The 56,293-nt window shown below is 70.7% G+C and carries 51 protein-coding genes (2 of these 51 running past the window's edge); 26 read left to right on the forward strand and 25 right to left on the reverse strand.

Going from position 1 to position 56,293, the window contains the following annotated elements; translation table 11 throughout:
- Positions 1-3,749, reverse strand: partial view of a hypothetical protein gene (locus RUR49_RS21040; protein WP_409148392.1) — the beginning only. 4,078 nt of this gene lie to the left of the window's left edge; 3,749 of the gene's 7,827 nt are visible here — the first part of the coding sequence; its start codon is at positions 3,747-3,749; its stop codon lies beyond the left edge, outside the window.
- Between the two features lie 389 nt (positions 3,750-4,138).
- Between RUR49_RS21040 and RUR49_RS21045 the strand changes: the two genes are divergently transcribed.
- Positions 4,139-4,459, forward strand: a complete 321-nt coding sequence (locus RUR49_RS21045; protein WP_409148393.1) for a 2Fe-2S iron-sulfur cluster-binding protein — start codon at positions 4,139-4,141, stop codon at positions 4,457-4,459.
- Between the two features lie 28 nt (positions 4,460-4,487).
- Here RUR49_RS21045 and RUR49_RS21050 read toward each other — a convergent pair whose 3' ends face one another.
- Together RUR49_RS21050 and RUR49_RS21055 are read right to left on the reverse strand one after the other, a co-directional pair.
- Positions 4,488-5,951, reverse strand: a complete 1,464-nt coding sequence (locus RUR49_RS21050; RefSeq protein ID WP_409148394.1) for a RimK family protein — start codon at positions 5,949-5,951, stop codon at positions 4,488-4,490.
- A gap of 526 nt (positions 5,952-6,477) precedes the next feature.
- The gene (locus RUR49_RS21055; protein ID WP_409148395.1) at positions 6,478-6,966 is read right to left on the reverse strand and encodes a GNAT family N-acetyltransferase; all 489 of its coding nucleotides are present in this window, start codon (positions 6,964-6,966) and stop codon (positions 6,478-6,480) included.
- 210 nt (positions 6,967-7,176) lie between these two features.
- Here RUR49_RS21055 and RUR49_RS21060 point away from each other — a divergent pair, with 210 nt between their 5' ends.
- The gene (locus RUR49_RS21060) at positions 7,177-7,470 is read left to right on the forward strand and encodes a hypothetical protein (protein WP_409148396.1); all 294 of its coding nucleotides are present in this window, start codon (positions 7,177-7,179) and stop codon (positions 7,468-7,470) included.
- A 154-nt stretch (positions 7,471-7,624) separates the two neighbouring features.
- Positions 7,625-8,587, forward strand: coding sequence for a sulfite oxidase heme-binding subunit YedZ (locus tag RUR49_RS21065; protein ID WP_409148397.1), 963 nt, complete (start codon positions 7,625-7,627; stop codon positions 8,585-8,587).
- Between the two features lies 1 nt (position 8,588).
- Here RUR49_RS21065 and pcaD read toward each other — a convergent pair whose 3' ends face one another.
- A complete protein-coding gene (pcaD, locus tag RUR49_RS21070; protein WP_409148398.1) occupies positions 8,589-9,371 on the reverse strand; it encodes a 3-oxoadipate enol-lactonase in 783 nt (260 codons plus the stop codon).
- 140 nt (positions 9,372-9,511) lie between these two features.
- Positions 9,512-10,897: a 3-carboxy-cis,cis-muconate cycloisomerase gene (pcaB, locus tag RUR49_RS21075; protein WP_409148399.1), complete on the reverse strand. Its 1,386-nt coding sequence runs from the start codon at positions 10,895-10,897 to the stop codon at positions 9,512-9,514.
- 148 nt (positions 10,898-11,045) lie between these two features.
- Here pcaB and RUR49_RS21080 point away from each other — a divergent pair, with 148 nt between their 5' ends.
- From RUR49_RS21080 to RUR49_RS21095, 4 genes are all read left to right on the forward strand, one after another.
- Complete coding sequence (locus tag RUR49_RS21080) at positions 11,046-11,723, forward strand: glutathione S-transferase family protein (RefSeq protein ID WP_409148400.1); 678 nt, start codon at positions 11,046-11,048, stop codon at positions 11,721-11,723.
- Positions 11,724-11,824: 101 nt separating this feature from the next.
- Positions 11,825-12,751, forward strand: a complete 927-nt coding sequence (locus RUR49_RS21085; RefSeq protein WP_409148401.1) for an AAA family ATPase — start codon at positions 11,825-11,827, stop codon at positions 12,749-12,751.
- Between the two features lie 25 nt (positions 12,752-12,776).
- Positions 12,777-14,096, forward strand: a complete 1,320-nt coding sequence (locus RUR49_RS21090) for a vWA domain-containing protein (RefSeq protein WP_409148402.1) — start codon at positions 12,777-12,779, stop codon at positions 14,094-14,096.
- Between the two features lie 50 nt (positions 14,097-14,146).
- Complete coding sequence (locus RUR49_RS21095) at positions 14,147-14,881, forward strand: Stf0 family sulfotransferase (RefSeq protein ID WP_409148403.1); 735 nt, start codon at positions 14,147-14,149, stop codon at positions 14,879-14,881.
- A 30-nt stretch (positions 14,882-14,911) separates the two neighbouring features.
- On the opposite strand, the gene RUR49_RS21100 is transcribed toward RUR49_RS21095, so the two are convergent.
- Genes RUR49_RS21100 through RUR49_RS21110 form a run of 3 tightly spaced genes read right to left on the reverse strand, consistent with a single transcriptional unit; the run spans position 14,912 to position 19,150 of the window.
- Positions 14,912-17,356: an FAD-dependent oxidoreductase gene (locus tag RUR49_RS21100; protein WP_409148404.1), complete on the reverse strand. Its 2,445-nt coding sequence runs from the start codon at positions 17,354-17,356 to the stop codon at positions 14,912-14,914.
- Complete coding sequence (locus RUR49_RS21105) at positions 17,353-18,246, reverse strand: phosphotransferase (protein ID WP_409148405.1); 894 nt, start codon at positions 18,244-18,246, stop codon at positions 17,353-17,355. The genes RUR49_RS21100 and RUR49_RS21105 overlap by 4 nt, the downstream gene beginning before the upstream one ends.
- Positions 18,247-18,283: 37 nt before the next feature.
- Complete coding sequence (locus tag RUR49_RS21110) at positions 18,284-19,150, reverse strand: ABC transporter substrate-binding protein (RefSeq protein ID WP_409148406.1); 867 nt, start codon at positions 19,148-19,150, stop codon at positions 18,284-18,286.
- Between the two features lie 284 nt (positions 19,151-19,434).
- Between RUR49_RS21110 and RUR49_RS21115 the strand changes: the two genes are divergently transcribed.
- Both RUR49_RS21115 and RUR49_RS21120 read left to right on the forward strand, forming a co-directional pair.
- A complete protein-coding gene (locus RUR49_RS21115; RefSeq protein WP_409148407.1) occupies positions 19,435-20,232 on the forward strand; it encodes a DeoR/GlpR family DNA-binding transcription regulator in 798 nt (265 codons plus the stop codon).
- 146 nt (positions 20,233-20,378) lie between these two features.
- Positions 20,379-21,443 carry an amidohydrolase family protein gene (locus RUR49_RS21120; protein WP_409148408.1) on the forward strand — a complete coding sequence of 355 codons (1,065 nt, stop codon included), beginning with the start codon at positions 20,379-20,381 and terminating at the stop codon, positions 21,441-21,443.
- A 215-nt stretch (positions 21,444-21,658) separates the two neighbouring features.
- On the opposite strand, the gene fae is transcribed toward RUR49_RS21120, so the two are convergent.
- Entirely contained in the window at positions 21,659-22,198 is a 540-nt protein-coding gene (fae, locus tag RUR49_RS21125) for a formaldehyde-activating enzyme (RefSeq protein WP_409148409.1), read from the reverse strand.
- A 197-nt stretch (positions 22,199-22,395) separates the two neighbouring features.
- Here fae and RUR49_RS21130 point away from each other — a divergent pair, with 197 nt between their 5' ends.
- The 3 genes from RUR49_RS21130 to RUR49_RS21140 are packed head-to-tail and all read left to right on the forward strand — an operon-like array spanning position 22,396 to position 25,302.
- The gene (locus tag RUR49_RS21130; RefSeq protein ID WP_409148410.1) at positions 22,396-23,154 is read left to right on the forward strand and encodes an SDR family NAD(P)-dependent oxidoreductase; all 759 of its coding nucleotides are present in this window, start codon (positions 22,396-22,398) and stop codon (positions 23,152-23,154) included.
- Between the two features lie 47 nt (positions 23,155-23,201).
- Positions 23,202-24,044, forward strand: coding sequence for a fumarylacetoacetate hydrolase family protein (locus tag RUR49_RS21135; RefSeq protein ID WP_409148411.1), 843 nt, complete (start codon positions 23,202-23,204; stop codon positions 24,042-24,044).
- A gap of 13 nt (positions 24,045-24,057) precedes the next feature.
- Positions 24,058-25,302: a glycerate kinase gene (locus RUR49_RS21140; protein ID WP_409148412.1), complete on the forward strand. Its 1,245-nt coding sequence runs from the start codon at positions 24,058-24,060 to the stop codon at positions 25,300-25,302.
- Here RUR49_RS21140 and xylB read toward each other — a convergent pair whose 3' ends face one another.
- The 10 genes from xylB to RUR49_RS21190 all read right to left on the reverse strand — a co-directional run bounded on the left by xylB (position 25,303) and on the right by RUR49_RS21190 (position 36,375).
- Positions 25,303-26,793 (reverse strand): xylulokinase, encoded by a 1,491-nt coding sequence (gene xylB / locus RUR49_RS21145; protein WP_409148413.1) that lies wholly within the window; start codon positions 26,791-26,793, stop codon positions 25,303-25,305.
- A 60-nt stretch (positions 26,794-26,853) separates the two neighbouring features.
- The gene (locus RUR49_RS21150; RefSeq protein WP_409148414.1) at positions 26,854-27,942 is read right to left on the reverse strand and encodes an ABC transporter ATP-binding protein; all 1,089 of its coding nucleotides are present in this window, start codon (positions 27,940-27,942) and stop codon (positions 26,854-26,856) included.
- Positions 27,942-29,567 (reverse strand): FGGY-family carbohydrate kinase, encoded by a 1,626-nt coding sequence (locus RUR49_RS21155; RefSeq protein WP_409148415.1) that lies wholly within the window; start codon positions 29,565-29,567, stop codon positions 27,942-27,944. Before RUR49_RS21155 ends, RUR49_RS21150 begins: the two co-directional genes overlap by 1 nt.
- Complete coding sequence (locus RUR49_RS21160; RefSeq protein ID WP_409148416.1) at positions 29,564-30,541, reverse strand: sugar-binding transcriptional regulator; 978 nt, start codon at positions 30,539-30,541, stop codon at positions 29,564-29,566. The genes RUR49_RS21155 and RUR49_RS21160 overlap by 4 nt, the downstream gene beginning before the upstream one ends.
- A gap of 4 nt (positions 30,542-30,545) precedes the next feature.
- Positions 30,546-31,451 carry a sugar phosphate isomerase/epimerase family protein gene (locus tag RUR49_RS21165; protein WP_409148417.1) on the reverse strand — a complete coding sequence of 302 codons (906 nt, stop codon included), beginning with the start codon at positions 31,449-31,451 and terminating at the stop codon, positions 30,546-30,548.
- A 20-nt stretch (positions 31,452-31,471) separates the two neighbouring features.
- A complete protein-coding gene (locus tag RUR49_RS21170) occupies positions 31,472-32,290 on the reverse strand; it encodes a carbohydrate ABC transporter permease (RefSeq protein ID WP_409148418.1) in 819 nt (272 codons plus the stop codon).
- A complete protein-coding gene (locus RUR49_RS21175) occupies positions 32,290-33,210 on the reverse strand; it encodes a carbohydrate ABC transporter permease (protein ID WP_409148419.1) in 921 nt (306 codons plus the stop codon). Before RUR49_RS21175 ends, RUR49_RS21170 begins: the two co-directional genes overlap by 1 nt.
- On the reverse strand, positions 33,207-33,758 hold the full coding sequence (locus RUR49_RS21180) for an SIS domain-containing protein (protein WP_409148420.1): 552 nt from the start codon (positions 33,756-33,758) through the stop codon (positions 33,207-33,209). Before RUR49_RS21180 ends, RUR49_RS21175 begins: the two co-directional genes overlap by 4 nt.
- A gap of 150 nt (positions 33,759-33,908) precedes the next feature.
- The gene (locus tag RUR49_RS21185) at positions 33,909-35,264 is read right to left on the reverse strand and encodes an ABC transporter substrate-binding protein (RefSeq protein WP_409148421.1); all 1,356 of its coding nucleotides are present in this window, start codon (positions 35,262-35,264) and stop codon (positions 33,909-33,911) included.
- 88 nt (positions 35,265-35,352) lie between these two features.
- Complete coding sequence (locus RUR49_RS21190; RefSeq protein ID WP_409148422.1) at positions 35,353-36,375, reverse strand: zinc-binding dehydrogenase; 1,023 nt, start codon at positions 36,373-36,375, stop codon at positions 35,353-35,355.
- A gap of 178 nt (positions 36,376-36,553) precedes the next feature.
- Here RUR49_RS21190 and RUR49_RS21195 point away from each other — a divergent pair, with 178 nt between their 5' ends.
- Both RUR49_RS21195 and RUR49_RS21200 read left to right on the forward strand, forming a co-directional pair.
- Positions 36,554-36,832: a type II toxin-antitoxin system ParD family antitoxin gene (locus RUR49_RS21195; protein ID WP_409148423.1), complete on the forward strand. Its 279-nt coding sequence runs from the start codon at positions 36,554-36,556 to the stop codon at positions 36,830-36,832.
- A gap of 3 nt (positions 36,833-36,835) precedes the next feature.
- A complete protein-coding gene (locus tag RUR49_RS21200; protein WP_409148424.1) occupies positions 36,836-37,129 on the forward strand; it encodes a type II toxin-antitoxin system RelE/ParE family toxin in 294 nt (97 codons plus the stop codon).
- A gap of 414 nt (positions 37,130-37,543) precedes the next feature.
- Here RUR49_RS21200 and tyrS read toward each other — a convergent pair whose 3' ends face one another.
- Positions 37,544-38,797: a tyrosine--tRNA ligase gene (gene tyrS / locus RUR49_RS21205; RefSeq protein ID WP_409148460.1), complete on the reverse strand. Its 1,254-nt coding sequence runs from the start codon at positions 38,795-38,797 to the stop codon at positions 37,544-37,546.
- A 148-nt stretch (positions 38,798-38,945) separates the two neighbouring features.
- Here tyrS and RUR49_RS21210 point away from each other — a divergent pair, with 148 nt between their 5' ends.
- The gene (locus tag RUR49_RS21210; RefSeq protein ID WP_409148425.1) at positions 38,946-40,064 is read left to right on the forward strand and encodes an anhydro-N-acetylmuramic acid kinase; all 1,119 of its coding nucleotides are present in this window, start codon (positions 38,946-38,948) and stop codon (positions 40,062-40,064) included.
- 48 nt (positions 40,065-40,112) lie between these two features.
- On the opposite strand, the gene RUR49_RS21215 is transcribed toward RUR49_RS21210, so the two are convergent.
- Complete coding sequence (locus tag RUR49_RS21215; RefSeq protein ID WP_409148426.1) at positions 40,113-40,769, reverse strand: alpha/beta hydrolase; 657 nt, start codon at positions 40,767-40,769, stop codon at positions 40,113-40,115.
- A gap of 351 nt (positions 40,770-41,120) precedes the next feature.
- Here RUR49_RS21215 and RUR49_RS21220 point away from each other — a divergent pair, with 351 nt between their 5' ends.
- From RUR49_RS21220 to RUR49_RS21265, 10 genes are all read left to right on the forward strand, one after another.
- Entirely contained in the window at positions 41,121-42,302 is a 1,182-nt protein-coding gene (locus RUR49_RS21220) for a cysteine desulfurase family protein (RefSeq protein WP_409148461.1), read from the forward strand.
- A 73-nt stretch (positions 42,303-42,375) separates the two neighbouring features.
- Complete coding sequence (gene sufB / locus RUR49_RS21225; protein WP_409148427.1) at positions 42,376-43,863, forward strand: Fe-S cluster assembly protein SufB; 1,488 nt, start codon at positions 42,376-42,378, stop codon at positions 43,861-43,863.
- 256 nt (positions 43,864-44,119) lie between these two features.
- Positions 44,120-44,872 carry a Fe-S cluster assembly ATPase SufC gene (gene sufC / locus RUR49_RS21230; RefSeq protein ID WP_409148462.1) on the forward strand — a complete coding sequence of 251 codons (753 nt, stop codon included), beginning with the start codon at positions 44,120-44,122 and terminating at the stop codon, positions 44,870-44,872.
- The gene (sufD, locus tag RUR49_RS21235; protein WP_409148428.1) at positions 44,835-46,214 is read left to right on the forward strand and encodes a Fe-S cluster assembly protein SufD; all 1,380 of its coding nucleotides are present in this window, start codon (positions 44,835-44,837) and stop codon (positions 46,212-46,214) included. The genes sufC and sufD overlap by 38 nt, the downstream gene beginning before the upstream one ends.
- Positions 46,211-47,458, forward strand: a complete 1,248-nt coding sequence (locus RUR49_RS21240; RefSeq protein ID WP_409148429.1) for a cysteine desulfurase — start codon at positions 46,211-46,213, stop codon at positions 47,456-47,458. The genes sufD and RUR49_RS21240 overlap by 4 nt, the downstream gene beginning before the upstream one ends.
- Before the next feature lie 29 nt (positions 47,459-47,487).
- On the forward strand, positions 47,488-47,868 hold the full coding sequence (locus RUR49_RS21245; RefSeq protein ID WP_409148463.1) for an SUF system Fe-S cluster assembly protein: 381 nt from the start codon (positions 47,488-47,490) through the stop codon (positions 47,866-47,868).
- Positions 47,869-47,871: 3 nt separating this feature from the next.
- Positions 47,872-48,294 carry a VOC family protein gene (locus tag RUR49_RS21250; RefSeq protein WP_409148430.1) on the forward strand — a complete coding sequence of 141 codons (423 nt, stop codon included), beginning with the start codon at positions 47,872-47,874 and terminating at the stop codon, positions 48,292-48,294.
- A 124-nt stretch (positions 48,295-48,418) separates the two neighbouring features.
- Entirely contained in the window at positions 48,419-48,811 is a 393-nt protein-coding gene (locus RUR49_RS21255; protein WP_409148431.1) for a HesB/IscA family protein, read from the forward strand.
- Positions 48,812-48,822: 11 nt separating this feature from the next.
- On the forward strand, positions 48,823-49,518 hold the full coding sequence (gene tenA, locus RUR49_RS21260) for a thiaminase II (RefSeq protein ID WP_409148432.1): 696 nt from the start codon (positions 48,823-48,825) through the stop codon (positions 49,516-49,518).
- Positions 49,519-49,556: 38 nt separating this feature from the next.
- Positions 49,557-49,940, forward strand: a complete 384-nt coding sequence (locus tag RUR49_RS21265) for a TfoX/Sxy family protein (protein WP_409148433.1) — start codon at positions 49,557-49,559, stop codon at positions 49,938-49,940.
- Positions 49,941-49,946: 6 nt separating this feature from the next.
- Here RUR49_RS21265 and RUR49_RS21270 read toward each other — a convergent pair whose 3' ends face one another.
- Positions 49,947-50,912, reverse strand: a complete 966-nt coding sequence (locus RUR49_RS21270) for a GGDEF domain-containing protein (protein ID WP_409148434.1) — start codon at positions 50,910-50,912, stop codon at positions 49,947-49,949.
- A gap of 186 nt (positions 50,913-51,098) precedes the next feature.
- Positions 51,099-52,901, reverse strand: coding sequence for a DEAD/DEAH box helicase (locus RUR49_RS21275; RefSeq protein WP_409148435.1), 1,803 nt, complete (start codon positions 52,899-52,901; stop codon positions 51,099-51,101).
- A gap of 526 nt (positions 52,902-53,427) precedes the next feature.
- On the opposite strand from RUR49_RS21275, the gene RUR49_RS21280 reads away from it, so the two are divergent.
- A complete protein-coding gene (locus RUR49_RS21280) occupies positions 53,428-54,363 on the forward strand; it encodes a TAXI family TRAP transporter solute-binding subunit (RefSeq protein WP_409148436.1) in 936 nt (311 codons plus the stop codon).
- A 25-nt stretch (positions 54,364-54,388) separates the two neighbouring features.
- Here the strand turns inward: RUR49_RS21280 and RUR49_RS21285 are convergent, their stop codons facing one another.
- Entirely contained in the window at positions 54,389-55,618 is a 1,230-nt protein-coding gene (locus RUR49_RS21285) for an MFS transporter (protein WP_409148437.1), read from the reverse strand.
- Between the two features lie 4 nt (positions 55,619-55,622).
- A protein-coding gene (locus RUR49_RS21290; RefSeq protein ID WP_409148438.1) for a DMT family transporter crosses the window boundary here: on the reverse strand, positions 55,623-56,293 show its 3' portion. The gene runs 265 nt beyond the window's last position; the window shows 671 of its 936 coding nt (coding positions 266-936); its start codon lies beyond the right edge, outside the window; the stop codon is at positions 55,623-55,625.

The raw sequence follows: 56,293 nt of genomic DNA on the forward strand, positions 1-56,293 counted from the left end.
TGGCCGATGCCCTCCACTGCCTCGTCGACGGAGGAGCGGAAGAACGTGCTGCGGCTCTCGAGCACGGCGGCGAGCGACAGCTCGCGGTCGCGCAGCGCCTCTTCCAGCGCCTGTGCACGGCCGACCATCGCGTCCTCGATGCGGTGGCTCGCCTGCTCCAGGCGATCGGCGACTTCGGTGCCGTTGGCGCCGACGATCGTACCGAGGCGGTCGGTCGTCTCCTCCAGGCGGCTCGTCAGCGCGTCGGCGCGGAGCTGCAGGTCGAGCGAGATGGAGTCGCCCGTGCCCTTCAGCACGTCGGAGATGCGGTCGACCTGGGTGGTGATGGCCATGACCATCTCGTCGCCGCGCGAGGCCATCGCCTCGGACGTGCGCACCGACTGCGCCGTGACAGCGTCGTCGAGCGAGCGCAGGGCGTCGGTGAGGGTGTCGCGGACGTCGGTGGTGCGGGCGAGCACCGTCTCAGTGACGCGCGAGCCGGTCTCGTCGAGCGTCCGCTGCAGGGCGTCGACGCTCTCGCGCATGTCGCCGAGCTGGCGCGTCGTCACCTCGGTGGTCGAGCGCCCGACCTCGGTGATCAGCGCCTCGATCTCGGCGATGCGCTCGCGCACCAGGGTGGAGACGGTCGAGCCGGCGGCGTCGATCGCGCTTTCGAAGCCGGCGACGCGGTCGCCGAGCGCCGTGGTGACGCGCTCGGTGCTCTCGCCGAGCGAGCCTTCCAGCGTGGCGACGCGGCTCGCCAGCGCCTCGGTGACCGTGGCGCCGGACTGTGCCAGCGCGTCGGTCAGGCCGGAGACCGTGCCCGACAGGCTGTCGGCGACCGTGCGGCCGGTCTCGGCCAGGCTGCTCTCGATGCTGCCGACGCGCTCGGTGAGCGTCTCGGTGAGGCGGCTGCCGGCGACGTCGATCGCCTCTTCGAGCGAGATCACCTGCGAGGACAGCGTCCGGGTGACGCGGTCGCCGGTGCCGGTGATGGAAGCCTCCAGGCCGCCGACGCGGTCGTCGAGGACGGCGATGACCGCCTGGCCGGCCGTGGTGATCGAGGTCTCGATGTCGGCGACGCGCGCGGTGAGCGCATCGGTGACGCCGGAGCCTGCGGTGTGGATGGCGCTCTCGAGGCTGCCGACGCGGGTCTCCAGCGTCGAGACGACGATGTCGCCGGTGTTGGTGAGGGACGATTCGATCTCGGCGACGCGCACCGTCAGCGTGTCGGTGACGAAGGCGCCGGCGCTGCGGATCGAGCCTTCCAGACCGCCGACGCGCTCGTCGAGGACGCTGACGACGGCGCGGCTCGCCTCCGCCATCGTCGCCTCGATCGAGGCGACGCGGTCGGTGAGGCTGTCGGTGACCGACGCACCCGCGTCGCGGATCGCCGTCTCGAGGCTGCCGACCCGGCCGTCGAGGGTGGAGACGACGACGTCGCAGGTGGTGGTGATGGTCGCCTCGATCTCGCCGACGCGCGCGGTGAGGGCATCGGTGACGGAGGCACCGGCGCCGCGCAGCGCGCTCTCCAGCGCCTCGACGCGGCCTTCCATGCTGCCGACGACGGCCTCGCCGGTCGCCGACAGGGACACCTCGACGTCCGCGGCGCGGGCGGCGAGCGCGTCGGTGACGCGGGTGCCGGCCGACAGGATGGAGGATTCGAGCCCGATGACGCGCTCGGACAGCGAGGCGGTGATGCTGCCGGAGACGGCGGTGATCGCCTCCTCGAACTCGGCGGCGCGCACGGTCAGCGTGTCGTTGACGATCGAGCCGGCCGAGGTGATGGCGGTCTCGAGCGAGGTAACGCGGTCGCCGATCGTGTCGGTGAGCGAATGGGTGACGGTGGTGATCGAGGTCTCCAGCGCGCCGACGCGGCCGGCGAGCATGTCGGCGGCCTCGGTGCTGGCGCGGTCGATGACCGCCTCGAGCCCGGCGATGCGGTCGCCGAGCGAGGTCGCGACGACCTCGGTGGTGGAGGTGATCTTCGCCTCGAGGCCGCTCGTCTGGGCGACGAGGGTGCCGGTGAGGGTGCTGCCGGCGTCGTCGATGGTGCGCTGCAGCTCGCCGACGCGGTCGGAGAGCGTCGCCGCGACGCTGACACCGGCCGAGGTGATGGCGCCCTCGAGGTTGATGATGCGGCCCTGCAGGTCGTCGATCAGCCGCTCGCCGGTCTCGGTGAAGCCGGCCTGCAGCTCGCCGACGCGGGCGGTGAGCTCACCGGTCACGGCTGCACCCGCCGAGGCGATCGTCGCGGTGACGCGCTCGCCGGTGTCGTTGAAGGTGCGGTCGAGCGCGGACAGGCGCTCGTCGATGGCGCCGACGATGCGGGCGCTCGTCTCGGTGAGCGAGCTGTCGATCTCGACGAGGCGGGTGTCGAGCGTCGTCAGGATCTGGTCGGAGCGGCCGGTGACGGTGGCGATCAGGCGATCGGTCGAATCGCCCAGCGTGCCGCCGATGGCGTCGATGCGGGTCTCGACGGTCTGAATGACGCTCTCGCCGGTCGAGGCGAGGCGCTCGGCGACTTCGTTGGCGCGCACCACGAGCGTCTCGACGACGCCCTTGCCGGTCCGCTCGATGGCGTTGTCGACCTCGTTGCCGATGGCGCGCAGCTGCTCGCTGACCTGCGTCGAGGCGCTGGTGAGGCGCTCGGCGACCTCGGAGCCCTGCCGGCCGATGAGGCCGGCGACGTCGCCACCGGCCTTGTCGATGCCGTCGCTGACGAGGCGGGCCTCGGCGCGGATGCGCTCGACGAAGTCCTCGCCGCGGCTGGTCAGCGTGTCGTTGAGGTTGTCGCTCGCCGAGGTCATCGAGAAGGCGATCTTCGAGGCCCGCTCGTCCACCATCGTGGTGAAGCGCGCCGCCGCCGCGTCGATGTCGACGGTGAGCCGCTCGCTGGTCGACTTCAGGTCGTCGGCGAGCGCGCGGTGGGCGCCGGAAATGGCGGCGCGCAGGCGCTCGGCATTATTGGTGACAGCCTCGCGCTCGTTGACGAGCTCGGAGATCAGGCCCCGCACCTTCAGCTCGTTGTCGCCGAAGGAGCGCTCGAGGGCCGACACCTCGTTGTGGATCATCACCTCGAGTTCGCTCGCCCGGGCGAGAACGCGCTCGATGCCGTCGCCCATGGCGGCGAGCTCGCGGCGCACCGTCTGGCCGGCGGCGACCACCGCCTCGGTGCCGACGCTCTCGGGCTCGGAGAAGCGGCCGGCCGCGTCGACCATCGCGGCGGCGGCGATCCGCATCTCCTGGCCGCGGCGGGCGAAGCCGGCGAGCACGAAGGCGAGGATGACCGGCAGCAGCGCGGTGCCGATCAGGAAGACGGTCTCCGGGCGGGCGAACAGGCCGGGGATGTCCACCGGCGGCGTCAGGAGCGGGCCGAGAGTGCTCTGGGCGGCGTAGGCGCAGAGCGCCAGCCACACGACCGAGAAGAGAGCGGCGAGCCAGGTCGGCAGGGAGGAGGGGCGCTCCCGCACCGTGGCGGCGGCGACGCGGCGGTCGTCGTTCGCGGCCGTGCGCGGCGGCGTGAGGGCCCGGCGGGGCTCTGCGGGCGCCGGTGCGGCGGCGATCGCAGCCACGGGCGCCTCCGGCTCATCGGGTTCGGTGGGGGCGGGCAGGGGATCGGCGGCGAGCGCCTCGGCGAGCGCCTGGGCGTGCACCTCTTCGGAGCTCGCGGGAGCGGGTTCGGAGCCGAAATCGAGCTTCAACGCCTCTTCGACGGCAGAAAGCGCCACTTCCGCCGGATCCTTGGCGTGCTGATTCTGGATGGCCATGACCGTCTGTCGCCTCGCGCCGTACTCACTACCGTTCGGCCGCCGATCGCGCCCCGGTTGGGAGGCGACCGTCCGAACTCCGTCACTTCGAACCGCGGTTTATCCGCCCGCCGGCGGTGTCGACTGCCACGATCCAACGCCGCCGGAGAGACGGGCAGCGTGGGGCGGATCGTAATGAATCGTTAGGAATTCTGAAACTCGCATCTCCCGCCGCCGCCCGGCAGGGTTAACGCCGCCGCCGGCGCGACCCTCCGGCGCAGGGCGGGCGCGGTCGGGCCCCTGCGCCGCCGGTGCGCTTGACGCGCCCGGCCGAACCGCTATTCCCAATCGGAGCAATCCCAAGCGCTCTCCGCTTCCCGCGGCCCACCGCCGCCCATCGAAGGCCCGGCATGCCGAAGATCACCTACATTACCCACGACGGCGTCAGCCATGCGGTCGAGGCCGACGTCGGCTCGACCGTCATGGAAAACGCCATCCGCAACTCGGTTCCCGGCATCGACGCCGAATGTGGCGGGGCTTTGGCGTGCGCCACCTGCCACGTCTATGTCGACCCGGCGTGGGTGGCGGCCACCGGATCGCCGTCGCCGATGGAAGAGGACATGCTCGACTTCGCCTACGACGTGCAGCCGACGTCGCGGCTGTCGTGCCAGATCCGCGTCGAGCCGAAGCTCGACGGGCTGGTGGTGCGGGTTCCGGAGCGCCAGGCCTGAGAGACTGGCGGTCCGGCGGCGGCGCCTTTCAGCGGGCGTCCAGCCGCTTGACGAACCAGTTGATCAGCTTCTCCCACATGGCGTCCTTCTCGACCAGGTCCTCGCAATTGCGGTCGAGATTGGGGTTGTCGTTGATCTCGATGACGAAGACGCCGCGCTCGGTCTCCTTGAGGTCGACGCCGTAGAGGCCGTTCCCGATCAGGCGTGCCGCCTTCACCGCCGTCTCGACGACGGCGGGCGCCACCTCGTCGAGCGCGAACGCCTTGTACTTGCCCTGGTCGGGGGCCTTGTTGGCGTGGTGGTGGATCACCTGCCAGTGCTGCTTGGCCATCATGTACTGGCAGGCGAACAAGGGCTCGCCGTCGAGCACGCCGATCCGCCAGTCGAAGCTCGTCGGCACGAACTCCTGGGCGAGCACCAGGTCGGACTCGTCCAGCAGCGCCTCGAGCCGCTCCTTCAGCTCCTTCGGCGTGTCGAGCTTGAAGACGCCGCGGCTGAATGAGCCGTCGGGAATCTTCAGCACCACCGGCCAGCCGAGTTCCTGGGGGAGGCTGTCGGCCTGCTTGATGCTGTCGACGATCACCGTCTTCGGGGTCGGCACGTCGTTCGCCGACAGGAGCTCGGCGAGATAGACCTTGTTGGTGCAGCGGATCATCGAGACCGGATCGTCGATGACCGGCATGCCCTCCTGAACGGCGCGACGGGCGAAGCGGTAGGTGTGGTTGTCGATCGCCGTCGTCTCGCGGATGAACAGCGCGTCGAACTCCGCCAGCCGGTCGAGATCGGTCTTCTCGATCGGCTCGACCTCCACACCGAGCCGCGCCGCAACCTTGGCGAGGTGGCGCAGCGAGTAGGGCATGGAGGGCGGCAGCGCTGCCTTCGGATCGCACAGGATGGCGAGCGAGTATCGGGCGGTCGTGCGGGCCTTCTTCGGCGGCTTCCAGGCGCGCTGGGTGTAGCGGTCGAGCGCATCGACCAGGAAGCGCCGCTCGACCGGGCTGAGCTCGGGAATGGCAATGGTGCGGATCTTGTTGATCGACCGCCACTCGCCGTGTTCGACCTTCACCTCGAGGATCGGCGCCCGGTACCAGTCGAACAGGTGGCGTCCGAACGCCTCGAAGCGGGCGTCGTCGACGCGGCCGAAGCAGACGAGCAGGCGGAAATCCGCGGTGGGCGGCTCATCGAGCGTCTTGATGACCTTGTTCAGCCGGTCCTCGAGCTCCGGCAGGGCGATGCGGTAGAGCGACTTCTTCGACAGCTCGATCATCGTCTCGACGGACGGCATGACGCGGTGGCCGCGCGCCTCCGCCAGCAGCGACGAGTAATAGCCGGCGCCCTGGTAGCTGTAGGAACGGGCGAGGTTGATGACGGTGGGCTTGACCTCGCCGAACAGGCGAGGGCGGGTCAGGTAGTCCCGCACGGTCATCACCTTGTGCGGGGTGTCGGCATTCGCGAGATCGGCTGGCCGGTCGACCAGGATCAGCCACGTCATCGGGGGGCTCCGTGGGGGGCGACTGACGCGGCGTCCGCCCGGACCCCAGCGCGGGGGTATCCGGGGGCGGCGCGTCCGGGAGGTTCGGGCGGATCAGGCTCGCGCATCGACCGTGGGCAGGCTCCTGGCGCCGCACCGAGGGGAACGGCGAGCCGCACATCTACCGGCGGCTGGGTAGAACGTCACGAGAGGCCCCGGCGTTCCGCAAGGGCAGGTAATTCATCCAGTCATGCAAATCAACGGGACTTGACAGCTGCTCGCCATCATTTGTCCGTCGCCGCGGTCGGCAAGTGGTTCGCGTGAAGAGATGGGTTTTTTCATGTCCGAAAGCTGGCGGTCCAAAGAAGAGAACCGCACGCGGAAAAGCTGGTCGGCAAGCCTTCGGCCGGGCTGCGGGCAGCGGCGGAGCGCCCCGCCACGGAGATGTCCGGCTATTGCGGCGACCATATCGGCGGAGTTCTCCCGGCCACCCTCATGACTGCGGCGGGGCGGCCGCCGGGTGCGGCAGCATTGCGGCCAGGGATGGCTATTCCGGCCCCCGGTCGTCCAGCCGTCTGCGCATCTTCAGGCAGGCGCAGCCGTCGGGGTAGTAGGCCTCGACGCGGCGGTAGATCGTGTAGCCGTAGCCTTCGTAGCGCGTCCGCAGGAAGGCGTTGTCCTCCCGGATCTCAAGGAGCACCGTTGATAGCCCGAGCGCCCGTGCGTTGTCCTCGAAATGCCGGAACAGCGCCTCGCCGATGCCCCGCCCCTTGGCTGACGCGTCGACGGCGAGCGAGTAGAAGCGCAGCCAGTCGGCGCCGCCACGCCGGAGGCCGAGCGAGTAGCCGAGGATCGCATCGGCGCGCGGGCCGGCGTCATCGTCTTCCACGAAGACGAAAGCCTCGCAGGTCGGGCTCGAGACGTTGGCGCGGAAGCGGGCGGGCGACATCGGCGTATAGAGGCGGGGGTCGAAGGCGCGGCGTTCGAGCGCCACCAGCGCGGGGACGTCGGCCGGCGTGGCGCGGCGAATTGGCATCGGTGCACTCCAGGCCAGCGACGACGGGAACGATCCCGTGTGTGCGGCGTTCGCAATTCGATCTAGCATGCTCGCGGCTTCGTGACCGAGGGCGCGGGCTCACGCAGAGGATTGTGACCGCTCGGCATGATTGCCGCGGTCCGCGCAAATGCGGTAGGGCTTGTGGGAACGGTGGCCCATGGGCCGTCCGGTGAACAAGGGAGCTTTGAGATGAAGATTCTGGCGGTTCCGGTGGTGGTCGCGCTGATGGCGGTGGCCGGTTGCAACACGGTCGAGCAGGATCGTGCCCTCGTCGGCGGCGGTCTCGGTGCCGCGACCGGTGCGGTGATCGGTGCGGCGACGGGTGGCGGTGCCGGTGCGGCGGTCGCCGGCGCGGCGATTGGTGGCGTCACGGGCGCGGCGATCGGTGCGGCGACGGCGCCGCGTGGCTACTGCCACGCGACCGACCAGCGCGGTCGTTACCTTTACAGGCCGGATGGCCAGCCGGTGTTCGTCCGCTGCTGAGCGGCTGAAACGTCTCAATACCTGACGGGTTTGCGGGGAGCGTCTCGGACGCTCCCCGTTTCCGTTGTGGACGCCGCTTCAGGCCGTCGTCGCGCTCCTGCCGCAAAATCCGGGCGAAGCTGCGCATCGTCAGAGACTGGTGATCGGGCGGGGCATGCAGGCACCTTGGCGTGACAGGACGGGCCGGTTCTCGCCGCTGAAGACGGTGACGCTCGCCGGCCTCGTGCTGCCGGGCCTCATCGCCGCCGTGACCCTGATGCTCGCCGATTCGCCGGCGCCGGGTGCCGGTCTTCCCGTCGGCGGCCCGAACATCGGCGGGCCCAACATTGGTCCGGCGGGCATCGGCGGCGAGGCGGCGCGACCGATCACCGACGCGATCCATGCGACGGGCGACTGGGCGGTGCGCATCCTGCTGCTGTCGCTCGCCATCACGCCGGCGATGCGCAGCCTGCGCTGGCCGCGCGCGCTGATCCTGCGGCGAATGATCGGCGTCGCCGCCTTCGCCTATGTCGCCGCGCATTTCCTGCTTTACGTCGTCGACCAGCAGTTCGACCTCGCCAAGGTGGCGAGCGAGATCGCGCTGCGCATCTATCTCACGATCGGCTTCGTCGCCTTCGTCGGGCTCGCCGCCCTGGCTGCGACGTCGACGGACGCGGCGGTCCGCCGGATGGGCCCCGTCGCGTGGCAGCGGCTCCACCGGATCGCCTATGTCCTTGCCGTGCTCGCGCTGCTGCATTTCTTCATGCAGTCCAAGATCGACGTCTCTCAACCTGTTCTGATGTCTGGATTTCTCATCTGGCTGATGGGGTGGCGGCTGGTGGTCGCCCTGCGCCGCAGGGCCGGCCGGGAACCGCTGCCGAGCGTGGTCGATCTGCTGGCGCTGGCGGTCGCCGCGGCGGTGCTGACCGTCGTGACCGAAGCGCTCTGGTATGCGGTGGCGACCGGCGTCGACCCGTGGCGGGTGATCCGCTCCAACCTGGACTTCGGCTTTGTGATCCGCCCCGTCTGGTGGGTCCTCGCCGCCGGTCTCGCGGTCACTGCCGTCGCATGGTGGCGCGGCCGCACGGCGCCGAAGGGCCGCGTCGGCCGTCCGCAGCGGCCGGCGCCGGCCGCCTAGCTCAGCCGGCGAGGAAGGGGAAGACTGCCGCGTCGAACTCGGCCCGCCGCTCGATGTTGGAGAGGTGCGCCGCCTCCAGCTGCAGCAGCTTCGAGCCCGGTATCGCCGCGTGGATCGCCTCGCCGAGCGCCGGCGGCGTCGCCGGGTCCTCTGTGCCGACGACGACGATCGCGGGCGTGGTGATCTGACCGAGGTCGCCCCGCAGGTCGGCGTCGCGGACGGCGGCGCAGCAGCCGGCGTAGCCCTGCGGCGGCACCTTCAGCATCACAGCCTTCAGGCGGGCGACCTCCTTCGGCTGGCCCGCGCGGAAGTCTGCCGTGAACCAGCGCTCGAGCAGCGCGTCGGCGATGACGCCGAGACCCTTCTCCGTCACCGTGGCGATGCGGGCGTTCCACGTCTCGGCGCTCGGGATCATCGCGCCGGTGTTGCAGATCGCCACCCGCGTCAGCCGCTCCGGAGCGTTGACGGCGAGCCACTGGGCGACGAGCCCGCCCTTCGACAGCCCGCAGACGGCGGCCTTGTCGATCTTCACGGCATGGAGGAGGGCCAGCGCGTCGCGGCCGAGGCGGTCGATGGTGTAGGCGCCCTCCGGCGCCGAGGAGCCGCCGTGGCCGCGGCTGTCGTAGCGGAGCACCCGGAAGTGGCGCAGCGCCGCCGGCATGTTGCCGTCCCACATGGTGAGGTCGGTGCCGAGCGAGTTGGAGAACAGCAGCACGGGCCGACCCTCGTCGCCCTCGAGGCGGTAGTGGATCGTCTGTCCGTCGTCGGTGGTGAACGTCGGCATGGCGGGCTCCTCGGTGCGGGTCGACGATGCAGGTGGTCCGGGAAGGGGGGCGGTGCAAGGCGTCGTCGGGTGCACGTCTTCGTTTGGGGAACACGTGTGGGCAGGGTGTCGGCGCACGCGGTCCGAGATGCGGTTGCTCGTCAGCCGCCTCTCGGCTCGTTGCCGCGCCGCCACGCGTCCCGCGCGGCGGCGATGAAAGCATCGCTTGCGCCGAGATAGCTCTCGGGCTGGAACAGGGCGGCGAGGCCGTCCGCCCCGAGCGTGGCCAGGATCTCCGCGTCGGCGGCGAGCACGGTGTGGAGAGTCGCCCCCTCGGCAACGGCGCGCTTCGTCGCGGCCTCGACCCGGTGGTGCGCCGGCATCCGCCCGAGCGTCGGCGCGAGCGCCATCATCACCCGCTCGGCCAGGACGAGGCCCTGCGTGCGGTCGAGGTTCTCGCGCATCCGCGCCGCATCGACCTCGAGGCCCTCGGCGATGACGCGGACCTGCGCCGCCGCCGCCGCCGTCAGGCGGAAGGCCTGCGGCAGCGCCACCCACTCGGTGTGCCAGCCGCCGATGGCGCGCTCGTGCTCGGAGATCATCGCCTGCAGCGCCAGCGGCACCAGCGCCTGTGCCTGGCGGGCGCTCGCGAGCGCCAGTGTCGCGCCGACGGGATTGCGCTTGTGCGGCATCGTCGAGGAGCCGCCTTTGCCGGCGGCCGCCGGCTCGAACGCCTCGCCGACCTCCGTCTGCATCATCAGCGCCACGTCGAGCGCGATCTTGCCGAGGGCGCCGGCGGTGAGCCCGAGGGCGGTGGCGATGCGGGCGACGCGCGAGCGGTCGCCGTGCCACGGCAGCGGCGGCAGCGGCAGGCCGAGTTCCGCGGCAAGCCGCGCGGCGACGGCCGGGCCCTTGTCGCCGAGCGAGGCGAGCGTGCCGGCGGCGCCTCCGAACTGGATGGCGAGCGCCGTGGCGCGGACGTGGGCGAGTTCCGCCCGCGCCGCGGTGACGCCGGACAGCCAACCGGCTGCCTTCAGGCCGAAGCTCACCGGCAGGGCGTGCTGCAGGAAGGTGCGGCCGGCCATGACCGTGCCGGCGTGGCGGGCCGCCAGCGCATCGAGCGCGTCGCCGATGGCGGTCAGTTCGGAGACCAGCAGGTCGAGGCCACTGCGGGCCTGCAGCATGAAGCCTGAGTCGATGGCGTCCTGGCTGGTGGCGCCCCAGTGGACGTAGCGGCCGGCGTCGCCGCCGATGGCCGCCGTCAGCGCCTTCACCATCGGGATCGCCAGGTTGCCGCCGTCCGCGGCGGCCAGGCCGATGGCGCCGAGGTCGAACCGCGTGGCGTCGCAGGCCGCCGTGATCGCCGGGGCGGCCTCCGCCGGGATCACCCCGACCGCCGCCTCGGCACGGGCGAGCGCCGCTTCGAAATCGAGCATCGCCTGCAGGCGGGCGCGGTCGTCGAACAGCCGCGCCATCGCCGGCGTGGCGAACAGCCCGTCGAGCAGCGTGCCGTCGCCGCGATCGTCCCCGTCGGAAGCCTCGATCATGCCCGTCCTCCGACCGTTCTCGTAGGGCGACGCGGTCGGCACGCGCAAGGCGAAAGGCGCGGCCGGCTTCCCGGCCGACGGGGGATCGCTATTGTGGAGGCACCCGCCGGCCAGGACGCGGGACAATCGCGTGGCCCGAGGAGACGCCATGAAGCTCTATTCCGCGCCGCTCAGCCTGTTCGCCCGCAAGGTGGAGATCGCCCTCGCCGAGAAGGGCCTGGCCTTCGAGCGGGTGATGGCGCCATTCACCCAGACCGAGGGCTACCGGCCGAAGCTGCCGGAGGTGCTGGCGGCCAACCCCAAGGGCCAGGTGCCGGTGCTCGATGACGACGGGCTGGTGCTGTTCGATTCGACGCTGATCTTCGAGTACCTGGAGGACGCCTATCCGAGCCCGCCGCTCTATCCGGCGGCGCCGCGCGAGAAGGCCCTCTGCCGCCTCCACGAGCTCTATGCCGACGAGATCATGCTCGTGCCGCTCCGGGCGCTGATGTACCGCTCCGGCCCGCGCTCGACCGACCCCGAGCGGCGGACGCGCGACCGCGAGGAGGCGCTCAAGGCCGAGACCGTGATCACGGATCACTATGGCGAGATCGAGCGGCGCCTCGGCGAGCGGGATTTCCTCTGCGGGGCTGCGTTCACCGTCGCCGACATCGCGGTGGTCATGATGGTGCTCTATTCGCTGCGTCTCGCCGGCCCGCCGATCACCGGCCACCCGCGGCTCGCCGCCTGGTACCGGCGGGTCGCCGCACGGCCGTCGGTCGCGCCCGTGGTCGATGAGATCGCCGCCGCCGACCGCGCGCTGTCCTTTCCCGTCGACGCGCCGTGAGCCGCGTCAGTCGGACATTTGAACGCGGTCGGGCGGGCGTGTAGTCAAAGGGGCGTCGGTGGCCCATCTACCGCACGGACCTCGTCTGAAACGGACCCGCGATGACCTCCCCGAAGACGCTGCCGACCTCGATCGACGAGACCGAGGCCTTCCTCGCCGGCGAGGCCTACGTGGCCGACCGCTCGCTCGCGACCGTGCTGTTCCTGGCGCTCCGGATGAACCGGCCGCTGTTCCTCGAGGGCGAGGCCGGCGTCGGCAAGACCGAGATCGCCAAGGTTCTCGCCCACGGCCTCGGCCGCAAGCTGATCCGCCTGCAGTGCTACGAGGGCCTCGATGTCGCGAGCGCCGTCTATGAGTGGAACTACGCCGCGCAGATGGTGGAGATCCGCCTCGCCGAGGCCGCCGGCGAGACCGATCGCGAACGGCTCGCGAGCGACGTCTTCTCCGAGCGCTTCCTCGTCCGCCGCCCGATCCTGCAGGCGCTGGAGCCCGATGCCGCCGGGCCGCCGGTTCTCCTCATCGACGAGCTCGACCGCGCCGACGAGGCCTTCGAGGCGTTCTTGCTGGAAGTGCTCGCCGACGGGCAGGTGACGATCCCCGAGCTAGGCACCGTGCGCGCGGCCGCGCCGCCGATCGTCGTCATCACGACTAACCGCACCCGCGAGATCCACGACGCCCTGAAGCGCCGCTGTCTCTACCACTGGGTCGATTACCCGGATGCCGCCCGCGAACTCGCAATCGTCCGCCTGAAGGTGCCGGGCGCCGCCGAGCGGCTGTCGCGCGAGATCGTCGCGTTCGTGCAGCGCCTGCGCGCCGACGACAACCTGTTCAAGGCTCCCGGCGTCGCCGAGACCATCGACTGGGCGACCGCGCTCGCCGAGCTGGACCAGGCCGCCCTCGACCCGGACGTCGTCTCCGACACCCTCGGCGTGCTGCTGAAGTACCAGGACGACGTGGCGCGCATCCGCGGCAGCAGGACGGTCCAGATCGTCGAGGAGATCCGCCGCCAGGCGAGTGCCGCGGCGTGAGGCGGATCGTGCGCGGAGCCGCCCGGTGACGGACGAGGCGCTCTCGGCGCTCGATGGCGGCCGGCTCGCCGACAACGTCGTGCTGTTCGCCCGCGCGCTGCGCAAGGCGGGGATGCGGGTCGGGCCGGCGGCGGTGATCGACGCCATCCGCGCCGTCGAGGTGGCCGGCATCACGCGCCGCGACGACCTCTACTGGACGCTCAACGCCGTCTTCGTCACCCGCCACGACCAGCAGGTCGTCTTCGACGCGGCCTTCCACGCCTTCTGGCGGGCGCGTGGGCTGGTCGACAAGATGATCGCCATGCTGTCGCCGGTGGCGCCGCCGCGCCCGGCGGCGGAGGAGCCCAAGGCCGCCCAGCGCCGCGTCGCCGAGGCATTGGCGGCGACCCGGCGCGAGCGCCCGCAGCAGGAGAAGCCGCGCGTCGAGGTCGACGCGACGCTCACCGTCTCCGGCAAGGAAGTCCTGCAACGCCGTGATTTCGCTCAGATGTCGGCCGCCGAGATCAACGCCGCCATCGCTGCGGTGCGGACCCTCGCCGTCGAGCTTGAGCACGTCGAGACGCGGCGGCTGGTGGCGGCGAACCGCGGCCGCATGGTTGATCCGCGCCGCACGATGCGCCAGTCGCTGCGTGGCGGCGGCGGCGCCATCCGGCTCGCCTTCCGCCGCCGCCAGGAGACGCTGCCGCCGATCGTGGCGCTGATCGACATCTCCGGCTCGATGAGCCAGTACACCCGCGTCTTCCTGCACTTCATGCACGCGCTCGCCGAGACGCGCGGCCACGTCTCGACCTTCGTGTTCGGCACGCGGCTCACCAACGTCACCCGCCAGCTCGCGCGGAAAGACCCCGACGAGGCGCTGGCGGCGCTGACCGGCCACGTCTCCGACTGGTCGGGCGGCACCCGCATCGCCACCGCGCTGCGCGCCTTCAACCGCGACTGGTCGCGGCGCGTCCTGCACGGCGGGCCGATCGTGCTCCTCGTCACCGACGGGCTCGAGCGCGATTCGGACGAGGACCTGGCGCAGGAGATGGACCGGCTGCACCGCTCCTGCCGGCGGCTGATCTGGCTGAACCCGCTGCTGCGCTTCGAGGGCTTCGAGCCGCGGGCGCGCGGCATCCGCGAGATGCTGCCGCACGTCGACGAGTTCCGCCCCGTCCACTCGCTCGATGCGGTGGCCGACCTCTGCCGGGCGCTCGGCCGCGCCGGTGCGGCCGGCCCGATCGACCCGCGCGCATGGCTCGCCGGATCGGTGCCGGCCCGTCCGTCGCGGTTGACAAGCCCGCCTTCGCGGACCCAAGAGAGCCGCGCGGGGAACGAGAACCGCGCGGGGACCGCCGCCGGCTGAGGCGGCAGAGCGCCCGGGCGGCCGTGGCAGCGACCAGACGAGGATCGTGCATGTCGGAAGCCGACCAGTTCGGAGAGAGCTTCGACTTCCCGCCGTTCGAGGGGCAGCCGAAGGTCTATCTGATCGCCTCCTCGCAGCGCACGGGCAGCCACTATCTCTGCCACCTGTTCTTCTCGACCGGCCGGCTCGGCAGCCCGTTCGAGTATTTCCACCGCCGCAACTTCAAGACCTTCCGCAAGCGCTTCCAGACGAAGCGGCCCGAGCCGACGATGCGCAAGCTGATGGAAATGCGCACCAGCCCGAACGGCTGGTTCGGCATCAAGGCGCACTGGGGCCAGTTCTCGAACCGCGAGGACCTCGGCTTCGAGCCCTCGCTCGTGCCGGTGGATCGCTACGTCTACCTGAAGCGGCGCGACCAGGTGCTGCAGGCGATCTCGCGCTCGATCGCGGTCCAGACGCAGCAGTGGATGAGCCACTACGAGAAGGCCGGCGAGCCGGTCTACGAGTTCGCCGATCTCGACGAGCACCTGCGTTCGGTGCGCGCCGGCTATGAGAAGTGGGAGCGTTACTTCGCCGCGAACGGCATCGAGCCGCTGACGATGTACTACGAGGACCTGTGCACCGACCCGGTCGGCGAGGTGCAGCGGGCGCTCGCCTTCTTCGGCGAGCCGACCGACATCCAGGAACTGAAGGCCTTCACCCAGCGCCAGGCGACCGACCTCAACCACGCCTGGAAGCAGCGCTACCTCGACGATCTGGAAAAGGCCGGCCGCGAACTGGTCTGAACGCCAGACCAGTTCGATCGCTGCCGGTCGTCAGGCCATCACCCGCGCCGATCTCGGGTCGTAGAACGGCTCAAGGGCGATCGTCGCTGGCACCTTCACCGACGCTACGTCCAGCTCGTAGGTGCCGGTCGTCAGCCAGGCGTCGTCGATGCCGTCGGCGTGGCGGACGTAGCCGTAGCCGAGGTTCTTCCCCACCGTGTAGCCATAGCCGCCGCTCGACAGGTAGCCGACCGGCACGCCGTTCCGGTAGATCGTCTCGCGCCCGAGCAGCACCACGTCCGCGTCATCGACGGCAAAGCCGACGAAGCGCTTCGGCAGCGGCCGGCCCTGTCGCTCCACCAGCGCGTCGCGGCCGAGGAAGGGCACGTTGCTCTTCAGCTTCACCGACCAGCCGAGGCTGGCCTCATAGGGGGTGTGGTCGGGGGAGATGTCGGCGCCCCAGACGCGGTAGCCCTTCTCGAGCCGGAGCGAGTCCATCGCCCGGTAGCCGGCGTTGGCGATGCCGTGGGCTGCCCCCGCGGCCATCAGCGCGTCGTAGACGGCCGCCATGTGCTCGCGCGGCATGTGCAGCTCGTAGCCGAGCTCGCCGACAAAGGTGAGCCGCAGCGCCCGCACTTTGGCGTCGCCGATCGAAAGCTCCTGGTGGGTGTAGAAGGGGAAGGCGGCGTTGGAGACATCCGCGTCCGTCACCGCAGCGAGCACGTCGCGCGCCCGCGGCCCCATCAGGGCGAGCACGCCGTTCCGTTCGGTGATGTCCTCGAACGTCACCCGGGCGCCGTCCGGCACCGAGCGATTCAGCACGTCGACGTCGTGGGTGCGGAAGCCGGTGCCGATGACGACGTAGTAGGCCTCGGGCGACAGCCGCGCGAGCACCAGGTCGGCCTCGATGCCGCCGCGGGTGTTGAGCAGCGTCGTGTAGATGAGCTTGCCGGGCGCGCGACGGACGTCGTTGGCGCACGCCCACGACAGCACCGCCTCGGCATCCGGCCCGGTCACCATCAGCTTGGCGAACGAGGTCTGGTCGAACAGGCCGACGCGCTCGCGCACCGCCCTGTGTTCCTCGCCGACGTGGGGGAACCAGTTCTGCCGGCCGAACGAGTAGCGGTCGACCGGCTCGACGCCTGCCGGCGCGAACCAGTTCGGCCGCTCCCAGCCGAGCTTGGAGCCGAAGCAGGCGCCGGACGCCTTCAGCCGCTCGTAGATCGGCGAGGTGAGGGTGGGGCGGGCCGAGGCGTATTCCTCGAATGGCCAGACGATCGTGTAGTGCTTGCCGTACATCTCGAGCGTACGGGTGCGCACCCAGGTGTCGTCCTCCTGGACGCGCGAGAAGCGGCGGATGTCGACGGGCCAGAGGTCGAGGGGCGGGTCGCCGGTCAGCACCCACTCGGCGAGCGCCCAGCCGGCGCCGCCGCCGGACGCGATGCCGAAGGCGTTGAAGCCGGCGCCGACGAAGAAGTTCCGCACCTCCGGCGCCTCGCCGAGGATGAAGTTGCCGTCGGGCGTGAAGCTCTCGGGGCCGTTCAGCAGCTGGCGGATGCCGGCGGTGCCGAGCGACGGGCAGCGGGCGAGCGCCTGCTCGGTGATCTGCTCGAAGTGCTCCCAGTTCGATTCGAGCAGCGAGAAGTGGAAGCCGCGCGGGATGCCGTCGACCGCCCACGGGATCGGGTTCGGCTCGTAGCCGCCCATGACGAGGCCGCCGACGTCCTCCTTGAAGTAGATCAGCCGGTCGGGATCGCGCAGCGTCGGCAGGTTCGACGGCACGCCGAACGGCTCGGAGATCAGGTATTGGTGCTCGACCGAGCAGAGCGGCACGTTCACCCCGGCGAGCCGGCCGACCTCGCGCGCCCACTGGCCGGCGCAGTTCACCACCTTCTCGCAGGCGATGCGCCCGGCGTCCGTGACGACGGCGACGACGCGGCCGTCCTTCACCTCGATGGCGGTGACGGCGGTGTCCTCGATGACGCGCACGCCGCGCATGCGGGCGCCCTTCGCTAAGGCCTGGGTGATGTCGGAGGGGTTCGCCTGGCCGTCGGTCGGCAGGAAAGCGGCGCCGACGAGGTCGCTCTCGTCCATCAGCGGCCAGAGGTCCTTCGCCTCCGACGGCGTCAGCAGGTGCATCTCGAGGCCGAAGGAGCGGGCGGTGGTCGCCTGCCGCTTGATCTCGATCATCCGCTCCGGGTTGCAGGCGAGCCGCAGCCCGCCGTTCATCTTCCAGCCGGTGGCGAGCCCGGTCTCGGCCTCCAGCGTGTCGTAGAGCTCGACCGAGTGCTTCAGGAGCCGCGTGACGTTCGCCGACGAGCGCAACTGGCCGACGAGGCCGGCGGCGTGGAAGGTCGAGCCGGAGGTGAGCTTGGCGCGCTCGAGCAGCACCACGTCCTTCGCGCCGGCCTTGGCGAGGTGGTAGGCGGTGCTGCAGCCGACGATGCCACCGCCGATGACGACGATCTCGGCATGGCTCGGAAGGGGAGCGGTCATCGGGTCTCCGTGGCGGTGAAGTCGGCCCACGCGCGCTCGAAGCGGCCGAGATAGTCCTCGGTGTAGGCGACGTAGTCGAAGTCGAGGGTGGAGTGGTGCTCCGACACGCCGCCCCACAGCGCCTCGCGGAGCAGCGAGGCGCAGCGCATGGCGCGGAAGGAGCGGTCGAGGCCGGCGTCAGGCCTGTGCCCGAAATAGGCCTCGAGCAGCCAGGCGTCCTCCTCCGGCGAGAAGCCGTTGTTGGAGGAGAGGTTGGCAAGGTCGAACAGCGGGCTGTCGAAGCCGGCATAGTCCCAGTCGATCAGCCAGAGCCGCTCCCCGTCGTCCATCAGGTTGCCCGGCAAGAGGTCGTTGTGGCCGAAGACGATGCGCACCGGCCCGACCGCGAGCTCCAGCCGCTCGGCGATGCCGTCGAGGCGGGGCAGGGCGGGGACGAGGCGGCTCTCGACGTCCCGCAAGGCGCCGGCGTAGCCGCGGATCACCTGGAACGGCCAGAAGATCAGCGACGGCCCGCGCAGGTACTTCGGCACCTCGGTGTGGCAGCGCCGGATCAGCTCGACGATGCGGCCGCGGTTTTCGGGCGCGCGCACCATGCCGGGATCGAAGGTGACGCCGTCGATGTGGCGCGTCACCAGCACCCCCGGCTCGGCGTGGACGACCTCCGGCGACAGCCCGGCGGCGTGGGCGGCGCGGGCGGCGGAGAGCTCGTTGAAGCGCATCACCCCATGCACGGGGATGTCGTCGCCGAGGCGGGCGACGAAGCGGCCCTTCACCGTGTCGGTGACGACGAAGTTGCGGTTGGTGATGCCGCCGCCGAGCGGGGCGATCTCGACCGCACCGCTCCAGCACGACAGCCGCGCGACGCGGTCGATGGCGTCCGCCTCGGTCATCGGCGCACGGGCCCATCGACTGCGGGACGGCGGCTCCTCAATCGAGCCACGACTTCCAGACCGACGCGTTCCGGTCGAGCCACTCGTCCACGACCGTGTCGATGTCCACCCCGTCGACCTCGACCCGGGCGATCAGTTCCCCCATCTCGTCGTTGGAGATGCGAAAGGCGCCGACCGCCTGCGCCGGCACCGGCCAGCGCTCTGCCAGGTCGGCCGCGCCGACCTTCCAGATCGGGCCCGACGGCTTGCCGCAGTCGTAGCGCTGCTCGGCGTAGCACTCTTCGGTGAACTTCGGGAACGCCACCCACTCGCCGTCGAAGCGGGCCGGAGCCCAGTGGGGCGCGTAGACCCACAGAAGCACCGGCTGGCGCTTGGCGGTGGCCGACTTCAGGGTGGCGTAGAGATCGGCCTCGGTGTCGGCGTGCATCACCTCGAATTCGAGGCCGAGGGCCGCGACCCGCTCCTCGTCGAAGCCTCCCCAGGTCACCGGTCCGCCGAGATAGCGGCCCCTCGGCGCCGTTTCCGGCACCGCGAACATCGAGGCACACGCGTTGAGGGCCTGCCAGTCCGGCAGGCCGGGACAGCGCTCCTTGGCGTAGGCGGGAAACCACCACTCCTCCCGTGCGATCATGCCGGTCTCGCCGAGGATGCCGACATTCCCGGCCGCAACCGCGTCCTCAAGGGCCGCCATGCCGGCCGTCGACCAGTACTCCATGGCGACGTCGATGCGGCCCGCCGCGATCTCCTCCAACTGGTCCATGTAGTTGACGTCGACATACTCGACCCGAAAACCGGCCCTGGTGAGGATCGTACCGACGATGCGCGTCGTGATGCGCTGGCCGGTCCAGTCATTGAGGGCGAACCGGATCCCGCTCTGGCTGCCGGCCGAAACAGACCCGACCATCAGCCCCGAAAAGACCAGACAAAGGCAAGCGCACACCAGGCCGGCGGCCGCCACCATGCGACGCCCCCCAGGCTTTGACGGGCCTGCAGCCCCTTCCTCGCGGCGGCGCGCAACCCCCCGGTGCGCCCGCCGCCATTTCGCCGGCGACATCGTCCCCTCTTCCGCGCCACCCCTGGCGCATCTCCGAGCCCCCGATCAGGATGCCTTCCTGTCTTCGGTGTGACAAGCTGCATTCCCACATCAAAATCCACAATTCCCACACGGAACCCGCAGGACCCAAGCCGATGGCGCCCGATCGCCCGACAGAGGTCGTCCTCGATGGCCGGCTCAGCCCCCGCCAGGCGGAGATCCTCCGCCTCGTCCGGAGCCTCGGCAGGTTCGCCATCGCCGACCTCGCCACGCATCTCGCGGTGTCGGAGGAGACGGTGCGGCGCGACGTGCGCCCGATGGCGGCGAGGGGGGTCGTGCGCAAGCTCCACGGCGCCGTGGCGGTCGCGGCCGCCACCACCGAGCCGCCGCTGTCGCGCCGCATGCAGGAGAATGTCGAGGCGAAGCAGCGCATCGCCGCCGCCGCCTCAGCCCAGATCGAGGACGGCGATTCGGTGATGCTCGACACCGGCTCGACGACGATCTTCGTCGCCCGCGCGCTGGCGCGGCGGCAGCGACTGATCGTCGTGACGAACTCGACCGAGGTGGCGCGCGTGCTGGCGCAGACCGACGGCTCGCGCGTCTTCCTCGCCGGCGGCGAGATCCGCGGCGACGACGCCGCCGTGTTCGGGCCGCAGACGGCGGCCTTCGTCGGCCAGTTCGTCGCCCGCACCGCCATCCTCTCGATCGGCGGTATCGACCCCGTGCACGGCCTCACCGACTATCACGTCGGCGAGGCGGAGTTCTCGCGAGCGGTCATCCCGCAGGTCGACCGCGTCATCGTCGTCGCAGACAGCACCAAGTTCCAGCGCCGCGGCTTCGCGCGGGTCTGCGGCTTCGAGAGCATCGACATGGTCATCACCGATGCAGCGCCGCCCGCCGACACGGCCGCCCGCCTCGCCGAGGCCGGCGTCACGGTGCTGGTGGTCGACTGAGGAACGGCGGTCGTTCTGGCGGCAGGACTCCCTCCGGACGACCGCGGCGAACCACGGCGGCCGCGATGGTTCGCGCTTCGGGCCGGGTGCCGGTCGTGCTAGTCGCCTCCATCATCCGTACGTCCGTATGAGGGAGCCGACCGTCGATGTCCCAGCCGAAGAACCGCTACGGCCGCACGGCGGCGCGCACCCACACGACGCTCGGCCTCGCCCGGCGGCCGTCGACGACCACAGTCGACGTCCACTGCCACATCCTCGTGCCCGAGGCGGCGAAGTTCGCCGGCCCGCACGTCGACCTCTCGAAGATCCCGCTCGCCCGCTACGCAGACGCCCTGACGCGCGAAATCAACGTCCAGCAGGACGCCGACCGCACCCACGTGATGACCGACGTCGACGCCCGGCTGACGGAGATGGATGCCACCGGCATCGACATCCAGGTCGTCGCGCCGCTGCCGCCGCAGTGCTACTTCACGGTCGATCCGAAGATCGCCGAGACGGCGCACCGCATGGTCAACGAGGGGGTCGCCGCCTTCGTGGCAAAGCGCCCCGACCGCTTCGCCGGCCTCGGCTCGGTCACCCTGCAGGAGCCGGAGCTTGCCGTCGCCGAGCTCGAGACGGTGATGAAGCTCGGCCTGAAAGGCGTGCAGATCCTGACGAACGTCGGCGGCGAGGAGCTCTCCGATCCCCGTTTCGAGCCCTTCTTCGCCGCCGCCGAGCGGCTCGGCGCCTTCGTCATGCTGCACCCGCTCGGTTTCACCGAGGGCCAGCGGCTGACGAAGCTCTATCTCAACAACGTCATCGGCAACCCGCTTGAGACGACGCTCGCCGTCCACAACCTGATCATGAACGGGACGCTGGCGAAGTTTCCGGAACTGAAGGTGCTCGCCGTCCACGGCGGTGGCTATCTCGCGAGCTATTCCGGCCGCATCGACCACGCCTGGGGCGCCCGCGAGGACGCCCGCGCCGCCCTGCCGCTGCCGCCGACGAGCTATCTGCGGCAGGTCTATCTCGACACGGTGGTCTTCTCCGTCCACCAGCTCGAGTACCTGATCGAGGTGTTCGGCGCCGACCGCATCCTGATGGGCACCGACTACCCCTTCGACATGGCCGAGTCCGACCCGGTCGGCCACGTCGCCGCGGTCGAATGGCTCGAGGAGCGCGACTTCGAGGCGATCTGTGGCGGCAACGCGGTGCGCGCGCTGGGGCTGTGAGGGGTACTTTCCCTCCCCCCTCGTGGGGGAGGTGGCCGGCGAAGCCGGCCGGAGGGGGCGCGGCGCGCAGCGCCGCGTCCGACGCCAGCGATCGATCGCCACCGCCGCACGCCGTCGGCTGCTCCGCCGGCGCCCTCCCCGGACGGCCTGCGGCGGCCCGACCCTCCCACAGGGGGAGGGTGGGTGCACGTCTTTTACGTCTGAGAGATCCGCTCTCAATACTCGACGATGCCGTCCAGGGCGTAGTGCTTCACCGTCTTGCGGTTGGCGATGAGCTCGTCGATGGTCGGCTCGCCCTTCATGGCGCGGGCGATGGCGAGCTTCGTCGCCTCGTACTGCGTCCGGTAGAGGTCCTTGCGGTCGAGGTTCTCGTCGGTGGCGCAGCGCGGGTCGAGCCAGACCATGATGATCAGGCAGATGTCGTCGACCTCGTCCTTCGGCAGCACGCCGTCGATGACGCAGTCGAGCACCGCGTCGCCGATGGCGCCCTGCACGACGCCGCCGAGGAGCTCGACGTAAGCCGCGCTGTCGATCGTCACCTTGGTCGTCATCATCGTCGCCGGGCGGACGAGCTGATTGAGATCACGGATCACGAACATCCGCGTGTGGCCGACCGCCTGGCCCATCATCGAGGCGAAGGCGTGCCCGGCCGGGCCCTTCACCGAGCCGATCAGCACCTCCGGCATCGCGTCCGTCGCCTGACCCTCGGCGGCGAGCACCGTCGCCTCGCCCGTGCGGAACCAGATCTCGCTCATGTCGTCCTCCAGCCGTGTTGAACCTCCGCGGCGATAGCACCGCCGTGCCGCGACCGTCCAGCCGGGACGGTCATCGCCGCCCGGCAGAGACTGGCCGTCGGCGCCATCCCCGGCTATGTGTGGCACCCGCGCGGGCCGGGCGTCCGTGTGCCACCTCATTTCGCGCCGTCCGGCGCAGCGCTTCGCGGGAGAGCCCGATGCCAAAGACCGCCCTCATCACCGGCGCAACCTCCGGATTCGGCGAGGCGACGGCGAAGAAGTTCGTCGCCAACGGCTGGAAGGTGATCGTCACCGGCCGTCGCGCCGATCGCCTGGCGACGCTGGTCGAGACGCTCGGCGGGCCGACGAAGGCCCATGGCGCGAGCTTCGACATCCGCGATGAGGCGGCGATGAACACGGCCCTCGACGCCGTGCCGGAGGACTTCCGCGGCGTCGACCTCCTGATCAACAACGCCGGCCTCGCCCTCGGCACGGCGCCGGCGCCGGAGAGCAAGCTCGACGACTGGAAGACGATGATCGACACCAACATCACGGCGCTGGTGACGATGACGAAGCGGATGCTGCCGACGCTGATGGAGCGCAAGGGCGCCATCATCAACATCTCGTCGACCGCCGCGCTCTACCCCTACATGGGCGGCAACGTCTACGGCGCCTCGAAGGCGTTCGTGAAGCACTTCTCCTACAACCTGCGCTGCGACGTCGTCGGCTCCGGAGTGCGCGTCACCTCCGTCGAGCCGGGGCTGTGCGAGAGCGAGTTCACGCTGGTGCGCACCGGCGGCAACCAGGCCGCCTACGATGCCCTCTACAAGGGCGCCGAGGCGATCCAGCCGGAGGACATCGCCGAGACGCTCTGGTGGGTCGCGACGCTACCGCCGCACATCAACATCAACGACATCGAGCTGATGCCGGTCAGCCAGACCTGGGCCGGCTTCAACATCCACCGCAAGCCCGCCTGATCCCGCAGCAATCTGAAATCATAGATTCAAGAAACCGAGGGAACCCCATGAAACTGCTGCGTTACGGCCCCGCGGGCCAGGAGAAGCCCGGCATCCTCGACGCCGACGGCCGCATCCGCGACCTCTCCGCCCACGTCGCCGACATCGACGGCGCGGCGCTGACCCCGGACGGGCTCGCGACGATCGCCGCGATCGACGTAGCGTCCCTGCCGGTGGTCGAGGGCGAGCCGCGCATCGGCGCCTGCGTCGGCAAGGTCGGCAAGTTCCTCTGCATCGGCCTCAACTATGCCGACCACGCCGCCGAGGCGGGCATGAAGCTGCCGCCGGAGCCGGTGCTGTTCATGAAGGCGACCTCCTGCATCGTCGGCCCGAACGACGACGTCGTGCTGCCGCGCACGGCGGTGAAGGGCGACTGGGAGGTCGAGCTCGGCGTCGTCATCGGCAAAAAGGCCAAGTACGTCACGGAGGACGAGGCCCTCGACCACGTCGCCGGCTACTGCACCATCAACGACGTGTCCGAGCGCTCCTTCCAGGCCGAGCGCGCCGGCCAGTGGACCAAGGGCAAGTCCTGCGACACCTTCGGCCCGATCGGTCCCTGGGTGGTGACGCGCGACGAGGTCGCCGACCCGCAGGACCTCAAGCTCTGGTGCCACGTCAACGGCAAGCCGATGCAGAACGGCTCGACCAACACGATGCACTTCGGCGTCAAGCACATCGTCTCCTACCTGTCGCAGTTCTTCACGCTGGAGCCGGGCGACGTCATCGCCACCGGAACGCCGCCGGGCGTCGGGCTCGGCATGAAGCCGCCGGTGTTCCTGAAGGCCGGCGACGTCATGGAGCTCGGCGTCGAGGGCCTCGGCACCCAGCGCCAGCGCGTCGTGGCCGACTGAGGCGCGCAGGCGGGTGAGCGACCTCTCCGATCGCGCGCTGCTCAAGGCGCTGTTCGATGCGGCGCTCGCCGCCTCCCTGCCGGACGGCCGCTTCGCCGGCCTGCTGCCGGAGCGACCGAAGGGGCGCACCCTCGTGCTCGCCGCCGGCAAGGGCGCGGCGCGCATGGCGGCGGCCTTCGAGGCGGAGTGGGGCGAGCCGGTCGAGGGGCTGGCGGTCACCCGCTACGGCCACGCCGTGCCCACCCGCCACATCGAGGTGGTCGAGGCGGCCCATCCGGTGCCGGACGCCGCCGGTCTCGAGGCGGCGGGGCGGATGCTCGAGATGGCCGGTGAGGCCGGGCCGGACGACCTCGTCGTCTTCCTGATCTCCGGCGGCGCCTCGGCGCTCTTGTCGCTGCCGGCGGACGGCATCACGCTCGACGACAAGCGGGCGATCACGACGGCGCTGCTCAAGTCGGGTGCGGCGATCGACGAGATGAACGCCGTCCGAAAGGCGCTGTCCGCGATCAAGGGCGGCCGGCTCGCCGCCGCCGCTCGCCGGGCGACGCGCGTCACCTACCTGATCTCCGACGTGCCGGGCGACGATCCCGGCGTCATCGGCTCGGGCCCCTCGATCCCGGAGGCGGCGACGACGGAGCGGGCGTTCGCGATCCTCGCCCGCTATGGCATCGAGGTGCCGCCGCATGTCGCGGAGGCGATCCGCCGGAACGTGCCGGCCGACGTCGCGCCCGGCGCGGTCCACATGCTGGCGACGCCGAAGATGGCGCTCGACGCCGCGGCGGCGAAGGCGCGCGCGCTCGGCCTGACGCCGCTGGTGCTCGGCGACGCCATCGAGGGCAACGCGGCGGAGGTCGGCACCGTCATGGCCGGCATCGCCAAGTCCGCGGCGGCGCACGGCGAGCCGGCGAAGCGGCCGTGCGTGCTGCTCTCGGGCGGCGAGACGACGGTGATCGTCCGCGGCAAGGGCAGGGGCGGGCGCAATGCCGAGTTCCTGCTGTCCCTGGCGATCCACCTCGGCGGCCTTCCGGGCGTGTCGGCGATCGCCTGCGACACCGACGGCATCGACGGGTCGGAGGACAACGCCGGCGCCTGGATCGATGCCGACGTGCTCACCCAAGCGAAGGCCGCGGGCATCGACGCGCTCGCGCGGCTTGCCGACAACGACGCCTACACGGTGTTCGAGGCCCTCGACCGGCTGGTGGTGACCGGCCCGACCTTCACCAACGTCAACGACTTCCGCGCGATCGTGGTGCGGTGATCAGCGGACGGATCGCGTCGTCTTCTCCGCCGCGTAGAGGGCGCGGAAGCGGGCGAGGCGCGGGGTGTAGAGCGCCGGCGCGGCCGCATCGGGCGTGAAGGTGCGGCGGATCGGCGGGCGGGTGCAGATCTCCGCCTCGCTGCCGGCGCCCGCGGCGAGCATGCCGAGACGGGCGGCGCCGAAGGCCGCGCCAAGTTCGGCGCCGCTCGGCAGGTCGAGCGGCACCTGCAGCACGTCGGCGATCATCTGCGTCCAGAAGGCCGAGCGCGAGCCGCCGCCGACGAGCAGGCAACTCGTCAGCGGCAGGCTTGCCGCATTGAAGACGTCGAGCCCGTCGGCGAAGCCGAAGGCGACGCCCTCGAGCACCGCATAGGCCATCGCGTCCGCCCCGTGCTCGGCGCGCAGGCCCTGGAACATGCCGGTCGCGCCGGCGTCGTTGTAGGGGGTGCGCTCGCCGGTGAGGTAGGGGAGGAACAAGGGCGCGTGTTCGCGGCGCCCGCGGTCGGCGGCAAACGCCTCCGCCTTGCCGATGAGGCCGGCGATGTCGTCGGCGTGGCCGGTGACACCGGCGACCCAGGAAAGCGCGGAGGCAGCGGCGAGCACCACCGCCATGCCGTGCCAGCGGCCGGGGAGCGCGTGGCAGAAGGCGTGCAGCGTCCGCTCGGGCAGCGCCGCGAGACGATCGGTGACGGAGAACAGCACGCCGGAGGTGCCGAGCGACAGGAAGCCCTCGCCGGTGCGCACCGCGCCGATGCCGACGGCGGACGCCGCATTGTCGCCGCCGCCACCGGCGACCGGGATCCGCCGCCCGGCGAGCCCCCAGTCCGCGGCGAGGCCGGCGGACAGGTCGGCCGAGATTTCGGAGCCTTCGACCAGTGACGGCATGTGCGAGCGGTCGAGGCCGCAGGCGGAAAGCAGCGCGTCGTCCCAGGCGCGCTTGCCGACGTCGAGCCAGAGCGTGCCGGCCGCGTCCGACATCTCGGAGACGGCAGCGCCCGTAAGCCTCAGGCGGACATAGTCCTTCGGCAGCAGCACGAGGCGCGTCTTCGCGAACACTTCGGGTTCGTGCTCGGCCACCCAGACGAGCTTCGGGGCGGTGAAGCCGGGCATCGGGATGTTCGCCGCGCGCGTCGTGAAGTCCGGCACGCGGCGCAGGAGCTCGGCGCACTGCGCCTCGGATCGGCCGTCGTTCCAGATGATTGCCGGGCGCAGCACTTGGTGAGCGCCGTCGAGCAGTACCGCGCCGTGCATCTGTCCGGAGAGGCCGATGGCGGCGACGCCGGCGAAGGCCTCCGGGGCCGAGGCGCGGACGGCGGCCACGGCGCCGAGCGTCGCCTGCCACCAGTCTTCCGGGTCCTGCTCCGACCACAAGGGCTTCGGCCGCGAGACGGTGAGCGGCAGCGACGCCTCCGTCAGCACCGCCTGCGACGGGTCGAGGAGCACGGCCTTCACCGACGAGGTGCCGACGTCGATGCCGAGGAAGCTGGTCATGGCGGTGGGTTCCGGAGAGGGCGGGCGGGCAAACATGGCAGGCGAATGGAGCGGCAGGCGTCAGATCGCCCGGCCGTCGCCGTCGAAGAGGTACACGCGGGCGGGGTCGATGGCGACGGTGAGCGGCACGCCCTTGTCGATGACGTGGCGGCCGGGGGCGAGGATGGTCAGCGTGTCGCCGTCGGGCGTCTGGGCATAGACCTGCGACGACCCGCCGAGGTTCTCGGCGAACTCGCCGGCGAGCGACAGCGCCGTGCCGCCGGCCCCGCCGAGTGCCATGTGCTCGGGGCGAAGCCCCGCCCGCACCTTGCCACCCTTCGAGACCCGCGGTGCCGCGTGGGTCGGGATCGTCGCCGCGCCGCCGACGAAGGCGGGGTGAGCGAGCGTCAAAGTGTGGTCGGTGCCGTCGGTCACCGTCGCCTCGAGGAAGTTCATCTTCGGCGAGCCGATGAAGCCGGCGACGAAGGTGTTGGCCGGCCGCTCGTAGAGGTCGGTCGGCGTGCCGATCTGCTCGACCTTGCCGGCGCGCAGCACGACGATGCGGTCGGCGAGCGTCATCGCCTCGATCTGGTCGTGAGTGACGTAGACCATCGTCACCCCGAGGTCGCGGTGCAGGCGGGCGATCTCGACGCGCATCTGGCTGCGCAGCTCCGCGTCGAGGTTCGACAACGGCTCGTCGAACAGGAACAGCTTCGGATCGCGGACAATGGCGCGGCCGATGGCGACGCGCTGGCGCTGGCCGCCGGAGAGCTGGCGCGGCTTGCGGTCGAGCAGCTGCTCGATCTGCAGGATGCGGGCGGCGTTGGCGACGCGCTTCTCGATCTCCGGCTTCGGCGTCTTCGCCATCACGAGGCCGAAGGCCATGTTCTCCTTGACGCTCATGTGCGGGTAGAGCGCGTAGGACTGGAACACCATCGCCACCTGGCGGGCGGCCGGCTCGACGTGGGTGACGACGCGCCCGTCGATCGAGATGTCGCCGTCGGTGACCTCTTCCAGGCCGGCGATCATGCGCAAGAGCGTCGACTTCCCGCAGCCCGACGGGCCGACGAAGACGACGAACTCGCCCTTTTCCGCCGACAGGCTGACGCGGTCGATGACGAGGTGGTCGCCGTAGCGCTTGACGACGTCGTCGATCTTCAGAAACGCCATTACGCGGCTCCCGCCATGCCTTGTCCCGTCGTCGCCATCAGCGCGCGGGCGTCCCGTTCGATGCGATTGCGGACCTCGAAGAGGTCGAGATAGGTGCGATAGGCGCGGGCGTGCGCCGCCTTCCAGGCCGGATCGGCGGCGTGCACCGTCTGCCGCGGCGCCATCCGTTCCACGGCGCCGAAGAGGTCGGGCGCGAGGCCGCCGGCGACGGCCGCCACCATGGCGGTGCCGAGCAGCACCGGCTCGGCGGTGTCGCTGGTGACGAGCTCGGCGCCGAGCGCGTCGCGGTAGAGCCGCATCATCAAGGGGTTCTTGATGTGGCCGCCGGCGAGCGTCACGCGGGTGATCGCGTAGCCGTGGCGGTTTAGGTGATCGACGATGTGGCGGGCCTGCAAGGCGAGCGCGCGGGCGGTGGCATAGTAGTGCTCGAGGAAGGCGCGCCGGCTCGTCTCCTCGCCGAGGCCGGTGACGAGCGCGCGCACGCTGCCGTCGCCGAGCGGCGCGCGGTTGCCGAGCCAGTCCGGCACGATGTGGCGGCGGGCGGCGAAGGCCGGGCCTTCCGCGTCGAGCACCGACAGGATCGCCGCGGCGGTGTCGCGGTGGTGCTCACCCGAGGCCTTGCCGGGGCTGCCGGGGTGGTGGTCGAGCACGGCGTCGAGGGCCGCGCCCGACAGGCTCTGGCCGGCCTCGTGCATCCAGAAGCCGGGGAAGACGGCGTCGCGGAATGGCCCCCAGACGCCGGAGATCTGCCGCTCGTCGGCCGCCCACGCCATGTGCGAGCTCGACGTGCCGGCGATCATCGCGAGCACCGTGTTCATCGCCCCGGCATAGCCGCGGCCGATGACGCCGAGCGCGCCGGCCTCGGCGTCGATCAGGCCGACGGCGACGGGCGTTCCCACCGGAAGCCCGGTTTCGGCCTCCGCCTCCGGCGAGACGTGCCCGTGCAGGGTGCCGACCGGCGACGGCGGCTCGTCGAGGCGGCCGAGGCGCAACAGGTCGGCGACGCCGAGGTGGGCCAGCAAGTCGCGCCGCCACGGGTCGGGGTCGTTCGGCAGGTAGGGCCACTTGGCGGCGAGGCCGCAGAGCGAGTGGCGGTCGGCGCCGGTGAGGCGGAGCGCCAGCTCGTCGCAGAGGTCGCGGGCGGCGGTGAGGCGCGCCCACGCTGCCGGCCGGTGCCGCTTCAGCCACAGGAGCTTCGGCAGGTTGATCTCCGGCGAAACGCTGCCGCCGACGTATCCGAGCCAGCGGTCGCCGGTGGCGCCGATCTCCTCGGCCTCCGCCTCGCCGCGGTGGTCCATCCAGCAGACCACATCGGCGTCGCCGTCGAGCGGCCGCTCGCCGTCGGCCCGCAGCGCGAGCGAGGAGGTGGCGTCGAAGGCGACGGCGGCGACACGGCGGGCGGCGTCGGGCTCGGCGGCGAGGCAGGCGCGGATCGCCGCCGTCGTCGCCGCCCAGATCTCGTCCATGCGGTAGACGGCATGGTGCTCGAGCGGCTTCAGCAGGGTGAACGGAGCGGTCGCGGTCGCCAGGCAGGTGCCGTCCGCGCCGAACAGGCCGGCACGCGCCGACAGCGTGCCGACGTCGACGGCGAGAAGGGTGGCATCGGGGGAGGGGGGCGTCGTCACAGCAGCGCCCGGGCCACGGCCTCGTCTGTGACGAGGTGGTTGACGTAGCGGGCGGCGAGCGCGCCGCGGATGACGGCCACCTTGTGAACGCCGCCGGAGGCGAGGATCGTCGTCGGGATCGAGCGCAGATCGGCGAGCGGCAATGCCATGACGCGCTGGTTGAGCGGATGGTCGACGGGATTGCCGTCGGCATCGAAATAGGTCGCCAGCATATCGCCGACAGCGCCAGCCTTCTTCAGACCCTCGGCGTTCTCGGCGACGATCTGGGTGGCGGCGAGGTTCGACCGGGTCGAGAGGTCACCGCAGGAGACGAGCGCGATGTCGACCTCGCGGGCCCGCCGCATCACGTCGGCGAGGCCATAGTGGGTGAGCAGCGTCGCGCGGCTCTCGACGCTCGGACAGTAGACGGGGGCCGCCATGTAGTGGCACTCGGCTTCCAGCATGCGCGTCAGCTCGGTCGAGACCTCGAACGTGTTGGTGCCGGAGCCGCGGGTGAGGCCGCCCATCAGGGCGACCACCCACAGCCCCGACGCTTTCCGCGGCGGCAGCCGCCGCACCGTGGCCGAGAGCGTCCGCCCCCACCCCACGCCGATCGACTGCTTGCCGACGATCAGCCGGTCGAGCAGCGCCGCCGCCGCCTCGCCGATCACCCGCTGCTGGTCGTCTTCGCCGACCGCCGGCACCACCACCGCCTCGGTGAGACCATAGCGCGCCTTCAGCGCCTCCTCCAAGGCGACGCAGTCGGCGAGCGGCATGCGCACCTCGATCCGCACCGAGCCGTCGGCGCGGGCCTGGCCGACGATGCGGTTGACCTTGAGCCGCGTCAGGCCGAGCCGGTCGGCGATCTCCTGCTGAGTGAGGCCGCCGACATAATAGTACCAGGTGACCCGCGCCCGGACGCGCTCGGCGTCGAGATCGTCGAGGCGCAGCAGGGCGCCGTCGCCGGACGGCAGGGTCACGAGGCTCTCGGCCACGCCCTCAGCCCCTCGCGAAGGCGGGCTTCAGCACCGCCACGGAGCGGCGGACGACGTCGAGCACCGAGGCGTCGTCGCGCTCGAAGGGGTAGAAGACCTCGAGGAACACCGGCTTGTCGCCATGGCCGGTGTGGGCGAGCAGCGCCACCGCGGCAGTCGGCTCCACCATGCCGGCCTCGGTGAAGTCCCAGTGCCGATCGTACTGGCCGTCCGTCTGCTGGATGTGGAGCATGCCGATGTCGTCCCCGAGCGCTTCCAGCCATCCTTCCATCCGCGCCCGGTAGCGTCCATAGAGCGGCTCGAAGGTGGCGTGGCCCCAGTCGACGCAGTAGCGCCACGACACGGCCGACCCGCGCACGTCCGCCATCATCTGCTCGGCTTGCGCGATCGTCGACGGCCACTCGCGGCGCATCGGCGTCGGCTCGACATAGAGCTCCGTCAGGCCGTGCGCCTTCGCCACCGCGGCGAGCCGGTGCATGCGGGCGAGGAGGTCGGCGTAGTCGGCCGCATCGATCGCATCCGCCTCGTGGGCGTCGGGGCGCGAGGCGATGGCGCCGAGAGGGCCGCCGACGGAGGGAATGCCGGCCAGAGCCGCAAAGCGGTAGGCGCGGCCGAGCCAGGCTTCCGCGACGTCGCGCACGGCCGAATCGGGGTGGAGCAGCTGGTTGTAGGTGTAGTGGGCGAGGCCGATGAAGGCGCTGTGGACGGTAACGTCGTGCGCCGCGGTCGCCTCGCGGATCGCGTGCGCCTGACGGTCGAGCAGGGCGTCCGGCCACGTCGGGTCGACGAGGTCGAAGGAGAGCTGCACGAGGCCGACGCCGAGCTCCTCGCGCACCAATCGCGCCCACAGCGCCGGTGTCACCCAGCGCTTGACGCAGAACGACAGGTTGACGCCGAAGCGCTCGCTCATCGCAGTCCCCCTCGCGAGTTCTATTTCGTGGCGCCCATCGTCAGCCCGCGCACCATGTGGCGGGAGACGAGGAGCGCGAAGATCGTCACCGGCAGCACGATGACGGTGCCGGTCGCCATGATCTTCCCCCACGGCAGCTCGTAGCCGGACATGAAGCTCGTCGCCGCCACCGGCGCCGTCTGCACGGCGCGGCGCGTCAGCACCAGCGCGTAGAGGAGCTCGTTCCACGAGAAGATGAAGGAGAAGATCGCCGAGACCGCGATGCCGGGCACGCCGAGCGGCAGGTAGATGCGCCAGAAGATCAGGAACTGGCTGGCACCGTCGAGGCGGGCCGCCTGCTCGAGCTCGCTCGGGATCGAGCGGAACTGGTCGGTGCAGATCCACACGACGATCGGCAGGTTGAAGGTGAGGTAGATCAGGATCAGCACCAGGTGGGTGTCGAGCAGGCCGAGCGTCTGGGCGAGCAGGTAGACCGGCAGCGCCAGCACGATCGGGCTGATCATGCGGTTGGAGATGAACCAGAACCACAGGTCCGATTTGCCGCGGAACTCGAAGCGGGCGAGCGCATAGGCGGCCGGCGCGCCGAGCACGATCGCGAGCAGCGTCGTCGAGGTGGCGATGATCAGCGAGTGCATCACCGACGAGATGATCTTCGGGTCCTCGAAGATCTCTCGGTAGTGGTCGAGCGTCGGCGTGAACAGCCAGACCGGCGGGGAGGCCAGAAGGTCGGACTGGTCCTTCAGGCTGCTCGTCACCATCCAGTAGAACGGGAACAACGTAAAGGCCAGCACGAGCAGGAGCCCGACGAAGTGGATGCCACGTCCGAAGCGCATCGACATCACTGGATCTCCCGGTAGAAGACGCGGATGTAGAGGCGGCTCAGCATGATCGTCAGGATCAGCAAGAGGATCGCCTGCGCCGAGGCGGTACCCATGTCGAAGACGCGGAAGCCGACGCGCTGGATGTAGATCGAGATCAGCTCGGTCGCCGTGCCCGGGCCGCCGCGCGTCATCGTGAAGATCATGTCGAAGAGCTTCAGCACGTCGGCCGAGCGCAGGATCAGGACGGCGGTGAGGCCGGGCAGGAGATAGGGCAGCTGCACGTAGCGCAGCAGTGCCACCTTGCTGGAGGTTTCGAGCCGCGCCGCCTCCTCGACCTCCACCGGCACCATCGACAGGCCGGCGAGGAAGATCAGCGCGCAGAACGGCGTCCACTGCCAGATGTCCATGATGGCGATCGCCGCAAACGCGCCATTGGTGGTGGCGAGCCAGTCGAAGCCGGGGATGCCGAACCAGCCGAGCATCTGGTTGGCGACGCCGAAATTGCCGTTGAAGACGAGGCGGCCGATCAGGCCGACGACGGCGTAGGTGGTGGCGAGCGGCACCACCAGCGAGACGCGCGACAGCGTGCGCAACAGCCCGAGGCCTGGCTTGTGCAGCAGCAGCGCGATGACGATGCCGAGGAAGATCTGGAACGGCATCACCGTCAGGAAGAACCGGAACGTCAGCCCCAGCGTGTCCCAGAAGGTCTGGTCGGTCAGGACCTTCTGGTAGTTGTCGAAGCCGATGAAGGGAAAGCCGTCGCGCGGCCGCGTGATGTTGTAGCGGCGGAACGAGGTGACGAGCGCGAAGATCGTCGGGTAGATGCCGATGACGAGCAGCGCCAGCACGGCCGGCGCCAGGAACAGCGCCGGCGTCCAGCGGCCGTAGCCGGGGTTAAGCCGGCCGGCGGGCTTCGGGGTCGGCGGGGCGGCGCTCATTCGAGGTTCGTGTGGTTGGCGCGCATGGCGTCCGGCGTGACGCCGAGACGGTCGCGCAGCTTCAGGATCATCACCTCGAAGAGAATGTACTGGGCGCCCTCGTAGAGCGAGCCCATCGGCAGCACCGAGGTCGCCGGGCCGGTATCGTCGGCCATCGTCTGGGCGGGGACGGGGAGGACGAAGTCTGCCCGCTTCGCCGCCTCGCCATCAGGCTGTGCCGTGACGACCAGCGTCTTGGCGCCGGCCTCCTTCGCCACGCCCATCAGGGCGAGCACGGTGGAGAATTCGCCTGGTCCGGCGGAGACGATCAAGAGGTCGCCCGGTCCGACCGGCGGAGTGGTCATGTCGCCGACCATCGCGGCCTGCCGGCCGAGATGGAAGAGCCGCATGGCGAAGCCCTTGATCTGCAGACCTTCGCGCCCGACGCCGTAGAGCGCGATGCGCTCGGCCGCAGCGATCGCCTCGACCGCACGGTCGACGGCGGTCTCGTCGAGGCGGGAGAAGACGCGGGCGAGGTCGTCGAGGGCCCGGTGATAGAGCGATGTCATCGCAGCGCTCCGTCGGCGCGAGGAAAACTCGGCGCGCGAGAAGTCTCGGGGTTCGGGAAAAGCGGGCGGGGGCCGCGAGCCGGCCACCCGCCCGGAAGCACCGGCCGCCGCGTCGAGACGGCGGCCGGTCGCGAGCCTTGCGTCAGGGGGTTACTGCAGCAGCTTCTTGCTGCCGTCGTAGTAGCCGTCCTGCTTCAGGATCTCTTCCATGCGGGTGCCGATCTCCTTGGCACCGTCGGAGATGCTGACCTCGCCGAGCTGCATCTTCGTGCCCCACTCGGCGACGACTTCCGAGATCGCCGGCCACGACGGGAAGCGCGGACGGAACTCCGGCACGCCCTTCTGCCAGGAGGCGACCATCGGCTCGACGAACTTGTAGTTCGCCTTGATGTCCGGCTCCTCGTAGATCGCCATGCGGCCGGAGACGCCGCCGGCTTCGACGTAGTCGCGCGCGATCTCTTCCGAGGTCGCCCACTGGATGAACAGCCAGGACGCCTTCTGCTGCTCCTCGGTGCCCTGGGCGGCGACGGCGAGCGAGAAGCCGCCGAGTGCCGGCAGGCGGCCGGCCGGGCCTTCCGGCTCCGGCGCGACGGCGAGGCAGTCGACGATCTTCGACGTCGCCGGGTCGTTCAGCGTCGAATAGAACGCCGACCACTCGGTGATCATCGCCACCTGGCCCTGCGCCAGCGCGTTCACGGCTTCGGCGTGGTCGAAGGAGACGATGCCCGGCGGCATGTACTTCGCCAGATCCTGGCGGAACTGCAGGCCGGCCTGGCTCTCCGGGCTGTTGAGGTTGGACTTGAAGTCCTTGTCGAGCAGCGAACCGCCGAACGGCCACAGGAAGCGCATGAAACTGTCGGCCGACTGGGTCTCGCCGCGGCGCGACTGCAGGGCGTAGGCGTACTGGTTCTTCGAGGCGTCCGTGAGCTTCGGCCCGTAGACGTTCATCACCTCGTCCCAGGTGGCCGGCGGCTTGTCGAAGCCGGCATCCTTCAGCATGCACGAGTTGTAGAACAGCAGGCCGGAGTAGTTGTCGAAGGGCAGGCCGTAGGTCACGCCGCCCCACGAGCCGAAGGCGTCGAGCAGCAGCGGGAAGAAGCCGTCGAGCTTGAGGTTCGGGTCGGTGATCGCGGCGTCGCCGGTGAACTTGTCGATCGGCAGGATCCAGCCGTTCTCGGCGAACTCGCCAATCCAGACGAGGTCGACGAGGGCCACCGTCAGGTCGCCGCCGGAGGTGAAGTTGAGCACTTCCTTCTCGCGCGTGCTCTCGTAGGGAACGATCTCGTAGTTCACCTTGATGCCGGTCTTCTGCTCGAACTCCGGCAGGAGCTTGATGATCGCCCGGTAGCCGGGGCGGTCGAGGAAGATCACGTTGATCTCCGTGCCCTTGAAGGGCGCGGCCGCCGTCTCGAGCGACCAGTCGGCGGCGAACGCCCCCGAGGGACCCGCGGCCACCGCGACGGAGAGCGCCACCGCGCTCGCCGCTGTCAGCAAGAATTTCCTCACCTCTGCCTCCTCCGTCGTTTCTGTCGCGTGTTGGTTCCGGCCCTAGCGGGACCGGCCTCGAGGTGCGCCGCCGGCGGCGGCGCATCGATCAGCGTGTCGGGTAGATCAGGCTCTTCACCACGCCGGGCGCGTTCTCCGCGTGGCGGCGGAACGCCTCCGGTGCCTCCTCCAGTCCGACCTCGTGGGTGACGAGCGTCGCAACGTCGACCTTGCCGGTCGCGACGAGCTCGATGGCGCGCGGATAGACCTCTCCCATCCGCCGCGAGAACTTGATCTTGAGGCCGCGCCGCCGCGCCTCGGCGGCGGGCAGCGTGTAGACGTCGCCGTCGGGGATGCCGACCAGCACGACGCGGCCGCCGATGCGAGCGGCGAGCACCGCGTCGCGGAAGCCGTCCGGCGAGTTGGTCGCCTCGATGACGAGCGTGCAGCCCTCGTTGTGGGTCCACGAGCGGATGTCGGCGACGCCCTCGCCGACCTCAGCCGCGCCGAGCGTCTTCGCCATCGCGCGACGATGGGGCAGGGGGTCGACGGCCAGCACCTCGCCGGCGCCGGCGACCTTCAGCACCTGCAGGATGAGGAGGCCGATCGGCCCGCAGCCGAGCACGGCGACGCGCTCGAGCAGCCGCGGCTTCGCAAGGTCGACCGCATGGATGGCGACGCCGAGCGGCTCGAGCATCACGGCTTCGAGCGCGCTCATGTCCGCCGGCAGCGGCACGATCTGCGACTTCGGTACCCAGATGCGGTCGGTCATGGCGCCGTCGAAGGGTGGCGCGCCGATGAACTTGACGTTCGGGCAGAGATTCGGATGGCCGGCGCGGCAGTGCTCGCAGACGCCGCACGCCTTGTTTGGGTCGACGGCGACGAGGGCGCCGCGCGACAGGCCGAGCTCGGTGACGTCTTCCGACAGGTAGCCGCCGAACTCGTGGCCGGGCACGAACGGCTCGCGGATCACCGCCGAGCCGATGCCGCCGTCCTTGTAGTAGTGCAGGTCGCTGCCGCAGAGGCCGACCGCCGCCACGTCGAGCAGCGTCTCGCCCTCGCGGCCCTCGCGCAGATTGAACGGAGCGACACGGGCGTCATGCGGCCCGTGCAGGAACAACGCGCGGCTCATTCGGTCGCTTCCACCCTAGCGGGCCCGAGGCCCGTCTGATTGGGATGGACGATACAGATGTAATTTTGGTGTTTCAAGTGTTGATGCGGTTGGGGTGGAGGAGGCTGGTCGACGGAGCGCGCCCGTCTTGCTGCTGGTACGCGAAACGCATACCATTCGGGGAGCGAGCGAGGGTCCGATGGGAACGGTCGAGAAGATCACGATCGCGCTGACGGCCGAGCAGGCAGGCTTCGTGCGGAGTGCCGTTGAGGCCGGCGAGTACGCGTCCACCAGCGAGGCTATCCGCGAGGCCGTGCGCGAGTGGAAGGAGCGGCGCGACCTGCTCGGCTACACGGTGGAGGAACTCCGCGCCCTGGTGCAGCAGGGGCTCGACAGCGGCCCGAGTGCCCGCCTCTCGATGGCCGACGTGAAGGCCGAGGCCCGCCGCCGGCTGGAGACGGCGAAGCGCGGCGGCTGACCGGTGCTGCCCATCATCCGCACGGATCGGGCCGATGAGGACCTCATCGACGTCTGGGTGAGCATCGCGATCGAGAGCCCGGCTGCTGCCGACCGTGTGCTCGACGCCATCCAGCGGCGCTGGCAGCAACTCTCGCTCTATCCGTACTCAGGCGTCGCACGGGAGGACATCCTCCCCGGTCTCCGCTGCCTCGTTGCCGGCCAGTACCTGACGCTCTACCGCATCGCCGCCGACGGCATCCTGATCATCCGCGTGCTGCACGGGCGCAGCAAGATCGATGGAGACGAAGTTGCGTAGCGAACCACGGGGTCATTCCCGGCCTTGTGCCGGGAAACCATAGCTCGCCGCAATGATGGTCACCCGACGTCTTGCCGACGCAACTGCTGCAGCCGTCGCATGGGTTCCCGGCACAAGGCCGGGAATGACGACGGAGAGGTTGGCAAGGTTCTCGGCGACGCTCGGCTCAAGCGACTGACGCGTGTTTCCCCTCCCCCCTCGTGGGGGAGGTGGCCGGCGCAGCCGGCCGGAGGGGGCGCCGCCGGCGCAGCTGGCGGCGTGCGAGGGTTCCGCATCTTGCGAAGCCCGCCGCGCTAGCGCGCGGCGGCCCCCTCCCGACCTCCCCCGCGAGGGGGGAGGGGTTACGGACGCGCTTCGCGCGACGTTCTTGCTAGGCAGTCAAACCGGCGTGGCCCGTCAGAGAAGCACGACCGCTCACACCGGCCTGAGCAGCACGTGCTTCTTGCGGCCGTTGGAGAGCTTCACCACGCCCTCGACGATGTGGCCGGTGCCGAGCACCGCCTTGTCGTCGCTGACCACCGTGTCGTTGACGCGGATGGCGCCGTTCGCGATCGCGCGGCGGACCTCGCCGTTCGAGGTGGCGAGGCCGGCACGGACGATCGCCGTCAGCAGGCCGAGGCCGGCGTCGAGGTCGGCCTGCGGGATCTCCACCGTCGGCAGCGACTGGGCGAGCCCGCCTTCCTCGAAGGTGCGCCGCGCCGTCTCGGCGGCGGCGTCAGCCGCCTCCCGGCCGTGCAGCATCGCCGTCGCCTCGGTGGCGAGCACCTTCTTCGCCTCGTTGATTTCCTGGCCCGGCAGCGCCGCGAGGCGGGCGATCTCCTTGAGCGGCAGGTCGGTGAAGAGCTTCAGGAAGCGCTCGACGTCGGCGTCGGCGGTGTTGCGCCAGAACTGCCAGTAGTCCCACGGCGACAGCATGTCGGCGTTGAGCCAGACGGCACCCGCCGCCGTCTTGCCCATCTTGGCGCCCGACGCGGTGGTGATCAGCGGGCAGGTGACGGCGAACAGCTCGAAGTCGGCGACGCGGCGGCCGAGGTCGATGCCGTTGACGATGTTGCCCCACTGGTCGGAGCCGCCCATCTGCAGCCGGCAGCCGTAGCGCCGGCCGAGCTCGACGAAGTCGTAGGCCTGCAGGATCATGTAGTTGAATTCGAGGAACGACAGCGGCTGCTCGCGCTCGAGCCGCATCCGCACCGAATCGAAGGTGAGCATGCGGTTGACCGAGAAGTGCCGCCCGACATCGCGCAGGAACGGAATGTAGGCGAGCTGGTCGAGCCACTCGGCGTTGTCGACCATGATCGCGTCGGTCGGCCCGTCGCCGAAGCTGAGGAAGCGGTCGAAGGCGGTCTTGATGGACGCCTTGTTCGCCTCGATGTCGGCATCGGTGAGGAGCTTGCGCTGCTCGTCCTTGCCGGAGGGGTCTCCGACCTTGGTGGTGCCGCCGCCCATCAGCACGATCGGCTTGTGGCCGGCCTGCTGGAAGCGCCGCAGCATCATGATGCCCATCAGGTGGCCGACGTGCAGGCTCGGGCCGGTGCAGTCGAAGCCGATATAGGCGGGCATGGCCGTGCCGCCGGCGAGCAGGCCGTCCAGCGCCTGAGGGTCCGAGCACTGGTGCAGATAGCCGCGCGCCGCCAGCGTCGACAGGAAGGCGGACCGGAAGGCCGGCATGGCGGCTTCGGTCGGGACGGAAGGGGCGGCGTCGGTCATCGTCTCGGTCTCTCGTCCTGCCGGCGGTGGCGCCGGTTCTCCTCGTGTTAAGCTGGCGGCTCTATAGCCGGTTTGACCGGGCTGTTGCACGCGAAAGGGAGGCGTCGCCATGGCGGAGACCGTGCGCGCGATCGGACTGATGAGCGGGACGTCGATGGACGGCGTCGACGTGGCGCTGATCGAGACGGACGGCGAGGCGGTCGTCCGCCCCGGCCCGAGCGGCTTCCGGCCCTATGCGAGCGCGGAGCGCGAGGCGATCCGCGCGGCGCTGGCCGCCGCGACGACGCTCACCGACCGCGATGCCCGGCCGCCGGCGCTCGCTGCCGCCGAAGCGGTGGTGACAACCGCGCACGTCGAGGCGGTACGGGCCTTCCTCGCCGACAACGCCATCGACCCCGCCGGCATCACGGTGGTCGGCTTCCACGGCCAGACGGTGTTCCATGCGCCGGAGCGGCGGCTGACGGTGCAGGTCGGCGACGGCGCGGCGCTGTCCGAGGCCCTCGGCATTCCCGTGGTGTTCGACCTTCGCGCCGACGACGTCGCGGCGGGAGGGCAGGGGGCGCCGCTGGTGCCCGTCTACCACCGCGCATTGGCAGCCGCCGCTGCGTTGCCGCGGCCCGTCGCGATCCTCAATGTCGGCGGCGTCGCCAACCTCACGCTGATCGGCGCCGACGATGGCCTCGTCGCCTTCGACACCGGCCCCGGCAATGCCCTCATCGACGACCTGATGGGCGCGCGAACCGGCGCGCGCATGGACGAGGGCGGCCGCACCGCCGCTGCCGGCTCGGTCGATGAAGCGGCGCTTTCGGTGCTGATGGACAACCCGTACTTCGCCCGGCCGGTGCCGAAGTCGCTCGACCGCAACGCGTTTTCCGCAGTGCTGGTGGCGCATCTCTCGACGGCAGACGCCGCGGCGACGCTGGTGGAGTTTACCGCCGAGACGGTGGCGCGCGGATTGGCGTTGGCCGGCGGGGCGGATCGTATCGTCGTCTGCGGCGGCGGTGCCCGCAACCCGGTACTGATGGCGGCGCTCGCTGCCCGCACGGGCGTCATGGTCGACAGCGCCGACGCGCTCGGCTGGTCGGCGGATGCGATCGAGGCGCAGGCCTTCGCCTATCTTGCGGTGCGGTCCCTGCGCGGCCTGCCGATCACCTTCCCCGGCACGACCGGCGTGGCGCGGCCGCTCACCGGCGGCCGGCGGGTCGGGCCGCGGCTGCGGGCGGCCTGAGCGGCCACGCGCGCCGGGCTTGAGCAGTCACCGCTTCGACGGCCGCCCTCAGGCGGCGTCGGCGGTCGCGGCGAGGCGACGGTCGAGATAGTCCGAGCAGATCCCGAGCAGCGGGTCGACGCGGTCCTCGAAGAAGTGGTTGGCACCCTCGAGCACGCGCTGCTCGATGATGATGCCCTTCTGCGTCTTCAGCTTGTCGACGAGGTTCTGCACGTCCTTGAGCGGCACCACCTTGTCGATGTCGCCGTGGACGATCAGGCCGGACGACGGGCAGGGCGCCAGGAACGAGAAGTCATGCAGGTTCGCCGGCGGCGCGATCGAGATGAAGCCCTCGATCTCCGGGCGCCGCATCAGAAGCTGCATGCCGATCCAGGCGCCGAACGAGAATCCGGCGATCCAGCAGGCGCGGGCGTCCGGGTGGATGCTCTGCGCCCAGTCGAGGGCGGAGGCTGCGTCGGACAGCTCGCCCTGGCCGTGGTCGAAAGCGCCCTGGCTGCGGCCGACACCACGGAAATTGAAGCGCAGCACCGCGAAGTCGCGCTTCGCGAACATGTAATACAGCTGGTAGATGATCTGGTTGTTCATGGTGCCGCCGAACTGCGGGTGCGGGTGCAGCACCATGGCGATCGGGGCGTTGCGGCGCTTCGCGGGCTGGAAGCGGCCTTCGATCCGTCCGGCGGGACCGTTGAAGATGACCTCGGGCATAGCGGGGCAGGGTCTCCTGAGAAGGAAGATCAGGGCAAGCGTCAGTCGCGACGGCGGCGCGACGGGCTGTCGGCGAGGAAAACCGGGCTCCGGGACTGCCTCGTCCGTCTGCCTTGACGGCCTAGAGGGCTGTCCCTACAAGGGAAATCGTTAGAACAATTCGAAACGTTGTCGAGCCCTGCTCGCCAGCGTAAGCCGCGTCGACAGTGCTATCCTGCCCTCGTCGGCGCCGGTTATCGTCGGTGACGCAAGGATTTGCAAGCGTCGCCTCAATTCGGCCGGTGTCTCGACGGTCGACGTGAACCGGTGGACGCAGCCGCGGGCGAGGCTCGCCAGCGTCAGGGGATGTGGATGGTCCAGGGCCGCGGCGCAAGCGCCGGCACGCCTCGCAGCTATCTCGACTGGGCGGCGAGCGCGCCGCTGCGGCCGGTGGCGCGCGAGGCGGTGTACGCGGCGCTGGACCTCGCGGGCAATCCGTCCTCCGTGCACGCCGAGGGGCGACGCGCTCGGGCCGCCGTGGAGGCGGCGCGCACCGCCGTCGCCACCCTCGTCGGTGCTCCGTCCTCCGCCGAAATCACCTTCACCAGCGGCGCGACGGAGGCGAACGTCACGGCGCTGTCGCCGGCGCTGTGCGGAGGCGATCCTCTCCTGCTGGTCTCCGCGATCGAGCATCCCTCGGTGGCCGCGGGCGGACGCTTCCGTCCGGACGACGTTGCCGTCGTGCCCGTCGACGGGGACGGCGTCGTCCGGCTCGACCAGCTCGCCGACATGCTGGAGCAGGCGCGGGCGCGGGGCCAGCGGCCGCTCGTCTCACTGATGCTCGCCAACAACGAGACCGGCGTCGTGCAGCCGGTCGCGGAGGCGGCGCGCCTCGTCCATGCGGCCGGCGCGCTCCTGCACGTCGACGCCGTGCAGGCGGCGGGTCGCATCCCGGTGGACATGCGCGCCCTCGGGGCCGATCTCCTCTCGCTGTCGTCCCACAAGATCGGCGGTCCGAAGGGCGTCGGCGCCCTCGTCGTCCGTCCGGGCCTGTCGGTGCCGCCGCTTCTGACCGGGGGCGGCCAGGAGCGCCGGCGCCGCGCCGGCACGGAAGCGGTGCCGATGATTGCCGGTTTCGGCGCCGCCGCTGCCGCGGCAAAAGTCGATTTAGAGGAAATCCAGCGCTGTTCCCGCCTTCGGGACTGGCTCGAAGCCGACCTCGACACTATGTGTGGCGCCACGGTCGTGTTCGGCCGCAATGCCCCGCGGCTGCCGGCGACGTCGTGCTTCGCGGTCCCGGGCATCGCCGCCGAGACGGCGGTGATCGCCCTGGACCTCGACGGTGTCGCGGTCTCGTCCGGGGCGGCGTGTTCGTCCGGCAAGGTCGCCGCGTCAGTGGTGCTGTCGGCGATGGGGGTTCCGGGCGAGCTGGCCCGCGGAGCGATCCGCGTCAGTCTCGGTTGGGAGACACAGGAAGACGACGTCGCGCGGTTCCTCGCCGCGTGGCGGAAACTGGTGGCCCGGCTTCGACCGAGCGTCGGACAGGCCGCCTGAGGGGCGCCGCGAGGCGTCGAAATCAGGCTTCTGCAACCAGCGGTCCTTGAAACCGCCGTGGATGGAGAGCGAGATGCCGGCAGTCCAGGAGACGGTCGACCGCGTGCGCGCGATCGACGTCGATCAGTACAAGTACGGGTTCGTCACGGAGATCGAGAGCGAAACGGTCCGCAAGGGCCTCGACGAGGATATCGTCCGTTTCATCTCGGCGAAGAAGAACGAGCCGGCGTGGATGCTGGAGTGGCGTCTCGACGCCTTCCGCCGCTGGCAGACGATGGCGGAGCCGACCTGGGCGCGGGTGCACTACCCGCCGATCGATTTCCAGGAGCTGCACTACTATTCCGCGCCGAAGTCGACCGCCGGGCCGAAGAGCCTCGACGAGGTCGATCCGGAGCTCCTCGCCATGTACGAGAAGCTCGGCATCCCCTTGCGCGAGCGTGAGATCCTCGCCGGTGTCGAGGGGGCGGGCACGGCGTCCGGCTCGCGCGTCGCCGTCGACGCGGTGTTCGATTCCGTCTCGGTGGTGACCACCTTCAAGGAGGAGCTCGCCAAGGCCGGCGTCATCTTCTGCTCGATTTCGGAGGCCGTGCGCGAGCACCCGGAACTGGTGCGCCAGTACCTCGGCTCCGTCGTGCCGGTCACCGACAACTTCTACGCGACGCTGAACTCCGCCGTCTTCTCCGACGGCTCGTTCGTCTACATCCCGCCGGGCGTCCGCTGCCCGATGGAGCTCTCCACCTATTTCCGCATCAACGAGCGCAACACCGGCCAGTTCGAGCGCACGCTGATCATCGCCGACAAGGGCGCGCACGTCTCCTACCTCGAGGGCTGCACCGCCCCGATGCGGGACGAGAACCAGCTGCATGCCGCCGTCGTCGAGCTGGTCGCCCTCGACGATGCCGAGATCAAGTACTCGACGGTGCAGAACTGGTACCCCGGCGACAAGGAAGGCCGCGGCGGCATCTACAACTTCGTCACCAAGCGCGGCGACTGCCGCGGCCACAACTCGCGCATCTCGTGGACGCAGGTGGAGACCGGCTCGGCCATCACCTGGAAGTACCCGAGCTGCATCCTGCGCGGCGACAACTCGCGTGGCGAGTTCTATTCGATCGCGGTGTCGAACGGCTACCAGCAGGTCGATTCCGGCACGAAGATGATCCACCTCGGCAAGAACACCTCGAGCCGGATCATCTCGAAGGGCATCTCCGCCGGTCACTCGTCGAACACCTACCGCGGCCTGGTGCAGGCGCACCGCAAGGCCGACGGCGCCCGCAACTACACCCAGTGCGACTCGCTCCTGATCGGCGACCAGTGCGGGGCGCACACCATCCCCTACATCGAGGCGAAGACCAAGACGGCGGTGTTCGAGCACGAGGCGACCACCTCGAAGATCTCCGACGCGCAGCTGTTCTACTGCCGCTCGCGGGGCATCCCGCAGGAGGAGGCGGTTGCGCTGATCGTCAACGGCTTCGTCAAGGACGTCATCCAGCAGCTGCCGATGGAGTTCGCCGTCGAGGCGCAGAAGCTGATCGGCGTCAGCCTGGAGGGGAGCGTCGGATAGGGACGGCGCCGCCGTCGCGGACAGGCGCAGACGCACGCGATGCGTCATCCCGGACAAGCGAGCGAGAGCGAGCGCCGATCCGGGACCGAGCGCCCAGCCCGCGCCGAAGGCGCGTCCGACAGTGAGCTTGCGTCCCGGATCGCTCCGCGTTGCTTCGCGTCCGGGATGACGCCGATCTGATTGACAGGCGACGGAAGCACCGGCGCTGCGAACGAGAAGAACACGACGCATGAGCGAGACGACGATGACGAATGCCCTGCTCGAGGTCCGCAACCTCCACGCCTCCGTCGGCGACCGCGAGATCCTGCACGGGCTGAACCTGACGATCGGCGCCGGCGAGGTGCACGCGATCATGGGTCCGAACGGCTCGGGCAAGTCGACGCTGTCGCACGTGCTCGCCGGCCGCGACGACTACGAGGTGACCGAAGGCACGATCACCCTCGACGGGCAGGACCTGCTCGAGCTCGAGCCCGAGGAGAGGGCTGCGGCGGGTGTGTTCCTGGCGCTGCAGTATCCGGTCGAGATCCCTGGCGTCGCCAACATGACGTTCCTGAAGGCGGCTCTCACGTCGCAGCGCAAGGCGCGCGGCGAGCCGGACCTGTCGACGGCCGACTTCATGAAGCGCGTGCGCGCCGAGGCCGACAAGCTCGGCATCTCGCCGGAGATGCTGAAGCGGCCGGTCAATGTCGGCTTCTCGGGCGGCGAGAAGAAGCGCAACGAGATCCTGCAGATGGCGGTGCTGTCGCCGCGGCTCTGCGTGCTCGACGAGACCGATTCCGGCCTCGACATCGACGCGCTGCGCATCGTCGCCGACGGCGTCAACGCGCTCCGCTCGCCGGAGCGCGGCATGCTCGTCATCACCCACTACCAGCGGCTGCTCGACCTGATCGTGCCGGACGTCGTGCACGTTCTGTCCGGCGGCAAGATCGTCAAGACCGGCGGCCCCGGCCTGGCGCTGGAGCTCGAGGAGCGTGGCTACGCCGAGTACCTCGGCGCGGCGGCGGCGTGAGGACGGCACGATGAACGCCGAGATGCGCCGACGCCTGACCGCCGCCGAGGAGGACCTCGCGAGCCGCGTCGCCGCCCTCCCGGAGGGCGCCGACCGCCTCGGCGACCAGCGCCGCGCCGCCGGGGCGTCGGTGGTCGCGACGGGCCTGCCGAGCCGGCGGGTCGAGGCCTACAAGTACACCGACCTGCGCGCCGCCTTCGGTGCGCTCGCGCCCGTGGCGCCGGCGGCTGACGCCACCGCAGCCGCGACCGCTGTCGCCGCGGCGTGGGACTGGGACGGGCTCGCCGGCCGCCGCATCGTCTTCGTCAACGGCCGCTTCGAGCCCGGCCTCAGCACCCTCGAAGGCCTTGACGGTGCCGTCGAGATCGCCTCGCTCGCCGAGCGGGCGCGGCTGCCGGATGCCGACCTGCCGATCGGCCGGCTCGCCGCCGGCAACGAGGACCCGGTCCTCGCCCTCAACACCGCCTTCTGGCAGGACGGCGTCGTCATCCGCGTCGCCGCGGGCGCAACCGTCGCCGAACCGATCGCGATCCTCTCACTGGTCGTGGCCGACGCAGCCGTTGCCGTCACCACGCGCCATGTCGTCGAGGTCGGCACGGGTGCGACCGTGCGATTCCTCGAGCACCACGCCGGCCCTGCCGGCATCGCCTACCAGGCGAGCGCCGCCATCGAGCTCGACATCGCCGACGGCGCACGCGTCACCTGGGCGCGGCTGCAGGAGGAGGGGGAGGCGGCGCTGCATCTCGCCACCCTCGTCACCCGACTCGGGGCCGGCAGCGCGCTCGACCGTCTCGCGGTGAACTTCGGCGCGGCGCTGTCGCGCGATCAGGGCTTCGTCGATTTCTCCGGCCCCGACAGCCGCGTCGGCTTCGAGGCCGCGACCCATCTCGACGGCCGCCGTCACTCCGACGCGACGCTGGTGATGAACCACGCCGTGCCGGATTGCGCGAGCAAGGAGCGCTTCCGCGCCGTCGTCGCCGACGAGGCGCGCTCGGTGGTGCAGGGCAAGATCTGCGTCGCCCCGCAGGCGCAGCGCACCGACGGGCGGATGATGACGCAGGCGATCCTCACCGGCGACGGCGCCGAGGCGATCAACAAGCCCGAGCTCGAGATCTTCGCCGATGACGTGCAGTGCGGCCACGGCGCCACGTCGGGCCGGCTCGACGAGACGGCGCTCTTCTACATGCGCACCCGCGGCATTCCGAAGGCGGTGGCCGAGGCGCTGCTGCTGGAAGCCTTCCTGGCGGAGGCGATCGAGGGCCTCGGCGACGAGGCGATTTCCGAGGCCCTGACGGGTCGGCTGCGGGCGCGGCTCGCGGCGATCGGAGGCGAGGCGACATGACGATGATCGACACCAGGATCGCGCCGGCCTTCGACGTCGAGCGCGTGCGGCAGGACTTTCCGATCCTGTCGCGCACCGTGCACGGCAAGCCGCTCGTCTATCTCGACAACGCCGCCTCTGCCCAGAAGCCGACGCCGGTGCTCGACCGCATCCGGCAGGCCTATGCGGAGGACTACGCCAACGTCCATCGCGGCCTGCACTTCCTGTCGAACGCCTCGACCGACGCCTACGAGGCGGCGCGCGAGACGGTGCGCCGCTTCCTCAACGCCCCCTCCACCGACGAGATCATCTTCACCAAGGGCGGCACCGAGGCGGTCAACCTCGTCGCTTCCAGCTGGGGCGGGGTCAACATCGGCGCGGGCGACGAGATCGTCCTCACCGTCATGGAGCACCACTCCAACATCGTGCCGTGGCACTTCCTGCGCGAGCGCCAGGGCGCGGTGCTGAAGTGGGTGACGCTGAAGGACGACGGCAGCTTCGACCTCGATGCCTTCGAGCAGGCGCTGTCGCCGCGCACCAAGCTCGTCGCCATCACCCACATGTCGAACGTGCTCGGCACCGTCGTGCCGGTCGCCGAGGTGACGCGCATCGCCCACGCCCGCGGCGTGCCGGTGCTCGTCGACGGCTGCCAGGGCGCCGTCCACCTGCCCGTCGACGTGCGGGCGCTCGACGCCGACTTCTACGTCGCCACCGGCCACAAGCTCTACGGGCCGACCGGCATCGGCGTGCTCTACGGCAAGCGCTCGCTGCTCGACGCGATGCGGCCCTACCAGGGCGGCGGCGAGATGATCCGCACCGTCAGCGAGACCGGCGTCACCTACGGCGACCCGCCGTTCCGCTTCGAGGCCGGCACGCCGCCGATCGCCCAGGCGATCGGGCTCGCCGCGGCGATCGACTATGTCGACGGCCTCGGCCGGGCAGCGATCGCGGCCCACGAGAACGACCTGCGCGACTATGCCGACGAGCGGCTGTCGCGGCTGAATTCCGTGCGCACCTACGGCCATGCGCCGGGCCGCGGCGCCATCGTCTCGTTCGCGCTGGAAGGCGCCCACCCGCACGACGTCGCCACCATCCTCGACCGCGAGGGCATCGCGGTCCGGGCCGGCACGCACTGCGCGGTGCCGCTGATGGACCGCCTCGGCGTCACCGCCACCTGCCGCGCCTCGTTCGGGCTCTACAACACCCGGGCCGAGGTCGACCGCCTTGCAGATGCCATCGACAAGGCCCATAGATTCTTCGCATGAGCGAGACTGTCATGGATGATGCCACGCTGATGACGCAAGACGCCGCGCCGGTGCCGGAAGGCACGGCGGCGCCCGCAGCCGTCTCCGCCATCGCGCCGGAAGAACTCGACCGGATGACGGGCGACATCGTCGCCGCCCTGAAGACGGTCTACGATCCCGAAATCCCGTGCGACATCTACGAGCTCGGGCTCATCTACAAGATCGACATCGACGACGACCGCACGGTGGCGATCGACATGACGCTGACAGCGCCGGGCTGCCCCGTCGCCGGCGAGATGCCGGGCTGGGTGCAGAACGCCGTCGCCTCCGTCGAGGGCGTCGGCGACGTCAAGGTGGCGATGACCTTCGATCCGCCGTGGGACCCGAGCCGGATGTCGGAAGAGGCGAAGGTCGCCCTCGACTGGTACTGAACGATGGGTGCCGCGCCGCCGATCACCGGCGTCCTCGAGACCGGCGTCTATGTCGACGACCTCGCCAAGGCGCGGTCGTTCTACGAGGGGGTGCTCGGTTTCGCACCGATGTTCGCGGACGAGCGGCTCTGCGCCTACCCGGTTGGGCCGGCCGGCGTCTTCCTGCTGTTCCTGCGCGGCGCGACCCAGGAGACGGTGACCCTGCCCGGCGGCTCCATACCGCCGCACGACGGCAGCGGGCCGATGCACTTCGCCTTCGCGATTGCGGCGGACTCCCTCGCTGCATGGCGCGCGCGGCTCGCGGAAGCCGGGGTGGAGATCGAGTCGGAGATGGTCTGGCCGCGCGGTGCCGTCAGCCTGTATTTCCGGGATCCGGACGGCCATCTGGTCGAGCTCGCGACGCCCGGCCTGTGGGCGAATTACTGACCGGCAGCGAGAGTTTGGGCTTCGACCAATTCTCATTGTCGTCCGAGGGGTTCCGGGAGCCTTCCCGAATCCCTACATTCAAGAGGTGGCGGCGCCGGATCGGCCCGCCGGAGGAGACAACGCGATGGCGAGCCTTCGTCCCCGTCCGTCCGTCATGAGCATCACGCCCGCCGCTGCGGCGCGCGTTCGTGAGATCGTCGAGGCGTCCGAGCGCCCGGTTTCCGGCCTGCGCGTCGGCATCAAGAACGGCGGCTGCGCCGGCATGAGCTACACGGTGGCGCTCGCCGACGCGGCGACGCCCGGCGACGAGCTCGTCGAGACCGAGGGCGCCCGCGTCTACGTCGACCCGAAGGCAGTGCTGTTCCTGCTTGGCACCCGCATGGACTTCCGCGCCTCGAAGCTCTCGACCGGCTTCGTCTTCGAGAACCCAAACCAGGTCTCGGCCTGCGGCTGCGGTGAATCCGTCTCGCTGGTGGCGGCCGACCCTGGCGCGCTTGCGGACGGCGTCCCCGCGTGAGCCTTGCCGACGTGAGCGGTTCGCCTCTGAGCAACCACAACGGCGGCGATCTTTTCGAGCGCCTGAAGGCGGCCACGGCGTCCGACTGGGACGCCTATGTCGACCACCCGTTCGTGCGCGGCCTCGGCGACGGTACGCTGCCGGTGGAGAGCTTCCGGCACTATCTCGCCCAGGACTATCTCTTCCTCATCCAGTTCGCCCGCGCCTATGCGCTGGCCGTCTTCAAGGGCGACACGCTGGCCGAGATGCGGCAGGCCGCTTCCGGCGTCTCGGCGATCCTCGACGAGATGAGCCTGCACGTGCGGCTCTGCGAAGGCTGGGGCCTGACGGCGGCCGAACTCGAGACGGTTCCCGAGGCCCGCGCCACCGTCGCCTACACGCGCTACGTGATCGACACGGGCCTGCGCGGCGACCTCCTCGACCTGCAGGTGGCGCTCGCCCCCTGTGTCGTCGGCTACGCCGAGATCGGCGCGACGCTCGCCGCCCGTCCGGGCGCGCTCGATGCTGGAAACCCCTACCGCGACTGGATCGCCGAATATGCCGGCGAGGGCTACCGTGAGGTCGCGCGACGGTCGCGGGCGGCGCTCGAAGCCTCGGCGGCGGTGCGGCTGTCGGAGGCGCGCTTCGACCGCCTCGCCGGCATCTTCCGCCAGGCGACCCGGCTGGAAGCGGACTTCTGGCAGATGGGTCTGACGCGCGCCGACTGATCCGTCGCGGCGGCGACAGGCGCGGGGAGGGGACGAGGATGGACCCCGACTGGCTCCACGAGCTGTTCTCGCCCTATGGCCGCGTCGGCATCCGCCGACTGTTTGGCGGGCAGAGCGTCTATCTCGACGGCCTGATCGTCGCCTTCGTCGCCGACGACGTCCTCTATCTCAAGTCCGATGCAGAGACCGCGCCGGCCTTCGACGCGGCAGGGCTCGCGGCCTTCTCCTACCTCGCCAAGGGCGAGCGGCGGGTGCTCACGTCCTATCGACGCGCGCCCGAGGAAGCGCTGGAGGATCCCGACGCGCTGCGGCCGTGGGTCATGCTGGCCCAGTCGGCGGCGGGCCGGGCGGCGGCGAAGAAGGCGGGCGGGCGGAGAGGCAAGCCCGCCGCTAAGCGGTCCCGTTCCACGCTGGCGCCGTAGCGGCCCTCAGGCGATCGCCCGCAGCGTCTGCTCGAAGGCCGGGTCCGTCTCGCAGACAACGCGATTGCCGCCGTGCCACTGCGCCTCGCCGAGGCACCGCACGGCGCGCTCCACCGCCGCGGCGGGGTCGGCATCGGCCACCGTCGAGACGACGCCGGCGGACAGCGTGATGCGGCCGAGCAGGTCTCCGGACGATCGCCTCACCAGTCGCCGGCCCATCATCGAGCGTCGCAGGTTCTCGGCCACCGCCACCGCCTGCCGCAGCGGCACGTCGGGCAGCACGGCGGCGAAGACGTCGAGGTCGAAGCGGAAGACGCGGGCGATGCCCGAGAGGCTCGACGTCATCGCCCGGCCGACGGCGGCCAACACGTTGGCGCTCGCACCTTCGCCGTGCGCCGCATCGAGCCGCGACAGCCGATCGACGCCCATCAGCAGCATCGAGGACGAGCGCCCGTGCGAGCGCGTCGTCTCGCAAAGCCGGTCGATGACGGCCTCGAACTCGGGGCGGCCGGGAAGGCTCGGGTCGAGCTCCTCGGCGGAGGCGAGGCTCGGAAAGTAGAGGGCGAGGTCGCACGAGAGCCGCCGGCACTCGGCCTCTGCCGCGGCCACGGCGGCGGCCGGGGCGTCACCGGCGAGCGCGCGCCGCGCTTCGGCCAGCACGGCGAGGCCGCCGTCGAGGCGGGCGGCCGCGCGGTTGAGAGCGGCGCGGCGCACGGCGAGCGCGGACGCGGCATTGCCGGGAGCGCCGGTGTCACTGGACGAGACGAGGGCGGCGATGGCCGCGAAGGCCGAGGCGAGCGCGGGGTTGACGCCCGCCAGCGGATCAGCCGGAACGGGGTATTCGGCTGCTTGACCCGCGCTTGCCAGGTCTGCGCTTGCCAGGTCTGCGCTGGCCGGGCCGGCTGCCGCGATCCGATCAGGCGCGCCACCGTCCGGCTGCGCCGGCGCCGATCCCTCCGCCGATGACGTCATCCCCGCCTCCCGCACCATCGGCGCCCGTGGGGCACGCGACGGGGGAAACGTAGCCAGACGTCGTTAAGGAGGCGTTTCCCGGCCGCTGGCGCCACACGGAAGCGGCGCGGACCCGGTGCTGGCGGCAGTCCGCGCGACGGGTGTCGCGCGGTTCATCATGGCGCCGCTCGGGCGCCGTCGTCGTATTCAGCTCGCGTCGGCGAGGATTTCCTCGGCGTCGTCGACCTCGCCGGCCCGCGTCGGGCGCGGCATGCGGGTCGGGCGCAGCAGGAAGGCGGGCACATGGTCGCCGAGACCCACCACCGGCCGGTCGTCACGATCCTCGCCGCGGCGGTGATCGCCCCGACGCTCGTTGCGTCCACCGAGGCTGTCGGGCCGAACCGGCTCCGGCCTGTCGCGGCGCTCGTTGCGAGCGGCCTGCTCCGGTCGCGCCGACTGCTCCGACCTGCGCGCCTGCTCGGGCCGCGCGGCCTGCTCCGAGCGCGGAGCCGGCTCGGAACGCGGGGCCGGCTCGGGGCGCGGGGACTGTTCCGCCCGCGGCGCCCGCTCGGGCCGCGCGCTCCGCTCGGAGCGCGGGCTGCGACTGCTGCGGGACTCCGGGTCCGACGCGACGGCCCGCTGCCGCCGCGGACGTTCCGCTGCCACCGGCTCGGCAGGCGCAGCTTCGACAGCGGCGCCAGCCTCGACGACCGTTCCTTCTTCGGTAGCCTCGGCGGCCACCGGCTTCGCCGAGCGTCCACGGCCACGACCGCGCGCCGGGCGCGGCGCCTCCGTGCCGTGCTCGGCGACGGGCGCCGCCTCACGCGGCGCCGAGCGGCCACCACGGCCGCGGCGCTCGGTTGGCGCGGCGGCCTCGTCGGCCGCGGGGGCGCCGTCGGCCCACTCGATCTTGCGACCGATGAGCTTTTCGATGGCGGCGATCGCCTTGCTGTCGGCGCCAGTGGCGATCGTCAGCGCCGCTCCGGTCCGGCCCGCGCGGCCGGTGCGGCCGATGCGGTGGACATAGTCCTCAGCGTGATGCGGCACATCGAAGTTGTAGACGTGGCTGACATCCGGGATGTCGAGGCCGCGCGCTGCGACGTCACTTGCCACCAGGAAGGTGAGGGTGCCCTTGCGGAAGCTCTCGAGCGTCGTGGTGCGGGCGCGCTGGTCCATGTCGCCGTGCAGCGAGCCGACCGAGAAGCCGTGCTGCTGCAGAGCTCGGTAGAGGGTGGCGACGTCGCGCTTGCGGTTGCAGAAGATGATCGCGTTCTTCAGGCCCTCGGCCGATTCCATCAGCCGGCGCAGCGTGTCACGCTTGTCCTGCGGCGAGGTGCCGGTGGCGACGAGGCGCTGGGTGATGTTGTCGACCGTGCTTGCCGGGCGCGACACCTCGACCCGGATCGGATCCTTGAGGAAGCTCGCGACGAGGCGCTGGATCTCCGGCGGCATGGTCGCCGAGAAGAACAGCGTCTGCCGGGTGGTCGGGATGAGCTTGCAGATGCGCTCGATGTCCGGGATGAAGCCCATGTCGAGCATGCGGTCGGCCTCGTCGATGACGAGGATCTCGACGCCCTGCATGAGAAGCTTGCCGCGCTCGGAATGGTCGAGCAGGCGGCCGGGCGTCGCGATCAGCACGTCGACGCCGCGCGACAGCTTGCGGTCCTGGTCCTCGAAGGAGACGCCGCCGATCAGCAGCGCCACCGAGAGCTTGTTGTTCACCCCGTACTTGACGAAGTTCTCCTCGACCTGGGCGGCGAGCTCACGCGTCGGCTCCAGGATCAGGGTCCGCGGCATGCGTGCCCGCGCCCGGCCCTGTTCGAGCCGCGTCAGCATCGGCAGCACGAACGAGGCCGTCTTGCCGGTGCCCGTCTGGGCGATGCCCAGAACGTCCTTGCCCGCCAGCACGTGCGGGATCGCGCCCGCCTGGATGGGGGTGGGCTCGCGATAGCCGGCGGCCTCAACCGCCGCGAGAACTTTCTCGCTCAGTCCGAGAGATTCGAAGCTCATGTAACCGTAAGTTTAGGCGGCGTGCGATCGCGACGATCTGCCGGACCGAATACGCCTGACGGCCGCCGCGAGGCGTCCGTTCACCGAGGTGGAAAATAAGTCCAACCCCGGCGAAGTCAATGTCTTTCGGGCGACGGCCAGCGAAAATGGCTCCATCCTGGGCGGAATTGCCTGCACCGGTTTGTCATGTCGCACCGTTGCGGCCGGGGCCCCGACCAATATCCCCGCCGCCCGCCAGTCGTCGGCGGCGCCCGCCGACCGGCAGGCATTCCGCCGATTCCCGAGCGGCGTGAAGCCGATGGCGCCGCCGGAGAGTTTCGCGGCCCGCCGGCCTGCCGATGGCGCGGCGGTTGCAACAAGTCCTTTCGAGCGGCGGAAAGGACGCAGTCAATATTGGCTTATTCCATTTTTCCCGGATGTGCATACTTTGCCGGGTCGTGTGGCCGCCGTGACTCGGGCGGCGGTGTCGGGAGGTGTGGGCGTGCGTCTGTCGTCGGCATGGTTGGGGATTCTGGGCGCAGGGTTCATGGTCGGCGTGGCCGCCGCGCAGCCGGTGGCGTCGGTGCAGACGGACACGCTCAGCATCGGCACCGGCACGGTCTCCGGCGTCTACCTGCCGGCCGGCGGCGCCATCTGCACCATGGTGAACCGCTCCCGCAAGGTGACGGGCGTCCACTGCGTGGTGGCGCCGACGGAAGGTTCGGTCGCCAACCTCGAGGCGCTGCGCGACGGCCACGTCGATTTCGCCATCGCCCAGTCGGACGTCGTCGCCGACGCTGCCCTCGGCCGCGACCGCTTCGCTGCCGCCGGGCCGAGCGCGGCGCTGCGGGCGGTGTTCGCCCTTCACTCCGAGACGCTGAGCGTAGTGGTGAGCGAGGACAGCGACATCGACGACTTCGACGGCCTGAAGGGCAAGCGCGTCGCCGTCGGGCCGCCGGGCTCGGGCCAGCGTGTTCTCCTCGACATCTTGCTCGCTGCCCGCGGATGGACGCTGAGCGACTTCGCAGCCGTCGTCGAGGTGGCGCCGACCGAGGAGGCGGACGCCCTCTGTGACGGCAAGGTCGATGCAGCGATCTACATGGCGGGCAATCCGACCGGGCTCCTGCAGGAGGCGACGACGAGCTGCGACACCGACATCGTTCCGCTTCCGGCCGACCTGGTGGCGAAGGTGGTGAGCGCCAACCCGGCCCTGCGCCCGGCGGTCGTTCCCGGCGGCCTCTATCGCGACACGCCCGAGGACGTGCCGACCATCGGCACCGTGGCGCTCCTCGTCACCTCGACGGAGGAATCGGCCGACCACGTCTATCTTCTGGTCCGGGCCGTCTTCGAGAACCTCGCCGTCGTCAATTCCCTGCACCCGGCGCTGTTCGACCTGAAGCCCAGGGACATGGTGCAGCAGCCGTTCCCCGTGCCCCTGCACGAGGGGGCGCTGCGCTACTACCGCGAGCGCGGCTGGCGTTAGCCGCTTTCCGGACGGGCCGGGCGGCTCAGGGCCTCTCGGCAGCCGCACCTTGGCGACCCGTCTTCGTAAGGCCCCAGGCGCCGGCGAGGGCGACGGCCTGCAGCAGGGCCGCGGCGAGGAGGAGAGCGCGGAACGCATCGACGCGCTCCCAGCCGAGCGCCATCAACTCGTCGATCAGCACGCCGGTCAGCCACTGCTGCAGGAAGGCACAGGCGAAGACGAGGAAGTTCAGCGCCGCGTTGGCGCGGCCGGCGAGGTGGCTCGGGAAGGCCTGGGTGGTCGCGGCGTAGGAGAGCGTGCCGGTGGTCGCGAGGAAGCTGAACACCGGCCAAAGCCAGACCGCCGGTCCGACGGGCAGCACGGCGATGAGGGCGACGAGGACGGTGAACGCGGTCATCCCGGCCGCGGCGACGGTCGCGATCGGCACGCCACGGCGCCCGGCACTGTCGGCGATCTTGCCGCTGGCGAGATAGCCCGCGACCATCGCCACCGCCATCGCCGACAGCCAGGCCGCCGCGAGCGGTGGCCCGTGTCCGGCGACGTCGCGCAGCCACGGCCCGACCCACAGTGTGCCGAAGCCGAGGAACGTCCCCTGGCAGGCGATCGAGCCAACGCCGAGCTGCCAGAAGCGGCGGCTCGTGAAGATCACCCGGTAGCCGCCGTCCGGCGCCGCCACCGGTCCGTCCGCGGCCGCCTCGTGGTCGCGCGGCACGGCGAACCAGATCAGGGCGGCGGAGGCGAGGGTCAGCACGGCGAGTGCCGCGAACAGGGCTCGCCAGCCGAAGGCGGCGAGGATCAGCTCCGACGGCGCCCCGGCCGCGAACGCCCCGAGCCCGCCGGAGGCGAGATGCAGCCCGTTGACGAGCGCCAGCCGCTCGCGCGGCACCCACAGGCTGTAGGCCTTGAATGGCGCCATCAGGCAGGCGGAAACGCCGAGCCCGATCAGGGCGCGGCCGATGGCGAGCTGGACGAAGCCGTCTGCGACCACGAACAGCGCCGCACCCACCGCCGCGACGACCAGAAGGCCCGCCTCGATGCGGCGCGGGCCGAAGCGGTCGAGCGCCGTGCCGAGCGGCAGCTGCACGGCGCCGAAGGCGAGGAAGTAGAGCGCCGTCAAAAGCCCGAGTTCAGCGGCGGCGAGGTCGAAGCTCTCCGCCAGCGGTCGGGCCGCGACCGCGTTGACCAGCCGGTACGCTAGGCTGAGGAAATAGCCGAGCGCGAACGGCAGGAAGATGCGCAGGATCAGCCGGGCCACGACGTCAGCTCCGGCGCGCCAGTGCCGCCCGCAGGCGGTCGATCGGTGCGGTGGCGGTCATCAGCCCGCCGATGACGAGCACCGAGCCCGCGAGCACCGCCACGCCGGGATCCTCGCCGAGGAAGACCACCGCCATCGCCACCCCGGAGACCGGCATCAGGTACATCATCATGCCCGTCACGGCGGGCCCGGCGAGGCGGGCGCTCGCCTGGTAGCCGAGAAAGGCCGCGACCGAGGCGAGGACGACCAGCCCGGCGATCGAAAGCCACTGTGTGCCGCTCGCCGGAAAGGCGCCCGTCGACACCGTCTCGAACACCATCAGCGGGGCGAGCAGGGCCGCTCCGGCTGCGGCAACGGAAACGAACAAGGCGAGGGCGGGCAGACCGGCGAGCCCGGGGCGCCGCAGGATCACCGTGTAGACCGCCCAGGAGACGGCGCAGCCGAGGGTCAGCAGGTCGCCGATGCTGAACTGGAGCCCGACCAGCCTGTCGAGCGAGCCGCGGGAGACCAGCACCAACACACCGACGAGCGCGAGCACGATGCCAGCGGCCTCGCGGCGGCGGATCGGCCGGCCGCGCAGCACCCGCTCGAGCGCCAGGATGGCGAGCGGCGACGTTGTGTAGATGAGCGTCGCATTCGTCGCCGTCGTCGTCTGCAGTGCGGTGTAGAGCCCGC

Origin of the sequence: Pseudoxanthobacter sp. M-2, from assembly GCF_046156265.1 — a bacterium.
Classification (GTDB): domain Bacteria; phylum Pseudomonadota; class Alphaproteobacteria; order Rhizobiales; family Segnochrobactraceae; genus CAMDHY01.

What these genes read in the sequence shown, in the direction of transcription:
- RUR49_RS21045 (WP_409148393.1), top strand. Translation starts at nt 4,139, where the DNA reads ATGCCGAAGATCACCTACATTACCCACGACGGCGTCAGCCATGCGGTC.
- RUR49_RS21180 (WP_409148420.1), bottom strand. Translation starts at nt 33,758, where the DNA reads ATGACATCGCTCTATCACCGGGCCCTCGACGACCTCGCCCGCGTCTTC.
- xylB (WP_409148413.1), bottom strand. Translation starts at nt 26,793, where the DNA reads ATGACCAGCTTCCTCGGCATCGACGTCGGCACCTCGTCGGTGAAGGCC.
- RUR49_RS21085 (WP_409148401.1), top strand. Translation starts at nt 11,825, where the DNA reads ATGACCTCCCCGAAGACGCTGCCGACCTCGATCGACGAGACCGAGGCC.
- RUR49_RS21170 (WP_409148418.1), bottom strand. Translation starts at nt 32,290, where the DNA reads ATGTCGATGCGCTTCGGACGTGGCATCCACTTCGTCGGGCTCCTGCTC.
- RUR49_RS21150 (WP_409148414.1), bottom strand. Translation starts at nt 27,942, where the DNA reads ATGGCGTTTCTGAAGATCGACGACGTCGTCAAGCGCTACGGCGACCAC.
- pcaB (WP_409148399.1), bottom strand. Translation starts at nt 10,897, where the DNA reads ATGATCGAGGCTTCCGACGGGGACGATCGCGGCGACGGCACGCTGCTC.
- RUR49_RS21210 (WP_409148425.1), top strand. Translation starts at nt 38,946, where the DNA reads ATGGCGGAGACCGTGCGCGCGATCGGACTGATGAGCGGGACGTCGATG.
- pcaD (WP_409148398.1), bottom strand. Translation starts at nt 9,371, where the DNA reads ATGCCGACGTTCACCACCGACGACGGACAGACGATCCACTACCGCCTC.
- RUR49_RS21270 (WP_409148434.1), bottom strand. Translation starts at nt 50,912, where the DNA reads ATGACGTCATCGGCGGAGGGATCGGCGCCGGCGCAGCCGGACGGTGGC.
- fae (WP_409148409.1), bottom strand. Translation starts at nt 22,198, where the DNA reads ATGAGCGAGATCTGGTTCCGCACGGGCGAGGCGACGGTGCTCGCCGCC.
- RUR49_RS21195 (WP_409148423.1), top strand. Translation starts at nt 36,554, where the DNA reads ATGGGAACGGTCGAGAAGATCACGATCGCGCTGACGGCCGAGCAGGCA.
- tyrS (WP_409148460.1), bottom strand. Translation starts at nt 38,797, where the DNA reads ATGCCGGCCTTCCGGTCCGCCTTCCTGTCGACGCTGGCGGCGCGCGGC.
- RUR49_RS21065 (WP_409148397.1), top strand. Translation starts at nt 7,625, where the DNA reads ATGCAGGCACCTTGGCGTGACAGGACGGGCCGGTTCTCGCCGCTGAAG.
- RUR49_RS21110 (WP_409148406.1), bottom strand. Translation starts at nt 19,150, where the DNA reads ATGGTCGGGTCTGTTTCGGCCGGCAGCCAGAGCGGGATCCGGTTCGCC.
- RUR49_RS21265 (WP_409148433.1), top strand. Translation starts at nt 49,557, where the DNA reads ATGGACCCCGACTGGCTCCACGAGCTGTTCTCGCCCTATGGCCGCGTC.
- RUR49_RS21165 (WP_409148417.1), bottom strand. Translation starts at nt 31,451, where the DNA reads ATGAGCGAGCGCTTCGGCGTCAACCTGTCGTTCTGCGTCAAGCGCTGG.
- RUR49_RS21175 (WP_409148419.1), bottom strand. Translation starts at nt 33,210, where the DNA reads ATGAGCGCCGCCCCGCCGACCCCGAAGCCCGCCGGCCGGCTTAACCCC.
- RUR49_RS21240 (WP_409148429.1), top strand. Translation starts at nt 46,211, where the DNA reads ATGACGATGATCGACACCAGGATCGCGCCGGCCTTCGACGTCGAGCGC.
- RUR49_RS21130 (WP_409148410.1), top strand. Translation starts at nt 22,396, where the DNA reads ATGCCAAAGACCGCCCTCATCACCGGCGCAACCTCCGGATTCGGCGAG.
- RUR49_RS21050 (WP_409148394.1), bottom strand. Translation starts at nt 5,951, where the DNA reads ATGACGTGGCTGATCCTGGTCGACCGGCCAGCCGATCTCGCGAATGCC.
- RUR49_RS21055 (WP_409148395.1), bottom strand. Translation starts at nt 6,966, where the DNA reads ATGCCAATTCGCCGCGCCACGCCGGCCGACGTCCCCGCGCTGGTGGCG.
- RUR49_RS21215 (WP_409148426.1), bottom strand. Translation starts at nt 40,769, where the DNA reads ATGCCCGAGGTCATCTTCAACGGTCCCGCCGGACGGATCGAAGGCCGC.
- RUR49_RS21190 (WP_409148422.1), bottom strand. Translation starts at nt 36,375, where the DNA reads ATGAGCCGCGCGTTGTTCCTGCACGGGCCGCATGACGCCCGTGTCGCT.
- RUR49_RS21280 (WP_409148436.1), top strand. Translation starts at nt 53,428, where the DNA reads ATGGTCGGCGTGGCCGCCGCGCAGCCGGTGGCGTCGGTGCAGACGGAC.
- RUR49_RS21100 (WP_409148404.1), bottom strand. Translation starts at nt 17,356, where the DNA reads ATGACCGCTCCCCTTCCGAGCCATGCCGAGATCGTCGTCATCGGCGGT.
- RUR49_RS21060 (WP_409148396.1), top strand. Translation starts at nt 7,177, where the DNA reads ATGAAGATTCTGGCGGTTCCGGTGGTGGTCGCGCTGATGGCGGTGGCC.
- RUR49_RS21275 (WP_409148435.1), bottom strand. Translation starts at nt 52,901, where the DNA reads ATGAGCTTCGAATCTCTCGGACTGAGCGAGAAAGTTCTCGCGGCGGTT.
- RUR49_RS21095 (WP_409148403.1), top strand. Translation starts at nt 14,147, where the DNA reads ATGTCGGAAGCCGACCAGTTCGGAGAGAGCTTCGACTTCCCGCCGTTC.
- RUR49_RS21080 (WP_409148400.1), top strand. Translation starts at nt 11,046, where the DNA reads ATGAAGCTCTATTCCGCGCCGCTCAGCCTGTTCGCCCGCAAGGTGGAG.
- RUR49_RS21120 (WP_409148408.1), top strand. Translation starts at nt 20,379, where the DNA reads ATGTCCCAGCCGAAGAACCGCTACGGCCGCACGGCGGCGCGCACCCAC.
- RUR49_RS21220 (WP_409148461.1), top strand. Translation starts at nt 41,121, where the DNA reads ATGGTCCAGGGCCGCGGCGCAAGCGCCGGCACGCCTCGCAGCTATCTC.
- RUR49_RS21250 (WP_409148430.1), top strand. Translation starts at nt 47,872, where the DNA reads ATGGGTGCCGCGCCGCCGATCACCGGCGTCCTCGAGACCGGCGTCTAT.
- RUR49_RS21255 (WP_409148431.1), top strand. Translation starts at nt 48,419, where the DNA reads ATGGCGAGCCTTCGTCCCCGTCCGTCCGTCATGAGCATCACGCCCGCC.
- RUR49_RS21135 (WP_409148411.1), top strand. Translation starts at nt 23,202, where the DNA reads ATGAAACTGCTGCGTTACGGCCCCGCGGGCCAGGAGAAGCCCGGCATC.
- RUR49_RS21245 (WP_409148463.1), top strand. Translation starts at nt 47,488, where the DNA reads ATGACGCAAGACGCCGCGCCGGTGCCGGAAGGCACGGCGGCGCCCGCA.
- RUR49_RS21105 (WP_409148405.1), bottom strand. Translation starts at nt 18,246, where the DNA reads ATGACCGAGGCGGACGCCATCGACCGCGTCGCGCGGCTGTCGTGCTGG.
- RUR49_RS21115 (WP_409148407.1), top strand. Translation starts at nt 19,435, where the DNA reads ATGGCGCCCGATCGCCCGACAGAGGTCGTCCTCGATGGCCGGCTCAGC.
- sufB (WP_409148427.1), top strand. Translation starts at nt 42,376, where the DNA reads ATGCCGGCAGTCCAGGAGACGGTCGACCGCGTGCGCGCGATCGACGTC.